Genomic DNA, 54778 nt, shown 5'->3' with positions numbered 1-54778 from the left:
AGGGCGCCGGCGACCGCTCCTACGAGGCTCAGCGCACCGCCGAACGCGCCGCCCAGGCCCGCCGCCTGCGCGACCTGGCGGGCCTCGGCGACTGACGACCTGTCGGGCCCGGCGCGCCGCCGGGCCCGTCGGCACGCCTCTGGGTCCCGGCGTGCCTCATCGGCTCGGTTCGGCCATGTGGCGCACGCCCCCGGTGGGTGTCTCAGCGGATCTCCGACACGAGGACGGTGATCTCCTCGACCTCGGGGGCCGTCGCGGCGGCGCGGGCGCGGGCCGCGCGGGCGACGTCCAGGGCGCGGTGGCCGCGGGCCACCGCCAGTTCCAGCCGCAGCGTGCTCGTCGTGCGGCGGACGGGGAAGCCGAGCACGGACGCCAGCCCCGCCACGCCCTCCACCTTCAGCACGGCGCGAGCCACCGGGTCGTCCACCACCGGCCCGGTTCCCCCGGGTGGGGGAGTGAGGGCCTTCGAATCCGGGGAGCCCTCGACGAACCCGGTCACCCGCAGGTCGACCGCCACGATCACCAGGCCCAGATCCCGCTCCGCCGTGGCGAACAGGCTCTCGCGCACCTCCTCCGCCACGACCGGCAGCGGCCTGTCCCCCGCCAGGCCGGCATCCATCGCGAACTCCCCGGTGATCCGCAGCGGCCCCGGCGGCAGCCCGCCCGGCGGTACGGCGAACGGCGTCTCCGGGCCCACCTCCGCGAGCCCCACCCGTAGCTTCCCCGGCACCACGCCCCGTACGGCCGAGAGCCCTTGGAGCAGCACCTCCCGGGCCGCCCGCTCCGCCAGCCACGCGCCGTCCCTCGCCTCCCCCAGGGGAAGCAACCGGCCCGGCCTGAGCCGCTCGCGTACGGCTCCCGGCCGTCCCGTTCCAGATGTCGTCGTCATTGGCCCAGCCTAATGTGGGCAAAGGCGTAGATATCAGCAAAGAAGGGATGAATGGTGATGAATGACCCCGCACACCCCAGGGAACCGTCCGTGACCAAGCGTGCTGGTGGCGATCCTGCCACCCGCGGCCGGACCACCATCGCCGACGGCGTCGTCGAGAAGATCGCCGGTCTGGCCGCACGTGAGGTCGACGGCGTCCACGCCATGGGCAGCGGGTTCTCCCGCACCATCGGCGCGGTGCGCGACAGGGTGCCAGGCGGAGGAGGAACCAAGGCGGGCGCCACCCGCGGTGTGAAGGCCGAGGTCGGCGAGGTGCAGACCGCGCTCGACCTGGAGATCGTCGTCGAGTACGGCGCTGCCATCGCCGACGTGGCCGGGGCCGTGCGCGAGAACGTCATTGCGGAAGTGGAGCGGATGACCGGCCTGGACGTCGTCGAGGTCAATATCGCGGTCAGCGACGTGAAGCTGCCGGAGGAAGAGGAAGAAGAGCCGGAGCCGCGACTCCAGTAGTAGTCGTCGGCGGTCGGACTGAAAGGGCTCAGCATGAGCATGGCGGTGGTCGGCCTGGTGGCCGGAATGGCCCTCGGATTCGCCGGATACTTCGGCGGTTTCGGGGCGTTCGTGCTGGTCGCGGCTTTGGGCGCGATCGGCTTCGTCGTCGGGCGGTTCCTGGAGGGGGACCTCGAACTCGGCGACTTCTTCCGAAGCCGCGAGCGCGGCGACTTCCGAGGCCGCGAGCGCGGCGACTTCCGAGGCCGCGAGCGCGGCGATCGGCTGCGGTGACCGGAGGTGACAGCCGATACAGTGGGCCCGGCCGGCCGCGGGGCGACCACGGTCGCCGACCGGGTCGTCGCGAAGATCGCCGCGCGGGCGGCGCGGGAAGCGCTCGGCGTGCTGCCGCAGGGCGGCTCCGCGCCCCTTGCCTCGGTCGTGGTGCAGCGTGACGCGGCGCGCGTCTCGATCAACCTGGAACTGGGCTACCCCTCGGACCTCCGCGGGCAGTGCCTGGCGGTCCGCAGCCAGGTGATCCGCCGGGTACGGGACCTGGCGGGGCTGGAGGTCCCCGAAGTGGCCATCCACGTCGAGCGCCTGCACTCCCCGCGTACGGCACGCGAGTCGGGCGGGCGGGAGCTGCGATGACCACGGACACCGGCACCCGACCCGACCCCGCACCCGCACCGGAGGGCCCACCGGAGGAACCCGCGCCGCAGCCCGCGCCGCGCGCCCGCCGTTTCTGGGCGGTACGGCGGATCCCGGCGGCCCTGATCGCCCTGATCCTCCTCGGCGGCACCGGCCTGCTGCTCTACGACGTGGCCGCCGTACGGGCGGGCCGCACGGCCATGGACTGGCGCCGCGAACTCGCCGACGACCTGGCGACCCGGCCCCTCGACGACGTCCTGGTGCTGATCGGCGCGGGCGTCGCCGTACTGATCGGGCTCTGGCTCCTGATCCTGGCGGCCACCCCGGGGCTGCGCGCCGTCCTCCCGATGCGGCGCGACCACGCCGACGTGCGGGCCGGACTCGACCGCGACGCCGCGGCCCTGACCCTGCGGGACCGGGCTATGGAGGTCTCCGGTGTGCAGTCCGTACGGGTACGGATGAAGCGCAGGAAGGTGGCGGTGCGGGCGGTCTCGCACTTCCGCGAACTCGACGAGGTGCGCGCCGACGTGGAGAGCGTCCTCGGGACCGGCATCGACGAACTGGGCCTCGCCCGCCCCCCGGCGCTGACCGTACGGGTGGGCCGCCCGCTGAAGAAGAGGTGAAGGGGTGACCGTCATTCTCCGGCGCGTCAACCGCGTGGTGCTCGGACTCGTGGGCCTGGTGCTCGTCGCCGGCGGCGGGGCGGTGCTCGCGGCCGGGTTCGATCTGGCAGTGCCCTCGTGGTGGCCCTGGAAGGGCCCCTCCGACGTCCTGCTGAGCCGCGCGGACCGGCTGCGCTGGCGTGACGAGGGCTGGTGGTGGCCGGTGGTGATCGCCGTCCTCGGCGTGGTCGTGATCCTGGCCCTGTGGTGGCTGCTCGCCCAGCTCCGGCGCGCCCGGCTCGCGGAGATCCTCATCGACACGGGAGACGGGGAGGTGGCGACGGTACGGGGACGGACCCTGGAGACCGTCGTCGCGGCGGACGCGACGGCCCAGGAGGGGGTGTCCAGTGCCAAGGTCTCCCTGACGGGGCGCCGCACGGCCCCGCGCACGCGCGTGGCGCTGCGCCTGGAGCCGTACGCCTCCCCGGTTGCCGCCCTGACCACGCTCGCCACCGAGGCCCTGGACCACGCCCGCACCTCGACCGGCCTGAGCACGCTCCCGACGGAGGCCCGTCTCCGCGCGGTCAAGCACCGCGCGCGGCGGGTGACCTGACGAGACGTCGCGGCACCGGGCGCGACCCTGCCGCCGAGGCGGCAGGGCCGCCGGCAACCTGCGCCTGGTACGGCCGGCCGGAGCCTGCGGCGCCCGGTGCGGCCGGTCGGGACCAGCGGCCTGGTGCGGCCGGCGGGAACCTGCGCCTGGTACGGATGGTGGGAACCGGCGGCCTGGTGCGGCCGGCGGGAACCGGCGGCCCGGTGCGGCTGGTCGGAACCGGCGGCCCGGTGCGGCCGGTCGGGACTAGCGGCCTGGTGCTGCCGTCGGAACTGGCGGCCTGGTTAGGCCGACCGAACCCCGCGGCCCGAAGCAGCCGGTCGGGACCGGCGGCCTGGTGCGGCTGGTGGGAACGGCGCCCGGTGCAGCCGGCCCGTACCCGCGGCCCCGGTGCAGGCCGGTCAAACCCGCGGCGCCGGCGTGCCCGGTCGGAACCCGCGGCCGGTGTAGCCGACCGGAACCCGCGCACTGGTGCAGCCGACCGAACCCCGCGCCCGGTGCGGCCGGCCGAACCCCGCGGCTCGGGTGACGGTCAGAAGCCGTGCCGGGCGCCGCCGTCCACCGACATCATCACGCCCGTCACGTACGACGCCGCCGGTGAGAGCAGGAACGCCGCCGTCCGGCCGTACTCCGCCGGGGTGCCGTAGCGCCGCAGCGGGATACGGGACTCGTTCGCCGCGCGTGACGCCTCCGCGTCGCCCGAGAGCGCGTCGAGCTGACGCACCCGGTCCGTGTCGATCCGGCCCGGGAGCACGCCCACCACCCGGATGCCCCGCGGCCCCAGGTCCGCCGCCAGGGACTTCGCGAACCCGGCGAGCCCCGGGCGCAGCCCGTTGGAGATCGTCAGGCCCGGGATCGGCTCGTGGACCGAGCCCGAGAGCACGAAGCCGATGACTCCGCCCTCGGTCAGTTCCTCCGCCGCCGCCCTGGCCATCCGTACCGCCCCGAGGAAGACGCTCTCGAACGCCGACGCCCACTGCTCGTCGGTGTTGTCCGCGCCGAAGCCCGGCGCGGGGCCGCCCACGCTGACGAGGACGCCGTCGAAGCGCCCGAAGCGGGACCGCGCCTCCGCGATCAGCCGGGCGGGGGTCCCGGGGTCGGCGTTGTCGGCGGCGAGGCCGGCCGCGCCCGGGCCCAGCTCCGCGACCGCCTCCTCGACCGACTTGGCCTCGCGCCCGGTGACCAGCACCTTCGCGCCCTCGGCGAGCAGCGCCTCGGCCGAGGCACGGCCGAGCCCCCGCGTCGCGCCGGTCACCACGTACACCCGGTCCTTCAGTCCAAGATCCATGGGCCTATCCTGCCGGGTCCTGCCACGGCAGCGCGAGAGCGGTCCCCACCAGGCCGATGTGGCTGAACGCCTGCGGGAAGTTGCCCAGCTGGCGCCGCGCCACCGGGTCGTACTCCTCCGCGAGCAGCCCGACGTCGTTACGGAGCTCCACAAGGCACTCGAAGAGCTCCCGCGCCTCGGCCTCCCGCCCGGTCATCCGCAGCGCGTCCGCCATCCAGAACGAGCAGACCAGAAACGTTCCCTCGCCGCCGGGAAGGCCGTCGACCGAGGCCCCTTCGGTGCTGTAGCGGCGGACGAAACCGCCGTGCGTCAGCTCCTTGCGCACCGCGTCCACCGTCCCCACCACCCGGGGATCGTCCGGCGGCAGGAACCCGACCCGCGGGATCAGCAGCGTCGCCGCGTCCAGTTCCCGTGAACCGTACGACTGGGTGAACGTGTTGCGCTCGGGGTCGTACCCCTTGGCGCACACGTCCGCGTGGATCTCGTCCCGCAGCGTCCGCCAGCGCGCCACGTCCCCGCGCAGCGAGGGGTCGGCCTCCAGGGTGCTCACCGCCCGGTCGGCGGCCACCCAGGCCATCACCTTCGAGTGCACGAAGTGGCGGCGCGGCCCACGCACCTCCCACAGCCCCTCGTCCGGATCCCGCCAGTTCGACTCCAGGAAGCCGAGCAGGCTCAGCTGCAGGTTCCAGGCGTGCCCCACCGGTGGGATGCCGGCCTCCCGGGCCATGCTGAGCGAGTCCATGACCTCGCCGTACACATCGAGCTGGAACTGCTCGACGGCGGCGTTCCCGATCCGTACCGGCGCCGAATCCGCATACCCTCTCAGCCAGGGCAGGGTCATCTCCGGCAGCCGCCGCTCGCCGCCCGGCCCGTACATGATCTGCAGATCGGCCGGATCGCCCGCCACCGCCCGCAGCAGCCAGTCGCGCCACGCAGCTGCCTCGTCGACATAGCCCGCCGACAGCAGCGCGCCGAGGGTGAGGGTCGAGTCGCGCAGCCAGCAGGAGCGGTAGTCCCAGTTCCGCACACCGCCCAGCTCCTCCGGGAGCGAGGTGGTGGGCGCGGCGACGATACCGCCCGTCGGCGCGTACGTGAGCGCCTTGAGCGTGATCAGCGAGCGCACCACCGCCTCCCGGTACGGCCCTTCGTACACACAGTGCGCCGCCCAGTCGCGCCAGTCCCGCAGGCAGTCCTCCAGCGCGCCGAAGGGGTCGATCAGCTCGGGGCGCCGCTCGTGCGAGGGGTGCCAGGTGAGCACGAACGCGACCTTCTCGCCCTCGTCGACCGTGAACGACGAGCACGTCGAGAACTGCTGGCCCCAGGTCTTCACGGGCGGCTCGCTGCGCAGCCAGACCGAGTCGGGACCCGCGACGGCCACATGGTGGCCGTCGCTGCGCCGCATCCACGGCACGATCGAGCCGTAGTCGAAGCGCAGCCGCAGCACCGCGCTCATCTCGACGGTGCCGCTGACGCCCTCCACGATCCGCATGACATCGGGCGCTCTGTCGCGCTGCGGCATGAAGTCGACGACCTTCACGGTGCCGGTGCGCGTCTCCCAGTACGTCTCCAGGACGAGCGAGTCGCCGGCGTAGCCCCGGGTGGTGCAGGTGGTGGCGCCCTTGGGTGCGATCCGCCAGTGGCCGTTGTCCTGGTCCCCGAGCAACGCGGCGAAGCACGCGGCCGAGTCGAATCGCGGCAGACACAGCCAGTCGATCGACCCGTCGCGTCCGACGAGCGCGGCGGTCTGCAGATCACCGATGAGGGCGTAGTCGTCGATACGTTGCGTCACGCTCTGGCGTGTTCCCGCACGGGGCGACGGTCAATCAGAGGGACGGTGTGGCCTACACCGCGGCCGGGGCCGGTTCGGGGGTGTCCGCTCCGCCGTCGGTGCGGGCCGCGGTCTCCCGGTCGCGCTTCTCGCGGCGCACCAGGACCACCCACCCGACCGGCACACCGGCGGCGAAGAGCCACCACTGCACGGCGTACGCCATGTGCGCGCCGATCGAGTCGTGGTCGGGCTCGGGGATCAGCTCGGGGGTGTTCCCGGCGGGTTCGGGCGCGGTCTGCTCGATGTAGCCGCCGAGCACCGTACGGCCGGTGAGCTCGGCCTGCTGCGCGCTGTTGATCAGCATCACCTGACGGTCCGGCAGCCCGCGCAGGTCCTTGATCCCGCTGGCGCCGGTCGTCTCGTCGGCCTTGAGCCGGCCGGTCACGGTCACCTCGCCCTTGGGCGCGGGCGGGACCGGGGGGTACGCCTTCTGGTCGGCCGCGGCCGGGACCCAGCCGCGGTTGACGAGCACGACCCGGCCGTCCTGGAGGGCCAGCGGGGTCAGGACGAGGAAACCGACCTTGTCGTCGGCGTTGGTGCGGCGGCGGACGACGACCTCGTGCGCGCTGTCGAACGTGCCGGTGGCCGTGACCTGGCGCCAGTAGTCGGCGCGCGGGACCGTGTGGCCGGGGGAGGTCAGCTTCTCGACGGGGAGCGACTCCGCCTTGAGGTTGTCCGCGATGAGGCCGTTCTGCGCGACCCGGCGTTCGTGCCGGTGGAACTGCCAGAAGCCCAGCTCGATCATCGTCGGGACGAGGACGAGAGCCACGAGGGTGAGGATCACCCACTGCCGGGACAACAGGAAGCGGTACACCCCATGACCGTACAACTGTGGTCATGGGGTGCACGCACGGGGGTTCCGGTCGCCGGGGAGCGGCCGGGGCCGCCTGCGCGGTCGCGGGCTGCCACCGGCTGCCGCGGCTGCCGCGGCTCATACGTGGTCGACGATCCCCACCTTTCCCTCGGCCCGAGCGCAGTGCCCGCCGCAGTACCAGGTGCCCTCGACCTCGACGCCCTGGCCGATGATCTGGACCTTGCAGTGCTCACAGATGGGCGCCATGCGGTGAATGGCGCAGGAGAAGCAGTCGAAGACGTGCACCGCGCCCTGCGCGTGCACCTCGAAGGACATGCCGTAATCGTTTCCGCAGACCTCACAACGTGCCATGCGCCACAGGGTGCGACGTGACCCGGGCGAGGTGCGGGCGGCACGCCCGGTGCGTCACCCGTCTGCCGGGGCCACGTCGCGCAGCAGCTGGGTGAAGGCGGCCTCGTCGACGATCGGGGTGCCGAAGGACTTCGCCTTCACCGTCTTGGAGGTGGCGGCGTCCGGATCGTTCGTGACCAGCAGGCTCGTCAGCCGGGAGACGCTCGTGGCGACATGGAGCCCCGCCTCGACCGCGCGGTCCTCGAGCAGCTCGCGGTCGATGGACGTGTCGCCCGAGAACGCCACCCGCATGCCCTGCTTGAGTGGTTTGTCCGCTTCGTAGCGGCCCGGGTTGGGGTGCGGGCACGGCGGCCGCTTCCGCGAGGGACGCCAGCCGTTCGCGTGGTACGAGGCCTGGTGGCCGATCCGGGCCGGGGCGGGCGTGGACACCCACTCCGTCAGCGGCCGGCACTCCAGGAGCGGCAGCCGTACGTTCCGCTCGGCCGCCGCGCGCAGGCTCGGCCGGAACGCCTCGGCCAGCACCCGGGCGTCGTCCAGCGCGTTGTGCGCCCGCTCCTGGACGACACCGAAGTGCGCCGCCAGGGACTCCAGCTTGTGGTTGGGCAGCGGCAGCGACAGCTCCTTGGCGAGGGCGATCGTGCACAGCCGCTGCCGCACGGGGGCGGTGCGCTCGGCCCGTGCGTACTCCCGGGCGATCATCGACCAGTCGAAGAGCGCGTTGTGCGCCACCAGGACCCGGCCGTCGAGCCGCTCGGAGAACTCGGCGGCGATCTCCGGGAAGAGCGGCGCGCCTTCCAGCACGTCACGGGTCAGCCCGTGGATCCAGACCGGCCCGGGGTCCCGCTCCGGGTTGACCAGCGTGTACCAGTGGTCCTCGACCTCGCCCTGGGCGTCCAGCCGATAGACGGCAGCCGACACTATCCGGTCGTCGCGGGCGAGTCCGGTGGTCTCCACGTCGACGACCGCGTACCCCTGTGGGTAGGCGGCCGGCCACGCTGCTGCTGTCGTACGGTCGTCGAGCATGGTCACTGAGAATACGGGCCCCTACTGACACCCCCGCCCCCCGGTGCCCCGCCGCCGACCGGAACCGGCCATCCGGTTGACGCGCCGCCGAGCCCGCGACGGCCATGACGCCCGCACCGTGGGGGAGTTCCACCGGAGCCGCCCGACGGGCTCAGCCGAGACCGGCCCGGATCCGCCGGGCGGCCTCAGCCGAGAGCGGCCACCAGGTCACCGGCCGCGGCCTGTTCGAGACCGCAGCCGTCCACCGGCCCCGGCAGCAGGCGGTAGACCGTCCCGGTCGCGCCGTCCGGCACGACGTCGCCGTCGAGGAGGGCGAGGAAGGCGTTCCGGCCGCTCGCGCCCGCCGCCGCCACGGCCCGCCCGTCCTCGGCCGTACGGCGCCGGTCGGGTGGGCCGGCCGTACGGATCCGGTCGGCGAACGACTCCACAGGCTCCTCGCTCCCGCGCCGGTACTCCCACACCTCGTCAGGGCCCTCGTGCGCCCGTCGCAGGACGGTCACCGCGTCGGTCCGGGCGGCGGCGTGCCAGACCGCCAGATCCCACAACGTCGTCCGCCCGGCCGTGAAGTACTGGTACAGGTCCTTGCCGACCCGGCCCAGGTCCGCGCTGTGCGACCACACGCTCTGGAACCCCTCGGACGGCGGCAGATGCAGATCCGTCCAGAGGAAGGTGCGGTGCTCCAGGTCGACCAGCATCGGCACATGGATCCGGGCGTCGCCCACGAGGTCGTAGCGCTGACGGACGGTCCTCGGGTCGTACGTCGCGTCCCTGCCCTCCCTGGAAGGGAGGGTCATGAAACCGGCGAAGGCGTCGAGGAGCTGCTCGAACGGCACGTTGTTGTAGCTGAACACGATCGGCATCGCGAACCGCACCCCGGCCTCGGCGAGTGCCGTCAGGTCCAGATCGGCGTACTCGGTCGCCCCCTTGGGCGCGGGCGCCGAGACCAGATCGCCCGAGTGGACGACGGCCCGCTTGCCGTAGACGAGGTTGGTGTAGTCGCACAGCCCGACGTACGACCAGTCCGCGTCGTACAGGGCGACCGACAGATCCAGGTCGACCCGTGTCTTCCTCGGCTGGGTCCAGTGCAGGAACATGCGCAGGACCTCGCCCCGGGGCAACGGCTGCGTCGAACCGCGCGGCACCGACACCAGAGCCTTGGCCGCGGCGCCCTCCGCGGACGGCACGGCGAGCCCCGCGAGCGCGGAGTCCAGGACGGCGGTGTCGAACCGGGGCGCGGCGGCGAGCCTGCGCAGCACCTCGCTCTCCAGCAGCCGGCAGACCTCTTCGGTCAGCGCGGTCGGCAGGGGAGCGCGCCGGTCGTCCGTCGTGAACGCGTGCGTGACCCGGCCGCGCGGAAAGAACACCCTCTGGTCGCCGGGCAGATGGCGGATCCGCAGCTGCCCGAGCGCCGCGAGCAGCGGTCCGGGGCCCGCACCGGGCAGGGCGCGGCGCAGCGTCTCGGCCACGCGCGCGTGGAGGGTGTCGGAGCCGTACAGCCGCAGCAGATGGTCGAGGCGTCGCGCCAGTTCGCCCGGGCGCTGCGCGAGCAGCGGGAGCGCGGTGTCCAGGTCCCGCTCGGCCAGGGCGGTCTCGACGCGCCCCGCCCAGGTGTGCGGCTTGAGGCGGCCGCCGTCGACCCGGACCGCGTGGGGGTGCTCGGCGGCGGTCCGCAGCAGGGCCTCGCCGTGCGAGACGGCCGTCGTGTCCGTCGCGCGGAGCACCGCGAACGCCATGGCCGCCCGGGGGTGACGGTCGTGTCGCTCGAAGGGGTGGAGGATCTCGGCGGCCTTCTTCCACAGACCCGGGTGGCGCGCCAGATCCTCCACCAGCGAGGTCACGTCGAGGCCGTCCAGGACGGTGAGGAGCCGGCGGCGCAGCGGGCGCGGCAGCGAGCGGAAGCGCCGGGGCTCCAGCAGGTCCGCCTCACCGCCCGACCAGACGGCGAGCAGCCGAAGGACGTCGGTCGCGGTGGTCAGCCGGACGTCCAGCTCGGGCAGGACGGCGTCCCGGGTGCCGGGGTCGAGCAGCAGCGTGCCCAGGACCAGCGCCTTGGTCGCGCGTACCGGGATCTCGTCGGGCAGCCAGTCGAGCACCGTGGGCGCGTGGGTGAGCAGCACCTTCAGGTCGTCGCGGTCGGCCGGTGAGAGCGGTGTGCGCCGGGCCATCAGCGTGAGCAGGGCCTTCGCCGCGTCCGCCGGGCGGTCGCGGCCGAGCGCGAGCAGCCGGAGCGGCCCGACGGAGGACTCCTCGCCCTCGTCCTCGCCCTCGTCCTCGGCATTCGCGGTCGCGGCCTTCGGCTTCAGGAACGGGTCCGTGGGGTCGATCCGGCGGTGGCAGATCGGGCAGCCGTCGTATTCGGCCCCGTCCCAGCAGTGACGGCACACGAGGTGGGCGCAGGGCGAGACCGCGTGGACGGTTCCGGCGGTGCCGCACAGGACGCACGGCTGCGTCGGCCACTGGAGCAGCAGGGTGAAGACCCGGTCGACGTAGAGCGCGAACGTGTCGTCGGGGACGGAGGCCGGGAACGACCGGAAGAGCGGCATGTGCGGGCGGTCGACGCCCGACTCCGCGTCCAGGTGGCGCAGCAACTGCCTGCCCGCGTCGGCGAGTCCGGCGGGACCGAGCCAGGCGAGCGCCTCGCGCAGCTCGGCGGTGGGGGCGAAGCCCCGGTCCAGGAGCTCGGCCTCCAGAGCGGTGAGGCCTTCGGCGGTGGACGGGTCGCCGGGGCGGGGCCCGGCCTGATCGACGTAGACCGTACGGAGACGGCGGAGCAGGACGGACGACACCACAGACAAAAAGGGATCTCCAGGAGGGAGGGGAAGAGTGAGGCGGAGACGGAGAGTGAGCGCGCTACGGGTGTCATAGAAAGAGTGAGAAGGAAGCACGCTTGCGGAGCCGTCCCCGCGTGAACGCAGCCTAGGACGGCACCACGCGCGCGTGCCACCGAATTAGTCGGGGAGCGCGTGGCTCGGGGAGCCGGCGGCGGAGCCCCGACGTCTCAACAGGCCGTCCACCAGGGCCCGCACGGAGGTGACGAAGAGGCGCTCCGGGTCGATCGGGCGGGCCAGCGCGCGGATGAGGGAGGGGTCGTCCGGGTCGGTCGTCTCCGATTCCCAGAGCTCCTCCTCGGCGGGCGACTGGACCGGTGCCCGCTCGCGGTTGCGTTCCACGAGTACGTAGCCGACGACCTGGACCTGCACCGCGCGGACCACCTCCGCAGCCCGCGCGCCGCGGAGGCCCGCCGCGTGCACCTCGACGGCCAGGGCGCGCTGAGCGGGCAGGAACATCCGCTCCGTCAGGCCCCGTTCGTGGACCATCGCCACCAGATGCGGGCGGTCGCGCAGTTCGCGGCGGAGCGAGCGGGCCACCGAGACGATCCGGTCGGCGGGAGTGCGCCCGCGCGGGGTGATGGCCGAGAGATCGGCGACCGTCCGCTCGACCAGCGCGTCGAGCAGGGACTCGCGGTTGCCGACGTGCCAGTAGATCGAGGTGACCGCCGTGCCGAGTTCGGCGGCGAGCTTGCGCATGGTCAGGGCGTCCGGGCCGTGCTGCCTCACCAGAGCGGCGGCGGTCGCGAGGACCTCCTCGCGGGTGAGTGCGGTGCGCGCCATCGTCCCCCCAATTCTCTTCCGTGCACGGCTATTTACCCTTCATCGCCGCCGGTGTAACTGTGTTACAGGCCGACGGTCCCTGAAGGGTGGTACGTCATGGCACGAGTACGGTACGGGGCGCGCACCGACGCCGAGATCACGGCGGCCCGCGCCAAGAGCAGCAAGCTTCCCGACATCTGGTCCACCGGAGTGGTCGCCGTCTGGGAGACCGATCCGGACGTGGTCGCGGCCGTCCTGCCGCCCCCGCTGAAACCCACCGAACGGCCCCTGGTACGGGCCAACATCTCCCAGGTCGACCTGCCCGGCTACCCCCTCGGCGCCGGCTCGGTCGCCGTCGCCGCCGCCCACGGAGGCCAAGAGGGCTGGTATCCGCTCGTCATGCCGATGACCCTGGAGCGGGCCCTCATCGGCGGCCGTGAGGTGTTCGGCGAGCCCAAGAAGCTCGGCGAGGTCGTCGTCGAACGCGACGGGCTCGTCGTCCGCGCCTCCCTCGCACGCCACGGCATCGCCTTCGTCGAGGTGCGCGGCGCGGTCTCCGGCCCGCTGCCCCTGCCGGAGCCCGCCGAGAAGACCGACTTCTACTTCAAGTTCCTGCCCGCCGTGGACGGCACCGGCTTCGACGCCGACCCCGTCCTCGTGCACTGCGTCCGCGGCGAGAAGGTGCGCAAGCTGGAGCGGATCACCGGTGACGTGGTGCTGCGCGAGTCCATGTACGACCCCGTCGCCGACCTCCCCGTACGCCGGATCGTCGAGATCACCATCGGCGAGAAGACCACCGACCAGAAGGGGCGGGTGGTGGAGCGCGTGAGCGCGGAGGCCCTCCTGCCCTACATCCACCAGCGCTACGACGACCCGCAGCAGATCCTCGACGGACCTCCGGAAGGGAGCGTGTGATGGAGCTGCGCCAGGGGCAGGTCGCGGTCGTCACCGGCGCGGCGAGCGGCATCGGTCTCGCGATGGCGCGCCGGTTCGCCGCCGAGGGGCTCGCCGTCGTCCTCGGCGACGTCGAGGAGGCCGCGCTCGCCAAGGCGGCCGAGGAGCTGACGGAGGGCGGGGCGCAGGTCCTCGCCCGTACCGTCGACGTCAGCGACGCGGATTCCGTACGGGCCCTCGCGGACGCGGCGTTCGACACCTTCGGCGGCGTGCACGTCCTCTGCAACAACGCCGGCGTCGGCTCAGGAGCCGAGGGCCGCATGTGGGAACACGAGCCCAACGACTGGAAGTGGGCCTTCTCCGTCAACGTGTGGGGCGTCTTCCACGGCATCCAGGCCTTCGTCCCGCGCATGATCGCCGGCGGTGAGCCCGGCCACGTCGTCAACACCTCCTCCGGCGACGGCGGGATCGCCCCGCTGGCGACCGCCTCCGTCTACGCCGTCACCAAGGCGGCCGTCGTCACCATGACCGAGTCGCTGTACGCGCATCTGAAGGCCGAGCACGCGCGCGTGGGGGCGTCGGTCCTCTTCCCAGGCCCGCACATGCTGCGCACAGGCCTGTGGGAGTCGCACCGCAACCGGCCCGAGCGGTACGCCAAGGAGCGGCCGCGCAAGACCCCGTACCGCAGCCTGGACCAGTGGGAGGCGGCGATGAAGGAGGCCGGGCACGAGGTCGCCTTCACGCCCGTCGAGGAGGTCGCGGAGCACGTCGTGGACGGCATCCGCGCCGACCGGTTCTGGATGCTCCCGGCGAGCGAGCACAGCGACCGGCAGATCCGGGCGCGCTCGCAGTCGATGCTCGACCGCGCCAACCCGTCGTACCTGGAGAGCTTCATTCTCGACTGAGGGGTCCGTCATGGCCGATCCGAACGACCCGTATCTGATCATCTCCTCCGACTGTCACGCCGGTCTGCCCACCGAGCGCTACCGGCCCTATCTCGACTCCCGGTTCCACCGCGCCTTCGACGAGTTCCTCGCCGGGCGGGACGCCCGCCGCGAGGCCATGACCCGGCTCGGGGTGCGCAACGAGGCCTTCGCGAACAAGTGGTTCAGCGACAACGAGGAAGGGCTGCGGGGCGGCTGGGACGCCGCCCAGCGGCTCAAGGAGCTCGACGGCGACGGGGTGGCGGCCGAGGTCGTCTTCCCCGACGCGGACGCCGTTGACAGCCAGACCGCCGCGCCGTTCGGGGTCGGCCTCGGGCTCTCCGGCGACCAGGACCCGGAGCTCGGCATGGCGGGCGCGCAGGCGCACAACCGCTGGCTGGCCGAGTTCGTGGGACAGAACCCCGAGCGGCACTGCGGGGTGGCGCTGCTGCCGATCACGGCGGAGCCGTCCAAGGTCGTCGCCGAGATCCACCGGGCCAGGGAATCGGGGCTCGGCGCGCTGATGATCCCCTCGATGTGGGTGGACAAGGAGCCGTACCACGACCGGAGTTACGACCCGATCTGGGCGGCCGCGGCCGAGACGGGCATGCCGCTGGTCACCCACTCCGGCGCGGCGCCGCGCGAGGAGTACGGCGACCATCTCGGCATCTACGTCAGCGAGGTCACCTGGTGGCCGGCCAGGCCGCTCTGGTTCCTGCTCTGGTCCGGGGTCTTCGAGCGTCACCCCGGGCTGAAGTTCGGAGTCGCCGAGTCGGGCTGCTGGTGGCTGCCGAACCTGCTCTGGTTCATGGACCGGCTCTACCTCGGCGCGCACGGCGGCAAGAAGCTCTCCCCGTTCGCGGAGCTGAGGCGGCCGCCGAGCGAGTACCTGGACCGTCAGGTCTTCATCTGCGCCACCAATACCAAGCGGCGCGAGCTGGCACAGCGGTACGAGATCGGCGTGGACAACATCCTGTGGGGCTCGGACTTCCCGCACCCGGAGGGGACCTGGCCCAACACGCGCGCGTGGCTGCGGAACACGTTCCACGACATCCCGGTGGCGGAGACGCGGCGGATGCTGGGCCTCGCCGCGGCCGAGGTCTTCGGATTCGATGTCCGGACATTGGATCCGATCGCCCGTCGTATCGGTCCGACCCCCGCCGAGCTGGGCCAATCACCCGACCAGGAGGCCGTGGAAGCCTCCTGGGCCCGCTCCCGCGAGGTCGGCCGCCACTGGCTGACGGACCACGACTTCCCCGCTCTGGGGGTGAACTGATGGACCGCTACACCGTCATCTCGGCGGACTGCCACGCCGGCGCCGACCTCCTCGACTACAGGCCGTACCTCGAGAAGAAGCACCACGACGCCTTCGACGCCTGGGCGGCCGGCTACGTCAACCCGTACGAGGACCTGCTCGCCGACACCGCCGACCGCAACTGGAACTCCCGGCGCCGGCTGCGCGAGCTGGAGGCGGACGGGATCGTCGCCGAGGTCGTCTTCCCCAACACCATCCCGCCGTTCTTCCCCTCCGCCTCCCTGATGGCGCCCGCGCCGAGCCGCGAGGAGTTCGAGCAGCGCTGGGCGGGGCTGCGCGCGCACAACCGCTGGCTCGCCGACTTCTGCGCGGACGCCCCCGGCCGCCGTGCGGGCGTGGCGCAGATCCTCCTCAACGACGTCGACGAGGCCGTGAAGGAGATCCGCCGCGCGAAGGAGGCCGGCCTCACCGGCGGCATCCTCCTGCCGGGCGCCCCGCCCGGCAGCGGGATCCCCGAGCTGTACTCGCAGACGTACGACCCGATCTGGGCGGTCTGCGCGGAGCTGGACGTCCCGGTCAACCACCACGGCGGCTCCGCCTCGCCGCCCCTCGGCGACGAACCCGCGGCGCGCGCGGTGTTCATGGTGGAGACCACGTGGTTCTCGCACCGGGCGCTCTGGCACCTCGTCTTCGGCGGCGCGTTCCGCCGCCACCCAGACCTCAAGCTCGTCCTCACCGAGCAGGGTTCGGGCTGGATCCCCGGGGTCGTCGAGATGCTGGACTACTACCACGCCCGCCTGGTCGCGGCGGCCTCCCGGGCGGCCACCGCCGAGTCCAAGTTCGGCGCGGGCCTTGCGGAGTCCATGGGCAAGGGCCCCAGCGAGGTCTGGCGCGACAACTGCTTCGTCGGCGCGAGCTTCATGCGCCCGCACGAGGTGCCGCTGCGCGACCGGATCGGCCTCGACAAGATCATGTGGGGCAGCGACTACCCGCACGACGAGGGCACGACGCCGTACTCGCGCGAAGGCCTCCGCATCGCCTACGCGGGGCTGCCCAGGGACGAGGTGGCGGCGATGGCGGGCGGCAACGCGGCCAGGGTCTACGGCTTCGACCTGCCGTTCCTGGACTCCCTGGCGGCCGTGTACGGCCCGACCGTCGAGGAGATCGCCGAGCCCCTGAAGGAGGTCCCGGCGGGCGCGACGAGCCCCGCCTTCGCCCCCGGCGGGTCGGTACGCGTCTGGTGACGGACCGGATGAGACCCTCCCCGGGTGACTGACCCACCCGCCCACGACGAAGCCCACGGCGGCGGCCTCGGCACCCGTCTCAACTGGCTCCGGGCCGCCGTGCTCGGAGCCGACGACGGAATCGTCTCCACCGCGGGCCTCGTCGTCGGCGTCGCCGGCGCGACGGAGTCGCGCTCCGCGCTCCTGACCGCCGGCCTGGCGGGCCTGCTCGCCGGCTCCCTGTCGATGGCGGCGGGAGAGTACGTCTCGGTCTCCACCCAGCGGGACTCGGAGAAGGCGGCCCTCGCCCAGGAACGGCGCGAACTCCGCGAGGACCCCGAGGCGGAGCTGGTGGAGCTGACGGAGCTGCTGGCCGCCCGCGGCCTCACCCCGGCGGTCGCCCGCGAGGCGGCGGAACAGCTCACCGCCCGCGACGCCCTGCGCGCCCACGCGCGCGTGGAGCTCGGCATCGACCCCGACCGGCTCACCAACCCCTGGCACGCGGCCGCCGCCAGCTTCCTCGCCTTCACGGCCGGAGCGCTGCTCCCCCTCCTCGCGATCGTCCTCCCGCCCGCGTCGACCCGCCTGTGGATCACGGTCCTCTCGGTCCTCGCCGCCCTCGCCCTCACCGGCTGGTGGAGCGCCCGCCTGGGCGCGGCCCCACCCCGCCGCGCGGTCCTGCGCACGATGGGCGGCGGGGCGCTGGCGATGGCGGTCACGTACGGGGTGGGGTCGCTGCTGGGGGCGGCGGGGGTCTAGCGGATCCGCATGATCCGGTCCGATGGCGTACGCCGACCGGTCCTGTCAGAAGGTGCCAGAGGTTGCTGACAAGTCGTCTCGCATACTTGTTGGTAACGACGTCTAGTCGCACCCGGACCCGCGCCCCTACCGTCATCGGCATGCCGAACCTGCCCGATGTCGTGCTCTGGTCCATACCGGCGTTCGTCCTGCTCGCCGTCCTGGAGATGGTGAGCTACCGCCTCCGTCCCGACGACGACGCGGCCGGGTACGAGGCCAAGGACACGGCCACGAGCATGGGCATGGGTCTCGGGAGTCTCTTCGTCGACCTCGTGTGGAAGATCCCGATCGTCGCGATCTACACGGCGGTCCACGAACTCACCCCGCTCCGCCTCCCCGTCCTGTGGTGGACGATCCCGCTGATGCTGCTCGCCCAGGACTTCTTCTACTACTGGCAGCACCGCGGCCACCACGTCATCCGGATCCTGTGGGCGTCGCACGTCGTGCACCACAGCAGCCGCAAGTTCAACCTCTCCACCGCGCTGCGCCAGCCCTGGACCGGCTTCACCTCGTGGCCGTTCTACCTGCCGATGATCGCGCTCGGTGTCCACCCGGCCGCCGTCGCCTTCTGCTCCTCGGTCAGCCTGGTCTACCAGTTCTGGATCCACACCGAGCGCGTCGACAGGCTGCCCCGGCCCTTCGAGTACGTCCTCAACACCCCCTCCCACCATCGTGTCCACCACGCCTCGCAGGGCGGCTACCTGGACCGGAACTTCGGCGGCATCCTGATCATCTGGGACCGGATGTTCGGTTCCTGGGTGGGGGAGACCGAGCGGCCCGTCTTCGGGCTCACCAAGAACATCGCGACGTACAACCCGCTGCGCGTCGCCACCCACGAGTACGCCGCCATCGCCCGGGACGTACGGTCCGCCACGAGCTGGCGGGAGCGCGCCGGGCGCGTCTTCCGAGGGCCGGGATGGCAGCCGGCCGCCGCGTCCGGACCCCTCGCCACGCCCGGGCCGGTTCTCTCGCCCGGACCCCTCCTCGCCCCCGGGCCGGCCCTCTCGCCCGGACCGGTCGCCGCACAGGGCACGGGCTCCGCCGCTCCGGAGCCCGCCGCGTGAGCACCACCCGTACGCAGGGAGTGACTGTCGCCGCCTCGGCCCCGCCCGCCGTGCTCTCCCGCGCCCTCCTCGCCGCCTTCGCGCTCGCCGTCGCCGTCGACCTGGTCTCCCTCCTCGCCGGCGTCGAGCTCGGACACCGGATCGCCAAACCCCTCCTGATGCCGCTGCTCGCCGCGTACGCCGCCACCCGCGGCGCACCGAAGCTCCTGGTCGTCGCGCTCCTCCTCGGCTGGGGCGGCGACGTCCTCCTGCTCGGCGACGCCGACTGGACCTTCCTCGTCGGCATGGGCTGCTTCGCCGCCGGTCACGTCTGCTACCTCGCGCTCTTCGGACGACGCCGGGCGTCCGTCCCCCTGGCCATCGCCTACACCGCCGCCCTCGTCGGCACCCTCGTGCCCCTCTGGCCCGACCTCCCCGCCGAGCTGCGGATCCCCGTCGCCGGCTATTCGCTCCTGCTCGCCGCCATGGCGTACCGCTCCGGCTCCCTCGGGCTCACGGCGGGCATCGGCGGCGCGCTGTTCCTGCTCTCCGACACCCTCATCGCGACCGGCATCGCCGAGTGGCCCCAGCTGCCCGCCCCCGACGTCTGGATCATGGCCACCTACATCGCCGCCCAGTACCTGCTGACCGCAGGGGTGCTCCCACAGGCGTACGGTGAGCGGAGCACCGCCGACTGAGAGCAAGGACCGTCCGTCATGCGCGCCACCACCATCCACGCCCCGTTCGACATGCGCGTGGAGGACGTGCCCGACCCCGCGATCCAGGACCCCACCGACGTCGTCGTCCGGGTCCTGCGCGCCTGTATCTGCGGCAGCGACCTGTGGGCCTACCGCGGTGAGTCCGCCCGGCAGCCCGGTCAGCGCATCGGGCACGAGTTCCTGGGCATCGTCGAGGCCGCGGGCCCGGCCGTCTCCGGCTTCTCCGCCGGTGATCTGGTCGTCGCCCCCTTCGTCTGGTCCGACGGCACCTGCGAGTACTGCGCCGAGGGCCTGCAGACCTCCTGCCCGCGGGGCGGCTTCTGGGGCTCGGTCGGCTCCGACGGCGGCCAGGGCGAGGCCGTCCGGGTCCCCTTCGCCGACGGCACCCTCGTCAAGCTGCCCGCCGAGGCCGCCTCCGACGACCGCCTGCTGACCGCGCTCCTCGCCCTCTCCGACGTCATGGGGACCGGCCACCACGCCGCGCTCGGCGCGGGCGTCCGCAAGGGCTCCACGGTCGCGGTCGTCGGCGACGGTGCCGTGGGCCTGTGCGGCGTCCTCGCCGCCAAGCGGCTCGGCGCCGAGCGGATCATCGCGCTCGGCCGCCACACCGTCCGTACCGACATCGCCCGCGTCTTCGGCGCCACCGATGTCGTCGCCGAGCGCGGGGAGGCCGCGGAGGCCGCCGTACGCGAGCTCACCGGGGGCCAGGGCGCCCACGCCGTCATCGAGGCGGTCGGCACGGAGCAGTCGATGCGCACGGCCGTCGCCATCACCCGCGACGGCGGCTCCATCGGCTACGTCGGCGTCCCGCACGGCAGCGGTACCGGGCTGGACCTCTCCGTCATGTTCGACCGCAACATCGCGCTGCGGGGCGGCGTCGCGCCCGTCCGCGCGTACATCCCCGAGCTGCTCCCGGACGTCCTCGACGGCACCATCGACCCGTCCCCGGTCTTCGACCGGACCGTCGACCTCGAAGGCGTCCCGGCCGGCTACAAGTCCATGGACGACCGCAGCGCCCTGAAGGTCCTCGTCAAGCCGTAGCGGGGTCCGCGCGCGGATCCCGCGTGGGGTCACCCCACGTGGGATCGTCCCCGCCCTGCACGCCCGGCGGGCGGGACCAGCCCGTCGGGCCGCCGTCGTACGAGACGGGCGACAGCGCGTGGCGCAGGAGGCCCAAGGGACTGGGCGTCTCCGTGAGATGGCGGGCCGGTTCGTAGCGGGGGAGGGTGTGCGTCAGCCAGTGGCCCGTCTGCGCCAGGGCCAGGCGTACGAGCCGCGTGCCGCCCTCCCTCTCCCGCTCCGTCAGGGACCGCAGCACGGCCGCCGCGAGCAGATACCCCGTCCCGTGGTCCAGGGCCTGCGCCGGCAGTGCGCCCGGCTCGTCCGCCGAACCCTCGGTCGCCGCGATCCCGGTCGCCACCTGCACCAGGCTGTCGAAGCCGCGCCGTTCGCCCCACGGCCCGTGGTCGCCCCACGCCGAGATCCGCGCGATCACCAGCCCGGGCCGCTGAAGGCCGAAGCGCTCCAGGGCGCCGGGGCGGTAGCCGGTCACCAGGACGTCCGCCTCGTCCAGCAGGCCGTCGAGGACGCGCCGGTCCGAAGGCCGGTCCAGGTCCAGCGCCGCCGTCCGCTTGCCGATGTCCGTGTCCGCGTGCTGGTCGGGCAGTTCGGGGTTGCCCGGCGGGTCGATCCGCAGCACGTCCGCGCCGAGCAGCGCCAGCGTCCTCGTCGCGACCGGCCCGGCGATCACCCGGGTCAGGTCCAGGACCCGCAGAGGGCCCGAGCGCCGTCTCCGGGCCGGGGCCGCGTCGTCCAGCCGCTCCCGCGCCAGCAGCGGCCGCGCCGCCACCTCCCGGCCCTGTTCGTGCGCCGCCCACTCCTCCGGCGTGCGCAGGGCGACCGCCAGGCCCCCGGCCGCGTACACCGCCGTCTCGGTCTCGACGGCCTTCCGTTCGGCGATCGCCGCCGCCACGGCCTGCACCGACTCCTCCCGCACACCCAGCGCGGAGAGCAGCGCCGCCCGGTGGTGGGGATAGTTGGCGTGCGTACGGACCCAGCCGTCGGACGCCTTCCAGAAGCGGGACAGGGGCGCGAAGTTCACCGGAGCCCGGCCGTCGACCCGGAGGTGACGCTCACTCACGAAGGCCGTGGCCACGGCCCCGTCGTCCACCCGGACCTTCCCCGGCAGGCCGCCCCGCTCCACCGCGGCCAGGCCCGCGACCGCCACGGTCGCCCGCGCCAGGTCCATCACCGGCAGCCGCGCCGCCAGCAGCCCCGACGGGCCGGTGAACGCCACCCGGTCCACCAGGGCGGGATCGCCGCCCAGGGCCGACCACAACAACTCCGTACCCGTACGCACTGTGTTGTCCATCCCCGCATGATGGCACTCCGTGCCACGCAAAAGGGGCCCTGGTGTGGCGCACCACTCCAGGGCCCCTCCGTGCCTGTCGGCGTCGTGCCTACCGGCGCACGGCGTCGAGCGCGTTCACCAGACCGGCTCCGTAGAAGCCGTTCTTGTTCTTGCCGCCCTCGCAGACCGCGTCGACGGTGCCGTCGGCGTTGATGTCGTACGGGTTCGTGCAGGCGCGGTCGTCGGCCTGCGCGTACAGCATCGCCTTGAGCGCGGCCGGGCTCGCCTTCGGGTGCGTCGACTTCAGCAGCGCGAGCACACCGGCGGCGTGCGGCGAGGCCATCGACGTACCGGCCTTGTAGTTGAAGCCGCCGTTGACCGTGGTCGACAGGATCCGGCCGTTGACCGCGGGCGCGTCCGGGGTCTGGTACTCGGTGCGGTCGCCGCCGGGGGCCGCGACGTCGATGACGCCGTCACCGTAGTTGGAGTACGAGGCCTTCAGGTCCTTGGCACCGGTCGCGGAGACCGTGACCACGCCCGGGAGCATCGCCGGGTAGTCCAGGCACTCCTTCGGGTCGATGACCCGGGTCACCGGTGTGGTGTCGTTCGGGCTGGTGGCGTCCGTGAGCTCGTCCGACGCCAGGTCCATGGCGGAGTTGCCGGCCGCCGCCACGTTGACCGTGCCCTTGCGCTCCGCGTAGCGGGTCGCGCGGGTGACGGCCTCGATCAGCGCCTTCTGGTCGGCGTCGTTCTTGCACGCGAACAGCCACGGGTCCGTGTAGTAGCTGTTGTTGGTGATGTCGACGCCGTGCTCGGCCGCCCACACGAAGCCGCAGACGACGGCCTCGGTGTAGAAGAAGCCGTCAGGGGTGGACACCTTGATGCCCGAGACCTTCACGCCCGGCGCGACACCGGTGACGCCGGTGCCGTTCTTGGCGGCGGCGATCGTGCCGGCGACGTGCGTGCCGTGGTCGCTCTCGCCCGCGTTCGGACGCCACGAGCCGGGGGTGATGTCCGGCTTGCCCGTCACGCAGTTGGCAGAGGCCTTGGCGTCGAAGTTCGGCGCCAGGTCCGGGTGCGTGTCGTCGACACCCGTGTCGATGACGCCCACCGTCACGTTCCGGCTGCCGAGCGTCCTCTTGTGGGCCTTGTCCGCCTGGATGGCGGGCAGGTCCCACTGGAGCGGCTCGAGCGCGTCCTGGTCGTCCGTCGCACTGGCCGCGGCGGACGTGGCCTCGGACGCGCTGAGCGCCTGGCCGCCCTCGCCGACGGAGGTGTCGGTCTGGACGGAGAGCGGGGCGGTGCGCGTCGAACCGGCCGACACCACGCCCCGGGCCTTACGGATCGTCGTCGCGAACTCGGGGTTCTGCGAGTGGACGACGATGACGCCTATCTGGTCGTAGGAGATGACCACCGTGCCACCGGCCGCGGCTATCGCCTTCTTCACCGAGTCGGCCGTCTTGCGGCCCCCCTCGACGTTGACGACGTACGACAGCTTGGGGCCGTTCGTCGAGACGGAGGTCGTCGCCGGGGTGTCGCTCGCCACCGCGGCGGAGGCGCCGGTCGGAAGGAAGCCGAGCGAGGCCGTGAGCGCGAGGCCGGCCGGCAGAGCGAGTACTCGGCCGCGTCTCGATCCCAGATGAGCCATGGGTTCTCCACATCATCCGTATGTACTGGCCGCCCGCGGATTGCGGACGGGCAGGTGCATGACGAGTGAAGCTATCGCTGATCTTCCCGCCCCATCAATGAGTTCAGAGGATTTCCTGTAGATCCGGAGGAAGATCCAGAAGAAGCTCCAGAGAAGAAAACCACTCCGGTGAACCACTTCGCTCCGCGCCCCGTGCCGTTGGACAGGGGAGGAGCTCCGAACGGAGCCCGTTCCCCATCCCCCCAGTGAGGCCCTTTTGTCCATGCCCACAGCACCCGCGTCGCGAGGAGATTCCGTGGCAACCGAAGCACTGCCGCCGCCCCAAGGCGGCACGGACGCCCACCCCGGCCCCGCCCAGCCCACGACCGAGGCGTTCGTCGAGGTGCAGGAGAGTGCGGAGTTCGGCGAACTGCGCCGTACCTACCGCTCCTTCGCCTTCCCCTTGACGGTCGCCTTCATCGCCTGGTACCTGCTCTACGTGCTGCTCTCCAACTACGCGGGCGGCTTCATGGGGACCAAGCTCTTCGGCAACATCAACGTGGCTCTCGTCCTCGGCCTCGGCCAGTTCGCCACGACCTTCCTCATCGCCTGGCTCTACTCGCGGCACGCCGCGAGCCGCCTCGACCCGAAGGCCGAGGCCATCAAGTCCCGTATGGAGCACCCGGAGGCCGACGCGTGAGCAGCACCCTTCTCCTCGCGGCGGGCAACGCCACCAGCGAGCACCGGCCACTGATCATCGCCCTCTTCGGCGCCTTCGTCGTCGCCACGCTCGTCATCACCGTCTGGGCCGGCCGCCAGACCAAGAGCGCCGCCGACTTCTACGCCGGCGGCCGCCAGTTCACCGGCTTCCAGAACGGCCTCGCGATCTCCGGCGACTACATGTCCGCCGCATCGTTCCTGGGTATCGCGGGTGCCATCGCGCTCTTCGGCTACGACGGCTTCCTGTACTCGATCGGCTTCCTGGTGGCCTGGCTGGTCGCCCTGCTCCTGGTCGCAGAGCCGCTGCGCAACTCCGGCCGGTTCACCATGGGCGACGTCCTCGCCTACCGGATGCGCCAGCGTCCGGTCCGTACCGCCGCCGGCACCTCCACCATCGTCGTCTCGATCTTCTACCTGCTGGCGCAGATGGCCGGCGCGGGCGTGCTCGTCTCGCTGCTCCTCGGCATCACCAGCGACGGCGGCAAGATCGCCATCGTCGCGCTGGTCGGCGTCCTGATGATCGTGTACGTCACCATCGGCGGCATGAAGGGCACCACCTGGGTGCAGATGGTCAAGGCCGTCCTGCTCATCGCCGGCACGCTCCTGATCACCTTCCTCATCCTGCTGAAGTTCAACTTCAACCTCTCCGACCTGCTCGGCGCGGCCGCCACCAACAGCGGCAAGGGTCAGGCCTTCCTGGAGCCCGGCCTCAAGTACGGGGCCACCGGCATCTCGAAGCTGGACTTCCTCTCGCTCGGCATCGCGCTCGTCCTCGGCACCGCCGGCCTGCCGCACATCCTGATCCGCTTCTACACGGTGCCGACCGCCAAGGCCGCCCGTAAGTCGGTCAACTGGGCCATCGGCATCATCGGCGCCTTCTACCTGATGACGATCGTCCTCGGCTTCGGCGCCGCGGCCCTGCTGAAGAACAGCGACATCATCGCCTCGAACAAGGCGGGCAACACCGCCGCCCCGCTCGCGGCCCTGGAGATCGGCGGCGGCGCCGGCTCCACGGGAGGCGCGATCCTGCTCGCGGTGATCTCCGCCGTCGCCTTCGCCACCATCCTGGCGGTGGTCGCCGGACTGACCCTGGCCTCGTCGTCGTCCTTCGCGCACGACATCTACGCCAACGTCATCCGGCGCGGAAAGGCCACGGAGAAGGAGGAGGTCCGCGCGGCGCGCTGGGCCACCGTCCTCATCGGCGTCGTCTCGATCGCGCTCGGCGCGCTCGCCCGCGACCTCAACGTCGCCGGCCTGGTCGCCCTCGCCTTCGCCGTCGCCGCCTCCGCCAACCTGCCGACGATCCTCTACAGCCTGTTCTGGAAGCGGTTCACCACCCAGGGCGCGCTCTGGTCGATCTACGGCGGTCTGATCTCCTCGGTCGTGCTGGTGCTCTTCTCGCCGGTCGTCTCCGGCAAGCCCACCTCGATGTTCAAGACCGTGGACTTCTACTGGTTCCCGCTGGAGAACCCGGGGATCGTCTCGATCCCGCTGGGCTTCCTGCTCGGCTGGCTCGGCTCCCTCCTCTCCAAGGAGGAGCCGGACAAGGGCAAGTACGCGGAGCTGGAGGTCAAGTCGCTCACCGGTGTCGGAGCGCACTGATCCGCGCAGGGTACGCGACCACGGGGCGGCCCCGTCGTAGGGTCCTACGACGCGGCCGCTCCGGTCCTCGTTCCAATCGGCCCCTGCTGGTTGTCGGTGGTCTCGCGTAGGCTCGCTGTATAAATCACCGAACGACAGGGAGGGGGCCCTCAGTGCTCATCGACACCTACGGCCGTGTGGCCACCGACCTGCGCGTCTCGCTCACCGACCGGTGCAACCTGCGGTGTACGTACTGTATGCCGGAGGAAGGCCTGCAGTGGCTGGCCAAGCCCGACCTGCTGACCGACGACGAGATCGTCCGGCTGATACGGATCGCCGTCACCGACCTCGGGATCACGGAGGTCCGCTTCACCGGCGGCGAGCCCCTGCTCCGCCCCGGCCTCGTCGGCATCGTCGAGCGCTGCGCCGCCCTGGAGCCCCGCCCCAAGATGTCCCTGACCACGAACGGCATCGGGCTCAAGCGGACGGCCGCCGCGCTGAAGGCGGCCGGTCTCGACCGGGTCAACGTCTCCCTGGACACCCTGCGGCCCGAGGTCTTCAAGACCCTGACCCGCCGCGACCGTCACCACGATGTGCTCGACGGCATGGCCGCCGCGCGCGACGCCGGCCTCACCCCGGTCAAGGTCAACGCGGTCCTGATGCCCGGGCTCAACGACGACGAGGCCCCGGACCTGCTGGCCTGGGCGGTGGAGAACGGATACGAACTCCGCTTCATCGAGCAGATGCCCCTCGACGCCCAGCACGGCTGGAAGCGCGACGGCATGATCACCGCCGGGGACATCCTGGAGTCGCTGCGTACGCGCTTCACCCTGACCGCCGAGGGCGCGGACGAGCGCGGCTCGGCCCCCGCCGAGCGCTGGGTCGTGGACGGCGGACCGCACACGGTCGGGGTCATCGCCTCCGTCACCCGCCCGTTCTGCCGGGCCTGCGACCGGACCCGGCTCACCGCCGACGGCCAGGTGCGCACGTGTCTGTTCGCCACCGAGGAGACCGACCTGCGGGCGGCGCTGCGCTCCGACGCGCCGGACGAAGAGATCGCCCGGATCTGGAAGCTGGCGATGTGGGGCAAGAAGGCCGGCTCGGGCCTGGACGACCCGAGCTTCCTCCAGCCGGAGCGGCCGATGTCAGCGATCGGCGGCTGAGTCCGACTCCCACTCCGCGAGCGGGACGACGTCCTTCAGGAATCCCCGTACGCCCAGGAACTGGGAGAGGTGCTCGCGGTGCTCCTCGCAGGCGAGCCAGGTCTTGCGGCGCTCCGGCGTGTGCAGCTTGGGGTTGTTCCAGGCCAGCACCCATACGGCATCGGCGCGGCAGGCCTTGGCGGAGCAGATCGGCGTCTCGATCGGGGTCTGGTCACTCACCGGATTGATCACACGATCATTGTCCAACAATGGCGATGCCGAGCAGCCACGGGGGGAGCTGCCCGGCATCGGTCCGTCGCTCCGACGGGGGATGCGGAGCGCGTAGGCAGTATGTCACGGGGGATGGGGTGAGGTGCACCGGAACTTCATCATTGATCTGAGCATTTCTTGAGCTTTTCGGCTCGCGCTGATGATCAACTCTGTTCGGACGGACGCTCCGTTCGCGGTTCCGCCGAGGCGTCCCCGGTGGGGAGCTCGACGCGCGTCGGGCCCGGTACGAACGTGGAGGGAAGGGTCGGCGGCTTCTCGCGCCCGGCGTTCGCGATGACCACCGCGACGTAGGGGAGAAGCGCACCGAGCACCAGGGCCACGATGGCCACATGGCGCTCGACGTTCCACAGGAGGACCGCGGCGATGACGGACAGCGTCCGCACCGACATCGAGATCACATACCGCCGTTCCCGGCCGCGGACATCGTCGGAGAGGCCCTGACGGGCCCCGGTGATTCGGAAGACCTCTGCTCCGCCGTGCTTCCGCATCGCATTCCACCACCAGCGTCCACGCCGGACCCTCCCTGGTCCGGGCCTGCCTCCACGGTACGCCCGCCGTCCGAGGCGGAGGAGACCGGGGCACGTATGGCGCTCTCCGACATGCGGCGTATGACTGATGAGCCGAGACTGGGCCCACATGCGCAGATTGCGCCGCATGAGGAGGCGACATGAGTTGGTTGTGGGCAATCATCGTGGGCTTCGTGCTCGGCCTGATCGCCAAAGCGATCATCCCGGGCAAGCAGCAGATCCCACTGTGGCTGACGACCGTGTGCGGCATCATCGGCGGCCTCCTCGGCAACGCCGTCGCGGGCTGGATCGGGGTCGAGGACACCCGGGGCATCGACTGGACGCGACACGTGCTCCAACTCGTCTTCGCCATCGCGGTGGTCGCCCTGGGCGACATGCTGTGGGCCAAGACCAGAGGCACCAAGCAACGAGCGTAGGGGCGGGGGCGCGGTCCGCGCACCGAGCACGGGCGAACCCGCCTGGCGATCCGAGCGCACCGAGCGGGCGAACACGCCCGGCGTCCCGTGCCGCGCCGAGAACGGACGAACACGCCCCGGCGCCCCGCCCGCGGCCGCTTCCGGCGGTGCGGTGCGGGCTCCCAGGGCCGGGCGCGGGCGGTGTCGGCCGGGCGCGAGCGCGCCGTCGGTGTCACCGTGGCCCCCCGTCGACAACGCCGGAGGCCGGTACGCGCGTACCGGCCTCCGTCATGTCATGCCCCGGGAGTCCCGGGCGTCAGCCCTGCGCGCCGACCTCGATCGCCGCCAGGTTCTTCTTGCCCCGCCGCAGCACCAGCCAGCGGCCGTGCAGCAGCTCGTCCGCCGACACCTCGGCGTCCTCGGCGGTGACCTTCACGTTGTTCACGTAGGCCCCGCCCTCCTTCACCGTCCGGCGCGCCCCCGACTTGCTCGGCGCCAGGCCGACCTCGACGAACAGGTCCACGACCTGCCCGAGCTCGGCCACGCGCGCGTGCGGCAGTTCGGAGAGCGCCGCGGCCAGCGTCGCCTCGTCCAGCTCGGCCAGGTCGCCCTGACCGAACAGCGCCTTCGACGCGTTGATGACCGCCGCGCACTGATCGGCGCCGTGCACCAGCGTCGTCAGCTCCTCGGCGAGCGCCCGCTGCGCGGTCCGCGCCTGCGGCCGCTCGGCGGTGAGCTGCTCCAGCTCCTCCAGCTCCTCGCGGGACTTGAAGGACAGGATGCGCATGTACGTCGAGATGTCCCGGTCGTCCACGTTCAGCCAGAACTGGTAGAACGCGTACGGCGTCGTCATCTCCGGGTCCAGCCAGACGGCCCCGCTCTCGGTCTTGCCGAACTTCGTGCCGTCCGCCTTGACCATCAGCGGCGTCGCCAGCGCATGCACCTCGGCGCCCGGCTCCAGCCTGTGGATCAGGTCGAGCCCGGCCACCAGGTTGCCCCACTGGTCGGACCCGCCCTGCTGCAGCGTGCAGCCGTGCCGCCGGTACAGCTCCAGGAAGTCCATGCCCTGCAGCAGCTGGTAGCTGAACTCGGTGTAGCTGATGCCCTGCTCGGACTCCAGGCGCCGCGCGACGGAGTCCTTGGTCAGCATCTTGTTGACCCGGAAGTGCTTGCCGATGTCCCGCAGGAACTCGATCGCGGACAGGCCCGCGGTCCAGTCCAGGTTGTTCACCATGACCGCCGCGTTCTCCCCCTCGAAGGAGAGGAACGGCTCGATCTGGCTCCGCAGCCGGTTCACCCAGTTCGCCACCGTCTCGGGGTCGTTCAGGGTGCGCTCGGCCGTCGGCCGCGGGTCGCCGATCTGGCCCGTGGCCCCGCCGACCAGCGCCAGCGGCCGGTGACCGGCCTGCTGGAGCCGGCGGACGGTGAGCACCTGGACCAGGTGGCCGACGTGGAGACTGGCCGCGGTCGGGTCGAAACCGCAATAGAACGTGACAGGACCGTCCGCGAGAGCCTTGCGCAGTGCGTCCTCGTCGGTGGACTGGGCGAACAGCCCGCGCCACTTGAGCTCGTCGACGATGTCCGTCACGATTCTCGGTCTCCTTGATTGATGGTCGTCACGCCGTGACTCAGTCTATGGGGGTCAGACACCCTTGCTGACCGAGCTCATGTTGAAGTCCGGCACCCGCAGTGCCGGCATCGCCGCCCTGGTGAACCAGTCGCTCCACTCGCGCGGCAGCGTCTTCTCGGTCCGGCCCGCCTCCGAGGCCCGCGACAGCAGGTCGACCGGCGACTCGTTGAACCGGAAGTTGTTCACCTCGCCGACCACCTCGCCGTTCTCGACGAGGTAGACGCCGTCCCGGGTCAGACCCGTGAGCAGCAGCGTCGCCGGGTCGACCTCGCGGATGTACCAGAGGCAGGTCAGCAGCAGCCCCCGCTCGGTGGAGGCCACCATCTCCTCCAGCGAACGCTCGCCACCGCCGTCCAGGATCAGGTTCCCCGCCCCCGGCGCCACGGGCAGGCGAGTGAGCGCCGCGGTGTGCCGGGTGGTGATGAGATGCTCCAGCCTGCCCTCCCGCATCCAGTCGATCGGCATCATCGGCAGACCGTTGTCGAAGACGGACGAGTCGTCGCCCGAGGAGTGCGCGATCACGAAGGGCGCGGACTCCAGACCCGGCTCGTTCGGATCGCTGCGCAGGGTCAGCGGCAGCGGGGAGAGCGTCTCGCCGAGCCGCGTGCCACCGCCCGGCTTGGAGAAGACCGTACGGCCCTCCACCGCGTCCCGGGCCGCCGAGGACCACAGCTGGTAGATCAGCAGGTCGGCCACGGCGGTCGGCGGCAGGAGCGTCTCGTACCGGCCGGCGGGCAGCTCGATCCTGCGCTCCGCCCAGCCGAGCCGCTTCGCCAGATCGGCGTCGAGCGCCGCCGGGTCGACGTCCTTGAAGTCCCGGGTGGAACGCCCGGCCCACGCGGACCGCGAGCGGTCGGGCGACTTGGCGTTGAGCTCCAGGGTGCCGTTGGGCTGGTCGTGCCGCAGCCGCAGCCCCGTCGACGTACCGAGGTAGGTCGAGGTCAGCTCGTGGTTGGCGAAGCCGTACAGCTCGCGGCCGCCCGCCCGGGCGCGGGCGAAGGCCTCGCCGAGCGCGGGCGCGAAGTCCGTGAAGACGGCGGAGGTCGTCTCGGTCGGCGCGTCGATGAAGTCGGGGGAGGTGTCCACACCCTCGACCAGTGGCTGGGCGTCCTCGGCCGGCCCCGCGGCCCGCGCGGCGGCCTCGGCCGCCCGCACCAGGGACTCCAGGTCGTCAAGGGTCACGGCGGAGCGCGAGACCACACCGGACGCGGTGCCCTGGGCGCCGTCGACGGTCGCGACGACGGTGAGCGTACGGCCCCGGGTGACACCGTTCGTCGTGAGCGCGTTGCCCGCCCAGCGCAGGTTGGCGGAGGACTCCTCGTCGGCGATGACGACACAGCCGTCCGCCCGGGACAGTTCGAGCGCGCGCTCGACGATCTCGTGCGGCTTGGTGATACGGGAGCTCATCGACCGGCCTCCTGCGTGGTGTTCAAGATGTTGACGCCCCGGAAGAGGGCGGACGGGCAGCCGTGGGAGACCGCCGCGACCTGGCCCGGCTGGGCCTTGCCGCAGTTGAACGCGCCGCCCAGGACGTACGTCTGCGGGCCGCCGACCTTCTCCATCGAGCCCCAGAAGTCGGTCGTCGTCGCCTGGTACGCGACGTCCCGCAGCTGCCCGGCCAGCCTGCCGTTCTCGATGCGGAAGAAGCGCTGTCCGGTGAACTGGAAGTTGTACCGCTGCATGTCGATCGACCACGACCGGTCGCCGACCACGTAGATGCCCCGCTCGACACCCCCGATCAGATCCTCCGTGGAGAGGCCCCCCGGGTCGGGCTGGAGCGAGACGTTCGCCATCCGCTGCACCGGCACATGGCCGGGGGAGTCGGCGAACGCGCAGCCGTTCGACCTGCCCAGGCCCGTCAGCTTCGCGATCCGACGGTCCAGCTGGTAGCCGACGAGCGTGCCGTCCTTCACCAGGTCCCAGCTCTGCCCCTCGACACCCTCGTCGTCGTACCCGACCGTCGCGAGGCCGTGCTCGGCGGTGCGGTCACCCGTCACGTTCATGATCGACGAGCCGTACGCCAGCTTCCCCAGCTGGTCGAAGGTGGCGAACGAGGTCCCGGCGTACGCCGCCTCGTACCCCAGCGCCCGGTCCAGCTCGGTGGCGTGGCCGATCGACTCGTGGATCGTCAGCCAGAGGTTCGACGGGTCGACGACCAGGTCGTACGTCCCCGCCTCCACGCTCGGCGCGCGCATCTTCTCGGCGAGCAGGTCCGGGATCCGCTCCAGCTCCGCGTCCCAGTCCCAGCCGGTGCCGGTCAGGTACTCCCAGCCACGCCCGACCGGCGGGGCGATCGTCCGCATCGAGTCGAACTCGCCCGTCGTCTCGTCGACGGCGACCGCGGTGAGCTGCGGATGCAGCCGGACCCGCTGCTGGGTCGTGACGGTGCCCGCCGTGTCCGCGTAGAACTTGTTCTCCTGGACGGTCATCAGCGAGGCGTCCACATGCGCCACACCGTCCGCCCGCAGCAGCCGCTCGCTCCACTCGGCGAGCAGCGCACCCTTCTCGGCGCCGGGGATGTCGAAGGGGTTGATCTCGTACGAGGAGATCCAGGTCTTCTCCGCGTGCACCGGCTCCTCGGCCAGCTCCACACGTTCGTCGGAGCCCGCCGCGGCGATCACCTTGGCGGACAGCTTGGCCATGGCGACGGCCTGCGAGGCGACCCGCGCCGCCCCGTCCATGGTCAGGTCGACCCCGGAGGCGAACCCCCACGCCCCGCCGTGCACCACGCGCACCGCGTATCCGAGGTCCGTGGTGTCCGACGACCCCGAAGGCTTGGCGTCGCGCAGCCGCCACGAGGCGCTGCGCACCCGCTCCAGACGGAAGTCGGCATGGTCGGAGCCGAGGGCACGCGCGCGTGCGAGCGCCGCGTCGGCGAGCGCTCGCAGCGGCAGTGCCGTGAAGGCCGCGTCGATGGAATGAGGCACGGATGTCTCCTGTCTGGTGAGACCGGTCGACCCCGATCATGTCGCGCTTTCGTCCGCCACGCCCAGAGCTTTATGTAGGGACCCGACAGTGACATCCGTACGCCACTGTCAGGGGCCGAGTCCTCGTGGACGGAAGCGGACCGATAGGTTTTCGGTATCCAGACCGCTATCGAAAGGGTGATCCGTTGAGCCGCTCGGTTCTTGTCACCGGAGGCAACCGGGGCATCGGCCTCGCCATCGCCCGCGCGTTCGCCGAAGCAGGCGACAAGGTCGCGATCACGTACCGCTCCGGTGAGCCGCCGGCCGCCCTGACCGAATTGGGCTGCCTGGCCGTCAAGTGCGACATCACCGACGGCGAGCAGGTCGAGCAGGCGTACAAGGAGATCGAGGAGAAGCACGGTCCGGTGGAGGTCCTGGTGGCGAACGCCGGGGTCACCAAGGACCAGCTCCTGATGCGCATGAGCGAGGAGGACTTCACGTCCGTCCTCGACACCAACCTGACCGGCACCTTCCGGGTGGTCAAGCGCGCCAACCGCGGCATGCTGCGGGCCAAGAAGGGCCGCGTCGTCCTGATCTCCTCGGTCGTCGGTCTCCTCGGCTCGGCCGGGCAGGCGAACTACGCCGCCTCCAAGGCAGGTCTGGTCGGCTTCGCCCGCTCCCTGGCCCGTGAGCTCGGCTCGCGCAACATCACGTTCAATGTCGTCGCCCCCGGTTTTGTCGACACCGACATGACCGCGGTGCTCACCGAGGAGCAGCGCGCGGGCATCGTGTCCCAGGTGCCGCTGGGCCGCTACGCGCAGCCCGGGGAGATCGCCGCCGCGGTGAAGTTCCTCGCCTCGGACGACGCCTCGTACATCACTGGAGCCGTCATCCCGGTTGACGGCGGATTGGGCATGGGTCACTGATCACCATGAGCGGAATTCTCGAGGGCAAGCGCATCCTGATCACCGGTGTGCTGATGGAGTCCTCCATCGCCTTCCACACCGCCAAGCTGGCCCAGGAGCAGGGCGCGGAGATCATCCTCACCGCGTGGCCGCGTCCGACGCTGACCGAGCGCATCGCCAAGAAGCTGCCCGAGCCCGACAAGGTCAAGGTCCTGGAGCTGGACGTCTCCAACGACGAGCACCTCGCCCGTCTCGAGGGCCAGGTCCGCGAGCACCTCGGTGACCGGCTCGACGGCGTCGTCCACTCCATCGGCTTCGCCCCGCAGGACGCCCTCGGTGGCAACTTCCTGAACACGCCGTTCGAGTCCGTGGCCACGGCCATGCACGTCTCGGCCTTCTCGCTGAAGTCCCTGACGATGGCGCTGCTGCCGCTGATGAACCAGGGCGGTTCGGTCGTCGGCCTCACCTTCGACGCGCAGTTCGCCTGGCCGCAGTACGACTGGATGGGCCCGGCCAAGGCGGCGCTGGAGGCCACCAACCGCTACATGGCGCGCGACCTGGGCAAGCAGGACATCCGCTGCAACCTGATCTCGGCGGGCCCGATCGGCTCGATGGCCGCGAAGTCGATCCCCGGCTTCAGCGAGCTGGCCGCGGTCTGGGACAGCCGTTCCCCGCTGAAGTGGGACCTCGCCGACCCGGAGCCGGCCGGCCGTGGCGTCGTCGCCCTGCTGTCCGACTGGTTCCCGAAGACCACGGGCGAGATCGTCCACGTCGACGGCGGTCTGCACGCCATCGGCGCGTAGGCGCCGCGCACGCGCGCGTACCGAGGCCGGGCGGCCCTCCACGGAGGGCCGCCCGGCCTTCGTCGTACCGGAGGGCCGCCGCCCGAGTCGAAAAGTCCGGCCGACCACCCCAAACTGGACCAGAGCGTGACATCCGGCTACTGACGGGGAGGAGGTACGGACATGCGCGCACCGCACCGCAGGGTCGCCGCTCTCGCCTCGGCCGTCGCTCTCCTGGCCGGCCTCGCCGTCGCCGCCGAGGTCCGCGCCGCCCCCGCCCCCGCGGAGGAACCGCCGGGGCCGGTGGTGGGGGAGCCCGAGTACTTCGGGGCCTCGTGCCAGACGGTCGTCGAGGGCTCCCGGGTCACCGCGTACTGCCAGAACCCGTACCCCACCACCGACCGCGTGCAGCTGCACGTCGAGTGCGACCGCTGGTGGGACGTGGACACCGACAGCACCCCCGTCGACGTGGGCCCGACCGCCTACGCCCAGCTCACCGGCCGCTGCTGGAAGGAGGTCCGTTCCGCCTGGCTCACACACCGGCCGGCCGAGCACCCTCCGCAGGTCCCAGGTTCCTCAGGCACATGAACGGATAGCCGGCGGCCTCGGCGGCCGCCGTCTCCGCGTCACCGGCCCGGATCGCCTCCACCAGGCGCGCGTGGTCCATGTGGTGCTCGGGCCGCAGCTCCTGGCCCACGTCGTCCCGCAGCCACTGCCTCAGGACATGGCCGAGGTCGGCGTAGAGCTCGGTCAGCACCTCGTTGTGCGAGGCGATCACCACCGCGTGGTGGAACGCGCCGTCCGCCATGACGAACCGCTCGGTGTCGCCCGACGCGAACGCCTCCTCGCGGCCCGCGAGCAGGACGTCCAGCTGCTTCAGGTCGCGCTCCGTGCGCCGCTGTGCCGCGAGCCGGGCGGCCGAGGACTCCAGGGTCGAGCGCAGCTCCGCGATGTGGCGCGGATCGGAGTCGGCGAACCTCCGGTGCATGACGCCCGCGAGCTCGCTCGTCGCGATCACGTACGTCCCGGAGCCCTGCCGGATGTCGAGCAGGCCGTTGTGCGCGAGGGCCCGTACGGCCTCGCGCACGGTGTTGCGGGCCACGCCCAGCTGCTCGACCAGCTCCGGCTCGGTGGGGATCCGTGACCCGACCGGCCACTCACCGGAGGTGATCTGGTTGCGCAGCTCGGTGATCACCTGATCGGAGAGCCCGGAACGCCGGGGGGAGCCGAGCGCCATGGCGCACCTTCCCTTTCGTCAGGGATTGGTTGCGGATTGGACAACCAATCATCCCATGATTCTATGATGGCGCTCATGCATGACGAGCCGCAGACCCTCGAGACCACCGCCCCGCCGGCCCGCACCCCCGTCACCGCCACGGCCGCCACCACGGGGGATTCTCCCGCACCGGACCGGTCGGCCGTCTGGCTCACCCGGCTCGTCGTCGTCGCCCTCGTGCTCGCCGCGCTCAATCTCCGCCCCGCCATCACCAGCCTCGGCGCCCTCCTCGAAGAGGTCCGTGACGGGCTGCACATGAGCGGCAGCGTGGCCGGCGTCCTCACCTCCGTCCCCCCGCTCTGCTTCGCGGTCTTCGGCATCACCGCGCCCCGCCTCGCCCGCCGCTTCGGCCCCTCCGCCGTCGTCTGCGCCGGCATGGCGGCGATCTTCGCGGGCCTCGCGATCCGCCCCTTCGCCTCCGGCACCGTCGGCTTCCTCGCCGCCAGCGCCCTCGCCCTCATGGGCATCGCGGTCAGCAACGTCCTGATGCCCGTCATCGTCAAGCGGTACTTCCCCGGCCGCGTCGGCACCATGACCGGGCTCTACTCGATGGCGCTCGCCCTCGGCACCTCCCTGGCCGCCGCCGCGACCGTGCCCATGACCGAGGCGCTGGGCGGGAGTTGGCGCACCGGCATCGGCGTGTGGGCGGTCCTCGCCGCTTTCGCCGTCCTGCCCTGGATCCCGCTCGTACGCGACCGTGGTGCGCGGGCCGGGGCCGACCGGGCGGCCGGGGACGCGGGCGGGGAGGCAACCTCCACGAGCGGGGACGCCACCTCCACGAGCGGGGACGCCACCTCCGCCGCCGAGACCGCCGCCCCGCTCCGGATCACCCGCAGCCGCACCGCGTGGGCCCTCGCCGCCTTCTTCGGCCTCCAGGCCACCGGCGCGTACATCACCATGGGCTGGATGCCGCAGATCTTCCGCGACGCCGGAGTCCCCGCCGGTACGGCCGGCGTGCTGCTCGCCGTCACGATGGTCATGGGCGTCCCGCTCGCGTTCGTCATCCCCGGCCTCGCGACCCGGCTCAGGAACCAGGGGCCGATCGTCGTCGCCCTGGGCCTGTGCGGCCTCGTCGGCTACAGCGGCCTCTACCTCGCCCCCTCCGGCGGAGCCTGGATCTGGGCGCTGCTCCTCGGCGTCTCCAACTGCGCCTTCCCGCTCGCGCTCACCATGATCGGTCTGCGCTCGCGCACCGGCGCGGGCGTCGTCCGGCTCTCCGCGTTCGCGCAGAGCGTCGGCTACCTCATCTCCATCCCCGGCCCGCTCCTGGTCGGCGTGCTCTACCAGCACAGCGGTGGCTGGGGCCTGCCGATCGCGCTGATGGCCGGGCTGATGATCCCGCAGATGATCGTCGGCATCCTCGCCGGAAGGGCCCGGACCGTCGAGGACGAATGCTGAGATGCGAGACTGTCCGCATGCCAGTGCTCGACCCGAACCCCCAGAACGGCCAGAAGAAGCTCCTGCTCGTGCTCGGCGCGATGCTCGGAATCTCGGTCGTGATCGCCGTCATCGCCACCATCGCCTCCCCATGACCTCGCCCCGCCGGCCCTCGCCCGGTGGGGTTAACCCCTCCATCCCCTAGGGGGTGAGTGTCAGGGTGAAGTAGGTGGATCACCGGATGGGCTGGCAGGTGCGCGCTCCGTAGCGTGGAGACATCGCCGCAGTCACCGCTGCGGACGTCGTCCCGACCCACGGAGGCGGCCATGCCGGCCCGCACGCACACCCGGACCCCGTCCCCGTCCGCCGGCGGCGTCGACACCCGGCTGCCCTGGTGGGCGCTGGCCCTTCCCGTGGCCGCGTTCGTCGCCCTCTTCCTGCTCATAGCGGGACCGGGCGGGGCGCACGCGGCCGAAGGGGACCCCTCGGTCGGCCGTCTCCTGGAGCAGATCCAGCAGACGCTGCCCCGCTGACCACACCGCCCGCGGGCGACCCAACACCCTGCGCCCGGCGGCCCGTTTCATGGGAAGCTGGAGCCCATGAGCGTCGATACACCCCGCAGGATTGTGCTGCTCCGGCATGCCAAGGCCGACTGGCCTCAGGTGTCCGACCACGAGCGACCGCTCGCCGAGCGCGGCCGCACGGACGCCCCCGTGGCCGGCCGCAAGCTCGCCGACACCGGGATCACCTTCGATCTGGCCCTCTGTTCGACCGCTGCCAGGACCCGCGAGACCTGGAAGCTCGCCGTGCAGGAGCTGCCGCACCGCCCTAAAACCGTCTACGAGGAGCGGCTCTACGAGGCCTCGCTCGGCGAACTGATCGCCCTGCTCAACGAGGTCTCCGACGAGGTGAGGAACGTCCTCGTCATCGGCCACAACCCCGGGATGCACGCGCTCTCCGACGCCCTCGCGGGCGCGGCGGAGGGCGACGCCGGGGCCCGGATGAACCGGGGCGGCTTCCCGACCGCCGCCTTCGCCGTCGTCGGCTTCGACGGCTCCTGGAAGTCCGTGGAGCACGGAGTCGGCACGCTGCTCGACTACTGGGCGCCGCACAGCTGATCCGTACACCCGTCGCGTGTTCCGTCGCGTACGCCGGAAGGCCCGGTCACCATGGGGGTGACCGGGCCTTTCGCCGTCCGCCGTCCGCCGTCGCCGTCGCCGACCGTACGAGGTCGCTCAGTGCAGCAGATCCTCGTCGCCGTCCGCCGCCTCGACCTCCTCGCGGGTGATCCCCAGGAGATACAGGACGGTGTCGAGGAACGGAACGTTGACGGCGGTGTGCGCGGCCTGGCGCACCACCGGCTTGGCGTTGAAGGCCACGCCGAGCCCCGCCGTGTTCAGCATGTCGAGGTCGTTGGCGCCGTCACCGATCGCCACCGTCTGCGACAGCGGCACACCCGCCTCGGCCGCGAACCGGCGCAGCAGGCGCGCCTTGCCCGCCCGGTCCACGATCTCGCCGGTGACCCGGCCCGTCAGCTTCCCGTCCACGACCTCCAGAGTGTTGGCCGAGGCGAAGTCGAGCCCCAGCCGCTCCTTGAGGTCGTCCGTGACCTGGGTGAACCCGCCCGAGACCACACCCACCTGGTACCCGAGCCGCTTGAGCGTACGGATCAGAGTGCGGGCACCGGGTGTCATCCGTACCTCGGTGCGGACCTTGTCCACCACCGAGGCGTCGAGCCCGGCCAGCAGCGCCACGCGCGCGTGGAGCGACTGCTCGAAGTCCAGCTCGCCGCGCATCGCGGCCGCGGTGACCTCGGCGACCTTGTCCTCACAGCCCGCGTGCGCCGCGAAGAGCTCGATCACCTCGTCCTGGATGAGCGTGGAGTCGACGTCCATGACGACCAGCCGCTGGGCGCGGCGGTGCAGCCCGGCCGAGACGACGGCCACGTCCACCCCGATGCCGTGCGCCTCGGTGGCCAGCGCCGTCCGCAGCGGCTCGGTCTCGCAGCCCGAGACGGCGAACTCGACGGCCGTCACCGGATACTTCGCCAGCCGGAAGATACGGTCGATGTTTCCGCCGGTCCCGGCGATCCGCGCCGTTATGGCGGCGGTCTGCTCGGCGGTCAGCGGGTGCCCGAGAACGGTGACGTGCGAGCGGCCACTGCCGCGCGGACGGTTGTCGCCGGTGCCGGAGATGATCTCGGCCTGGAGCTTCAGCGACTCCGCCCAGCTGTGGACGGTCGCCCGCAGCTCACCCTGGGAGGCGACGGTCGGCTCGGTGACGAGCGCGCACAGGACGAGGCGGCCGCGGGAGACGACCTGCTCGATGTCCACGACGTCGACGGAGTAGGCGGCGAGGGTGTCGAAGAGCCCGGCGGTGATCCCGGGACGGTCCTTCCCGAAGATCTTGACGAGAAGAGTGGGAACGTCTGAGGTCTGCGTTGCGCTCATGGTGCTTCCACCGTATCGGGCACCGCGTGCCACCAGTCACCCCGTCCCGCGTACCGGACACCCGGCTGGCCGCACACAGCCACCGTAGGCCGTCACGGCGGCGCTCGCACCGCCGTACCGGTGACTCCGGCCGGTCACCCGCCGCGTGCCGAACGCCTCTCTGCGGGGTCTTCACACGGCCCGACTTTCGGAGTGCGGGCCCGGCCTGAAATAGTTCCCCCCGATGTTCGCCATCCCTAAGACTCCCGCGACGGGGGTACATCGGGGGACAAATAGTGGGGCATGGAGTGCCAGAACTCGTACTGGAATTGAACGGAAGGACCTGGACGCTCGATCCGTCCAGGTCGTACACCCTCGGACGCGATCCACAGGGTGACCTGGTGATCGACGACGCCAGGGTCTCGTGGCGACACGCCACCATCAGCTGGGGCGGCCGGAGTTGGGTCATCGAGGACCACGGCTCGACCAACGGCACCTTCGTCCAGGGGCAGCGGATCCACCAGATGGAGATCGCCCCCGGATCCGCGGTGCACCTCGGCAACGCGACCGACGGCCCGCGGCTGAATCTCGCCGCCGGTGCCCCGGCCCCGCAGCAGGCCGCGGCGCATGCCGCGCCGAACGCGGCCCCGAACGCCCAGCAGGCAGCCGCACAGGCCGACTGGGCGACCCATCAGGCCCCGCCGCAGCAGGCCTCGCAGCAGGCCTGGCAGCAGCAGGCTCCGCAGGCCCAGCAGCAGGCCCCGCAGCACCAGCAGCCGCACCTCCCGCATCAGCAGGGCGGCCCCGTCGAGCAGTTGGCGCAGAAGGTGCCCGGCCGGAGTGGCGGTGCCGCGGGGGCGCCGCCGGTCTACGGCGACCGCAGCCCCACCACGTTCCACCAGCTGGCCCTCGGTCACGTCATGCGGATCGGTCGTGCGCTCGAGAACGAACTGGTCGTCTCCGACCTCCAGGTCTCGCGCCACCACGCCGAGTTCCACGCGACGCCCGACGGCCGCTTCGAGATCCGCGACCTCGGTTCTCACAACGGCACGTACGTCAACGGTCAGCCGATCGCCAAGGGCGGCTCCGTCCTCATCGGCCCCAACGACATCGTCGGTGTCGGTCACTCGACCTTCCGGATGGTCGGCGGCCAGCTCGAGGAGTTCGTCGACACCGGTGAGGTCTCCTTCTCGGCCCGGCACCTCACGGTCACGGTCGACGGCGGCAAGCAGATCCTCAAGGACGTCAGTTTCGGCGTCCCCGAGAAGTCGCTCATCGGCGTCATCGGCCCCTCGGGCTCCGGCAAGTCCACGCTGCTCAAGGCGCTCACCGGCTACCGCCCGGCCAACGAGGGCGATGTCCTCTACGACAACCGGAGCCTCTACAAGCAGTTCGCCGAGCTGCGCCAGCGCATCGGTCTGGTCCCGCAGGACGACATCCTGCACAAGGAGCTGACCGTACAGAAGGCGCTGCGCTACGCGGCCAAGCTCCGCTTCCCCGGCGACACCGCGCCGGCCGAGCGCGAGGCCCGTATCGACGAGGTGCTGCGCGAGCTCAAGCTCGACATCCACAAGGAGAAGAAGGTCACCTCCCTCTCCGGTGGCCAGCGCAAGCGTGTCTCCGTCGCCCTGGAGCTCCTCACCAAGCCGTCGCTGATCTTCCTGGACGAGCCGACCTCCGGTCTCGACCCGGGCATGGACCGCGACGTCATGCAGCTGCTGCGCGGCCTCGCCGACGACGGCCGCACGGTCCTCGTCGTCACGCACTCGGTGGCCGAGCTCGGCCTCTGCGACAAGCTGCTCGTGATGGCGCCCGGCGGCTCCGTGGCCTACTTCGGTCCGCCGGAGGAAGCGCTGAACTTCTTCGGCTACAGCACCTGGGCCGACGTCTTCTCCGCCTTCGAGAACTACCGCGACTACGACTGGGCGGGCCGCTGGAAGGGCTCGCAGCACTACCAGATGTACGCCGCGGACATCGACGCCGTCGCCGCCCAGCCCGTCCAGATGCCGCAGCAGGCGATGGCCAGGCCGCCCAAGCCGCAGGGCTGGGGCTCCCAGCTGTGGACCCTGATCCGCCGCTACTCCTCGGTGATCGCGTCGGACAAGGGCTTCATGGGCCTGATGGTGATCCTCCCGGCCGTCCTCGGCGCGGTGTCGGTCGTCATCCCCGCCGACTTCGGCCTCGGCAAGCCCACGCCGCCCTCCCGCTTCAACGGAGACGCCGGCACGATCATGCTGATCCTCGCGGTCGGCATGTGCTTCAGCGGCGCCGCCAACTCCGTACGTGAGCTGATCAAGGAACGGGTCATCTACGAACGCGAGCGGGCGACCGGCCTGTCCCGCTCGGCGTACCTGATGTCCAAGGTCATCGTGCTCGGTCTGATCACCGCCCTCCAGGGCGTGATCATCTGCGGCATCGGCTTCGCCACCCGCGAGCTGCCGGAGGAGGGCCTGGTCCTGCCGCCGGCCGTCGAGCTCTGCGTCACGATCATCGCGCTCGGCTTCACCTCGATGATGTTCGGCCTGGTCATCTCCTCGCTGGTGAAGACCGCCGAGAAGACCATGCCGCTGCTCGTGATGTTCGCGATCGTCCAGGTCGTCTTCACCGGCATCCTCTTCCAGGTCTACGGATCGCCCGGCCTGGAGCAGTTCGCCTGGCTCATGCCCTCGCGCTGGGCCATCGCGGCCGCGGGCTCGACACTCGACCTCGGCCACCTGATGCCGCCGTGGGACCCGAAGGACCCGACCAACCTGGACCCGCTGTGGGACAGCACGGTCGGCCAGTGGGGCTTCAACCTCACGGTCCTGGTGCTCATCGGCGTCGTCTGCGCCTTCGCGGTGGCGCGCCTGCTGCGCCGCCACGAGCCCGAGGTCATGCGCAAGTAACCGCGGGCCTCACGAGTACGCCGAAGGGCGGCGCCCCTGCACGGGGTGCCGCCCTTCGCGTGGTCCTGCCGGGCTCACTGCGCCGACGGGCTCAGTACGTGCCGACAGGCTCAGTACGCGCTGTTGACGTTGTCGATCGAGCCGTAACGGTCGGCCGCGTAGTTGGCGGCGGCGACGAGGTTGGCGACCGGGTCGTACTGGTCGAACTTGGTGCCCGGGATGTGGTAGGCCTTGAAGGTCGGGTAGATGACCTGCAGCAGGCCCTTCGACGGGACGCCGTTGATGGCGTTGATGTCCCAGTTGTTGATGGCCCGCGGGTTACCGCTGGACTCACGCATGATGTTCTTGTGCAGGCCGTTGTACGTGCCCGGAATGTTGTGCTTGTCCATGATGAACAGCGCCTCGCGGATCCAGCCGTCGAGGTTGTTCGCGAAGACCGGCTTGCGGGCGGCGGCACGGCTCGCGGCGGCCTTCGCCTCGGCGCGCTTCTTCGCCTCGGCCTTGGCCTTGGCCTCGGCGGCGGCCTTGGCGTCAGCCTTGGCCTTCGCGTCGGCGGCGGCCTTGGCGGCCTTCGCCTTCGCCTCGGCGGCGGCCTTCGCGTCCGCCTCGGCCTTGGCCTTCAGCGTGATCGCGTTCTGCTGCTCGGTGAGGCTCGAGTGCAGGGCCTTGGCCTGCGGGCTGTTCGCGTCGTATGCCAACGCGACCTGCTGGGTGTTGCTGAGTGCCTGGGGCTCGGTCTCGGCCGCGGCGTTGCCGGGGACCAGGGTGAAACCGAGGGCGACGGCGCCGAGGGCGGCGACGCCGGCAAGGGAAGCCTTGTGCGTCTTCTTCAGGCGATAGTGACCAGTGTTCTGGGACATGCGGGACTACCTCTTCGAATCGCTGGGGGTCGCTCAGGCCGGGGCGGCGCTGCGCCTGCTCGGCGGCGACGAACGCAATTCTTAGCGGCAGCAAAATGCTGTGGCAAAGGTGTGACGTACGACCTCGGGTAGTGGATCAGGGCCGCGTGCATAGCGCACCAAAACCCCCAAAGGACCCGCTCATACGGCCCTCATCTGCCCATTACGGAACCACTAGGGGCCTTCGTAAGTGACCTGCGTCCTATGCGCGGGCTCACATCGGGCAGGTAACAGCCTCACCAGGCGTTGCTCGCGCAATGCACTCAGTGAGGGCCCTCCTCCGGAAGGAGGAGATGGACGTCGCCGAACTCGTGCCAGAGGTACAGCTCTTGTACGGCCTCGGTATAGGCGCGGTGCAGAGCGGCCCGTCCGGCGATCGCCTCCAGCATCAGCAGATGCGAGGCCCGGGGCTCGTGCAGCCCGGTCAGCAGCCCGTCCACCACGCGCACCCCGCGCGCCGGGGTCACGACGAGGTCCGTCCACCCGGACGCCGCCCGCACCTCACCCCCGTCGGCCGCTGCCGACTCCAGCGCCCGTACGGCCGTCGTCCCCACGGCGATCACCCGCCCACCCGTCGCCCGCCTCCGCCCCGCCGGGGATTCGCCTCGCGAGCCCTCCCTGCCACCCGCCCTCGCCGCGTTCACCAGCCGCGCCGTCGTCGCCGGCACCTCGAAGCGCTCCGGGTAGGGCGGCTCGTGCGCCTCCGCCGACGCCACCCCCGTATGAAGGGTGAGCGGAGCGAACCGGACCCCCCGGCTCACCAGCTCCGCCACCAGCCGCGCCGTGAAGGGCCGGCCCGCGCTCGGCATCTCCGCCGACCCCGCGCCGTCGGGGGAGGGGAGCGAGAACACCGTCTGGTACGCGGAGAGCGGCTGGTCCCGCTCCGTGTACCCGTACCGGATGGGGCGCCCGTACCGCGCCAGGAGGGCCGGTACGGGCGTGTCCACCCGGGCCCACCACAGCCGCGCCGCCCCGGGAGCCAGGGGCTCGGTCAGGACGAGCCGGGCCGCGCCCCCGAGGGCCGGACCCCCGGGCAGCCGCACCACCGTCCCCTCCGGTCCGCCCGGCCGCGGCCGGGTGCTGCCCCTCCCGTCCGGCTCCCGCAGCTCGACGGCCCAGCGGCCGTCCTCCCCGCGCGTCGAGAAGTGGACGACGACCTTCTCCCCGCCGCCGTCGGCGCCCAGCCGCCCGGTCACGGCGGCCGCGAGCGTCGTGCTCGTGTTCACGACCAGCACGTCCCCGGCCCGCAACTGCCCCGGCAGCTCCCGGAAGGCGTGGTGCGACACCTCCGTCCCGCGCGACACCATCAGCCGTACGTCGTCCCGCCCCCGCCCCGGCGCCCGCTGCTCGGCCGGCACCCGCGCCGAGAGCTCCGCGGGCACGCAGAGGGCCTCGAGCACGCTCATCGGACCCCCTCCGCCCCGAGGAGCGCCGCCGCTGTGTACCGGCCGCTGGGCGGCCTGTGGTCGAGCAGAGCGAGGAACCCGGGCACCACCGACTCCGGAGCCGGACGCGGATCGTCGTCGCCCGGGACGGCCGCCGCGTACAGATCCGTGGCCATGTCACCCGGATCCACCGCCCACACCCGCAGCCCCGGCTCCTCGGCGGCCAGCACGGCCGCCAGCTGGTCGAGGGCCGCTTTCGACGCCCCGTAACCGCCCCACGTCTCGTACGCCTCCACCGCCGCGTCCGACGTCACCGCGACCACCGTCCCCGCCCCGCTCGCTCTGAGCAGCGGCAGCGCCTCCTGTACGAGACCCAGCGCGGCCACCACGTTCGTCTCCAGCGCGGCCCGCAGACCGGCCGGCGACAGAGCCTCCAGACGCACCAGCGGCTCGGCCCCCAGCGCGCTCGCGTTGTGCACCAGCAGATCCAGGCCTCCGAGCTCCTTCGCGGCGGCCACCAGCTCCCGGCGGTGCGACGTGTCCGTCACATCCCCGGCGAGCGCCACGACCCGCGCCCCACGCGCGCGTGCCGCCCCGGCGCTCTCGGCGAGCACCTCCGGCGTCCGCGCGTCGAGCACCAGATCCCAGCCCCGCGCCGCCAGCGTGCCGGCCAGCGCACGCCCCAGCCCCTTCGACGCCCCCGTGATCACCGCGACAGCCATGACGTCCATCCCCTCTCGTAGCGATGGATCCAGCCTCCGGCCGCCGCCCCGCCCGCCGCTTCGTCCCCGGGCCCCGACCGCCCAAGGCACTTCGGCCTAGTCCCCGGGTCCTAGGCGACCGCCGTCCCCGGACGGATACGCACGGTCACAGCCCACCGGTACGGTGAATTCATGAGTCACCGACCGAGCTCCGGCCTCGCCGCCGTGAGCACCGCGCTGCTGGCGATGAGCCGCCACCTGGAGGTGCGCGACGTACTCAAGACGATCGTGGCCTCCGCCCGTGAGCTGCTCGACGCCGAGTACGCGGCGCTGGGCGTCCCTGACGACCACGGCGGCTTCGCCCAGTTCGTCGTGGACGGCGTCAGCGACGAGCAGTGGCGGGCGATCGGCCCGCTGCCCCGCCAGCACGGCATCCTCGCGTCGATGCTCCACAAGGCCGAGCCCGAGCGCCTCGCCGACGTCCGCAAGGACCCCCGCTTCGAGGGCTGGCCGTCCGCCCACCCGGACATGTCCGACTTCCTCGGCCTGCCCATCCAGGACGGCGAGGAGACCATCGGAGCCCTCTTCCTCGCCAACAAGCGCTGCCCCAAGCCGGACGGCGGCTGCGGCTTCACGGAGGCGGACGAGGAACTGCTCTCGATCCTCGCCCAGCACGCCGCGATCGCCCTGACCAACGCCCGGCTGTACGAACGCAGCCGCGAGCTCACCATCGCCGAGGAGCGCTCCCGCCTCGCCCACGAGCTGCACGACGCCGTCAGCCAGAAGCTCTTCTCGCTCCGGCTCACCGCCCAGGCCGCAGCCGCCCTCGTCGACCGCGACCCGGCCCGGGCCAAGGGCGAGCTCCAGCAGGTCGCCGCGCTCGCCGCCGAAGCCGCGGACGAGCTGCGCGCCGCCGTCGTCGAGCTGCGCCCCGCCGCGCTCGACGAGGACGGCCTCGTCCACACCCTCCGTACGCAGATCCAGGTCCTCGACCGGGCCCACACCGCCCGCGTCACCTTCGACAGCGCGGGCGTGCGCGCGCTGCCCGCCGCCCAGGAGGAGGCCATGCTCCGGGTCGCCCAGGAGGCCCTGCACAACGCGCTGCGGCACGCGGAGCCCGAGCGGGTCGCCGTCTCCCTCTTCCGGCACGGCCAGGGCGCGCTGCTCACGGTCACCGACGACGGCAAGGGGTTCGACCCGCGGACGGTCCGCCGAGCCGGCCGGCACCTCGGCCTGGTCTCCATGCGGGACCGGGCGGGCGGCGTCGGCGGCACACTCACCGTGACGTCGGAGCCGGGCCGAGGCACCACGATCGAGATGGAGGTTCCCGGTGGCTGACAACGTGATCCGCGTTCTGCTGGTCGACGACCACCAGGTGGTGCGGCGAGGCCTGCGGACCTTTCTGGAGGTCCAGGACGACATAGAGGTCGTCGGGGAGGCCTCCGACGGCGCCGAGGGCGTGGCGCGGGCGGAGGAGCTGCGGCCCGACGTGGTCCTGATGGACGTGAAGATGCCGGGCATGGACGGCATCGAGGCGCTGCGGAAGCTGCGCGAGCTGGCGAACCCGGCGAAGGTGCTGATCGTCACCAGCTTCACCGAGCAGCGCACGGTCGTCCCCGCGCTGCGTGCCGGCGCCTCCGGGTACGTCTACAAGGACGTGGACCCGGACGCCCTGGCCGGCGCGATCCGGTCCGTGCACGCCGGCCATGTACTGCTCCAGCCGGAGGTGGCCGGGGCGCTGCTCTCCCAGGAGGAGGGCCACGGCGGGACGGGGCGCGGGTCGACGCTCACGGAGCGGGAGCAGGAGGTGCTCGGCCTGATCGCCGACGGCCGGTCGAACCGGGAGATCGCCCGGGCGCTCGTCCTCTCGGAGAAGACGGTCAAGACGCACGTCTCGAACATCCTGATGAAGCTCGATCTGGCGGACCGGACGCAGGCAGCGCTGTGGGCGGTGCGGCACGGCCTGACCCCGTGAGACGGATGTGACGGAAGGGGCACCTCCGTTCTCATCTTCATACCGTCGGGTGTATGTCCCCCGTTCGGCGCAACCCGGCGGGGTTGCGGGCGTTCTTCATGGCGTGCTGCGGCGGCCGGCCGCAGCGAATACCAGGAGGATCCTGAAGTGAAGAACCTGAAGAAGGCCGCTGCCCTCACCATGGTCGCCGGTGGCATCGTCGCCGCGGGTGCGGGTGTCGCCTCCGCCCACGGCGCGGACGCGCATGGCAAGGCCCTCAACTCCCCGGGCGTCGCGTCCGGCAACCTGGTGCAGGTCCCGGTCCACGTCCCGGTGAACGTCTCGGGCAACACGGTCAACGTGATCGGCCTGCTCAACCCGGCCTTCGGCAACGGCGCGATCAACCACTGACGCCCCCAGCCCAGCCCGGCCCCCGAAATCCCCCGGGGACCGGGCTCCGCCATGTCCGGGCCCCTTCCTAGACGCGTCGCTCGCGCCGCTCGGCGCCGGGGCGCCTTCCGGGCTTCGCCCCGCTGTGGCGGACTCCGTCCGCCGGTCGTGGCCGGGCCCTGGCCCCCTGGCCCCCGGCAGGGTCAGCGTTCCCGTTCGCGTTCTTCCACGTACGCGTTGTAGGCCGCCACCTGTGCCCGCCGGGCCACCCGCTCCACCGGCCGCAGCGCCGCCCCCCTTGCCGCCATCTCCGAGGCGCTCACCGCGCCGCCGTGGCCGTGGTCGTACGCCAGGTCGATCAGCAGGCCCACCCGCTGGGCCAGCTCCAGCACCCGTACCGCACGCGCCGGATAGCCCGGAGCCAGCACCTCGCGGCCCACCTCCGCCCGCGCCCGGTACGCCTCGCGCGCCGCGTCCGCCACCGGGCCCGAGGCCGCCACGTCCAGCCTGGTCAGCACCGACGTCGCCTCGCGCAGCGCCTCCGCCAGCTCCCGCTCCGCCTCACCCAGCGACGGCACGTCCGCGGGCGGTGCCTCCCGCACGGACAGGCAGCGCCAGACCACCTCCACATGCACGTCCCCCACAGGACCCGCCTCCGTGACCTCCGGCACCAGACCGTACGGAGCGCCGAAACCGACCGCCGCCTCCTCCGCCTCGATCGCCCGCGCGTTGAAGTCCGGCGGCCCGCTCAGCCCCAGCGGATGCCCCGGAGTGGGCAGCGCCACCCGCCACCCGGTCACCCCGAGCCGCCGTAGCCGGCCGAGCGCCAGGGTCAGACCGACCTGCCCCGCCTCGCCCGGCAGCCCCTCGACGCGGTGCACCGCGTCGTCCCCGACAATGGCCAGCGCCGCGTCGTCCGGCGACACCGATCCGGCCAACAGGGCATTGCCCCAAGCGGCCAGCCGTCCTGAGCGTGGTTCCGAAAGCATGCCCACAGCGTAGGGACTCCCCGCAGCCGAGAAGGGAAGTACCGGACCTAAGGACCGGCCCGCTCCGGCAGTGGCGTAGGTTTTCCCTGGACGCCGCGCCCACAGGCGCAAGGCGACGACACGACTCGACCGCAAGGGGAGACAACGCGCTCATGAGCGATGTACTGGAGCTGGTGGACGTATCCGTGGTCCGCGACGGACGGGCTCTGGTGGACGATGTCTCCTGGTCGGTCAAGGAGGGCGAGCGCTGGGTCATCCTCGGCCCCAACGGCGCCGGCAAGACCACCCTCCTCAACATCGCCTCCAGCTACCTCTTCCCGACCACCGGCTCGGCCAAGATCCTGGACGAGCAGCTGGGCAAGGTCGACGTCTTCGACCTCCGCCCGCGCATCGGCATGGCCGGCATCGCCATGGCGGAGAAGCTCCCCAAGAGGCAGACCGTTCTCCAGACCGTCCTCACCGCCGCGTACGGCATGACCGCCACCTGGCACGAGGACTACGACGCCGTCGACGAGCAGCGCGCCCGCGCCTTCCTCGACCGGCTCGGCATGACCGAGTACCTCGACCGCAAGTTCGGCACCCTCTCCGAGGGCGAGCGCAAGCGCACCCTCATCGCCCGCGCGATGATGACCGACCCCGAGCTGCTGCTCCTCGACGAGCCCGCCGCCGGTCTCGACCTCGGCGGCCGCGAGGACCTCGTCCGCCGTCTCGGCCGTCTCGCCCGCGACCCGTACGCCCCCTCCATGATCATGGTCACCCACCATGTCGAGGAGATCGCCCCCGGCTTCACCCACGTCCTGATGATCCGTCAGGGCAAGGTCCTCGCCGCCGGCCCGATGGAGACCGAGCTCACCTCCCGCAACCTCTCCCTCTGCTTCGGCCTCCCGCTCGTCGTCGAGCACGTCGGCGACCGGTACACCGCCCAGGGCCTCCCGCTCAAGTAGCGCCCGGGGACACGCCCTTGGGGGTACGCCGAGGGGGCCCGAGACCGCGGGGGGCACCTCCCGGTCGAAGCTCCGGCGGATCCGCGCCCTGTCCGACTCCACCCCGCCGCCCTACCATGACCATGTGGACATCGACGCATGGGTCTGGTGGCTGATCGGCGCCGTGGGACTGGGCATTCCGCTCGTCCTCACCGCGATGCCCGAATTCGGCATGTTCTCCGTCGGCGCGATCGCCGGAGCCGTCACGGCGGCCCTCGGCTTCGGCATCGTCGCGCAGGTGGTCGTCTTCGTGGTCGTCTCGGTCGCGCTGCTCGCGGTGGTCCGCCCCATCGCGGCCCGGCACCGCAACGGACCGCCCCAGCACGCCTCGGGCATCGACGCGCTGAAAGGCCGTCAAGCCGTCGTCCTGGAACGGGTCGACGGCGCAGGCGGCCGCATCAAGCTCGCCGGCGAGGTCTGGTCCGCCCGCGCGCTCGACTCCGGACTGACCTTCGAACCCGGCGACCAGGTCGACGTGGTCGAGATCGACGGGGCCACCGCCGTGGTCATGTGACCTGGCCGCTTGACCGAACGCCCCACACGACGGCCCGCGTTCTGGGAAACTCGATCATCGGAATCAACCCGGCACATCCGGCAGAGAACCGGCAGCGAAGGGCACAGGGAACACGATGTCAGCAGTCATCATCGTCCTGATCATTCTGGTGGTGCTTGTCTTCATCGCCCTGATCAAGACGATCCAGGTCATCCCGCAGGCGAGCGCCGCGATCGTCGAGCGGTTCGGCCGCTACACCCGCACGCTCAACGCGGGCCTGAACATCGTCGTCCCGTTCATCGACTCGATCCGCAACCGGATCGACCTCCGCGAGCAGGTCGTCCCGTTCCCGCCCCAGCCCGTGATCACCCAGGACAACCTGGTCGTCAACATCGACACCGTCATCTACTACCAGGTGACCGACGCCAGGGCCGCGACCTACGAGGTCGCCAGCTACATCCAGGCCATCGAGCAGCTCACCGTCACCACCCTCCGCAACATCATCGGTGGCATGGACCTGGAGCGGACCCTCACCTCCCGCGAGGAGATCAACGCCGCCCTGCGCGGAGTCCTCGACGAGGCCACCGGCAAGTGGGGCATCCGCGTCAACCGCGTCGAGCTCAAGGCGATCGAGCCGCCCACCTCCATCCAGGACTCGATGGAGAAGCAGATGCGCGCCGACCGCGACAAGCGCGCCGCGATCCTCACCGCCGAGGGCATCCGCCAGTCCCAGATCCTCACCGCCGAGGGCGAGAAGCAGTCCGCCATCCTCCGCGCCGAGGGTGAGGCCAAGGCCGCCGCCCTGCGCGCCGAGGGCGAGGCCCAGGCCGTCCGTACGGTCTTCGAGGCCATCCACGCCGGCGACCCCGACCAGAAGCTCCTCTCGTACCAGTACCTCCAGATGCTCCCGAAGATCGCCGAGGGCGACGCCAACAAGCTCTGGATCGTGCCCAGCGAGATCGGCGACGCCCTCAAGGGCCTCTCCGGCGCCTTCGGCAACCTCGGCGGCGGAGCGCCCGGCTTCAACACCGGCGCGGTGCCCGGCAGCCGTACGGGCAACGAGACCGAACGCCGCGAAGCGCCCCCGATCGACTGACACATACACGCAGTCGTGCATGATCGGTGCGAGCCCCTCGACCCCGACGGACGTCAGGGCGGGGAGGCGAACCACTGATCCTGTAAGGAGATGGCGTTGTCCATCTGGGAAGTACTGGCGGTCCTCGCGGCCGGCGTCGGGGCCGGCACCATCAACACCATCGTCGGATCGGGAACGCTCATCACGTTCCCCGTCCTCCTCCTGACCGGCCTCCCGCCGGTCACGGCCACCGTCTCCAACGCCCTCGGCCTGATCCCCGGATCCATCAGCGGAGCCATCGGCTACCGCGAGGAGCTCAAGGGCCAGCGCCGGCGCATCCTGCGCCTCGGCAGCGTCGCCGCGATCGGCGGACTCGGCGGCGCCGTCCTCCTGCTGACCCTCCCGGCCCGGGCGTTCGAGACCATCGTCCCCGTCCTCGTCGCCCTCGCCCTGGTCCTGGTCATCCTCCAGCCCCGTATCTCCAAGGCCGTCCACGCCCGCCGCGAACGCCACGGCAGCCACGGAGACCCCGACGGCGGCCCGCTCCTGCTGATCGGCCTGCTCCTCGCCAGCGTCTACGGCGGCTACTTCACCGCGGCCCAGGGGATCATCTACCTCTCCCTCATGGGCATGCTCCTCGCGGACACCCTCCAGCGCCTCAACGCCGTCAAGAACGTCCTCGCCGCGATCGTCAACAGCATCGCCGCGCTCTTCTTCCTCTTCGTCGCCGACTTCGACTGGACCGCCGTCCTGCTCATCGCCGTCGGCTCGGCCATCGGCGGCCAGATCGGCGCCAAGGTCGGCCGCCGCCTCCCGCCCCCGGTCCTGCGCGGCGTCATCGTCGTCGTCGGCACGGCGGCCATCGTGCAGCTGCTGCTCCGCTGAACGGAACGGGCCCGCTCCCCGACGAGGGGAGCGGGCCCGCACACGTACGGATACGGATCAGGCCGCCGAACCCGCCAGCCACTGCGGCAGCTCCGACCGCTCACCGGCCCGCATCGCCAGCAGCATCGCGTCCGCCGGCGTCGGGACGAACGGCTGGTGCAGCAGCGGCATCCCCGCCTGCTCCGGAGTCCGGTCCGCTTTGCGGTGATTGTCCTCGGCGCAGGACGCCACCGTGTTCAGCCAGCTGTCCCCACCGCCCTGCGCCCGCGGCACCACATGGTCCACGGTCGTCGCACGCCGCCCGCAGTACGCGCACCGGTGCTGGTCCCTGACCAGCACACCCCGTCTCGACCACGGCGCCTGTCTTCGGAACGGCACCCGGACATAGCGGCAGAGCCTGATCACCCGGGGCACCGGAATGTCGACGGCGGCGGCACGCATACGCAGCTCGGGATGTTCCTGCTCCACGACGGCCTTGTCCTGGAGGACAAGCACCACCGCACGGTTGAGTGTGACCGTCGACAGCGGCTCGAAGCTCGCGTTCAGTACCAGCGTGTCCCGCATTGTGCCCACCTCCCGTGTGCCGGCCCAGCCCCGTCGCGGGGCTCCGGGCTTGGATCAACTCTGGCCGGGCGCGCCGGGTTGGACAACGGAATATCCGCGCAACGAAAGATGCCCGCTTCTGATCTCTCCAAGACCAGAAGCGGGCAAACAACAAACGAACGCTCAGCTGTGCGCGGGGATCTCGTACTCGCCCACCAGCTGGGCACGCGCCAGCGCGTGGAAACGCAGATGGAAACCGACCGCCGCGGGCGAGGCGTCGGCGTCCGGACCGAGCTTCTCCTCGTCCACGGCGTAGACGGTGAAGACATATCGGTGCGAACCGTCACCGGGCGGGGGAGCGGCCCCGCCGAAGTCCCGCGACCCGTAGTCGTTACGGACCTGCACGGCACCGGCCGGCAGCCCCTCGAACGACCCGGAACCCGCGCCCGCCGGCAGCTCGGTGACCGACGCGGGGATGTCGAACAGGACCCAGTGCCAGAACCCGCTGCCCGTCGGCGCGTCCGGATCGAAGCACGTGACGGCGAAGCTCTTCGTCTCCGCCGGGAACCCCTCCCAGCGCAGCTGCGGAGAGGTGTTCCCCTCCGCGTAGACCTGCGCGTCCTTCAGCACACCGCCCGGCACGATGTCGTCGCTCACCACGGTGAACGCCGGCACCGGCGGATGGAAGTCGTGAGGGAGCGGAGCCCTCTTCCCCTCGGCCACGTCCGTACCTCCGTATCGCTGACCTGCTGTACGGGGTTGAGCCTAGAGCCAGTTGCGCTTGCCGCCGACGTCGGCGAGCCACTGGTTGAGGTACGCGGCCCAGTCCGTCGTGTGGAAGTCGTTCAGCCCCACCTTGAAGGCACGGAACGAGTCGCTGCCCTCGCTGAAGAGACCCGGCTTCTTGTCCATCTCCAGGACGACGTCCATCTCACGGTCGTCCGCGACGAAACTGACCTCGACCTGGTTGAGACCGCGGTACTGCTGCGGCGGGAAGAACTCGATCTCCTGGTAGAACGGCAGCTTCTGCCGGGTACCGCGGATGTGACCCCGCTCCATGTCCGCGCTCTTGAAGCGGAAGCCCAGCTGGATGAAGGCGTCGAGGATCGCCTGCTGCGCCGGCAGCGGGTGCACGTTGATCGGGTCCAGGTCACCGGAGTCCACCGCGCGGGCGATCTCCAGCTCGGTGGTCACACCGATGTTCATGCCACGCAGCTGCTGCCCGGCGATCGCCGTGACCGGCGTCTCCCACGGGATCTCCAGACCGAACGGCACCACGTGCACCGCACCCGCCTGCACCGTGAAGGCGCCCCCGAGCCGGACCTTCACGAATTCGATGTCCTGCTTCGTCTCCTGGTCCGCGCCCTCGACCTCGACACGCGCCTGGAGTCCGACCGAGAGCCCCTCGATCTGCTGGTCGACCGACCCGCCCTGGATCCGCACCTCGCCCTGGACGACACCGCCGGGGACGACGTTCTCCTCGGTGAGCACCGTCTCCACGGACGCGCCGCCGGCACCCAGGCTCGCGAGCAGCTTCTTGAATCCCATGAACAACTCCCTGTTGGACCTGCTTGGTCTTGACCTCTACATACGCGCGACGACCGTAGCCGGTTCCCCCGTACCTCCCGGGGCAACACAAGTACGCTCGGACGCCATGAGCGAGAGCCCCGACCGTACGCCGCTCCCGCGGGACTTCTTCGACCGCCCCGTCCTGGAGGTTGCCCCCGATCTGCTCGGCCGCACTCTCGTACGGAGATCGGACGAGGGCGCCATCGAACTCCGCCTCACGGAGGTCGAGGCGTACGCCGGCGCGATCGACCCCGGCTCCCACGCCTTCCGCGGCCGCACCGCCCGCAACGCGGTCATGTTCGGCCCGCCCGGACACGCGTACGTCTACTTCACCTACGGCATGTGGCACTGCCTCAACGTGGTGTGCGGCCCCGAGGGCCACGCGAGCGGAGTGCTGCTCCGGGCGGGCCAGATCCTCACGGGCGCCGACCAGGCCCGCAAACGTCGACTCTCGGCCCGATATGACAGAGAACTGGCCAAGGGGCCGGCCCGCCTGGCCACCGCCCTCGACGTGGCCCTCTCCCTGAACGGCACCGACGTCTGCGCCGGCCCCGGCTCCCCGCTCTCCCTCCTTACTGGCACCCCACCCCCGTCCGACCAGGTACGGAACGGCCCGCGTACGGGAGTGGGCGGCGAAGGCGCCCCGCACCCATGGCGCTTCTGGATCGACGACGACCCGACGGTGAGCCCGTACCGCGCCCATGTGCCCCGCAAGAGGTCCTCTTGACCCGACTTGACTCGCGTGCTGCGGACGCCTAACGTAGGCGAGCCGCTTGAAACGGGACGTGCTTGCACGGCACCCCGGAGCGGCCATCCACTACCTACGACGAACCCCAACGGGTGCGGTTTTCGGCATGCCGAAATCTGGTCCGAATGGCTCGATTATGAGTCGCCGGGGAATTCGGCTAAAGTAGTGACCACGCCGAAAGGCAAAGGCAGCCAACAGGCCACCGGAAACAAAATCCGAACCGGAAACGGAACGGAAAAGGATCTGGTAAGGTTGGAAACACGAAAGACCGAAGGGAAAAGCCCGGAGGAAAGCCCGAGAGGGTGAGTACGAAGGAAGCGTCCGTTCCTTGAGAACTCAACAGCGTGC

Annotated in this window: 58 protein-coding genes (1 of these 58 cut by a window edge); 34 read left to right on the top strand and 24 right to left on the bottom strand. The window is 71.6% G+C overall.

What is annotated here, in order from left to right; all coding sequences use genetic code 11:
- Window positions 1-95, top strand: partial view of an enoyl-CoA hydratase/isomerase family protein gene (locus ACFY8U_RS20920; RefSeq protein WP_361767291.1) — the 3' portion only. The gene continues 703 nt to the left of window position 1, outside the view; 95 of the gene's 798 nt are visible here — the last part of the coding sequence; its start codon lies beyond the left edge, outside the window; the stop codon is at window positions 93-95.
- 107 nt (window positions 96-202) lie between these two features.
- On the opposite strand, the gene ACFY8U_RS20915 is transcribed toward ACFY8U_RS20920, so the two are convergent.
- Window positions 203-889, bottom strand: coding sequence for a hypothetical protein (locus ACFY8U_RS20915; RefSeq protein WP_389572238.1), 687 nt, complete (start codon window positions 887-889; stop codon window positions 203-205).
- 51 nt (window positions 890-940) lie between these two features.
- Between ACFY8U_RS20915 and ACFY8U_RS20910 the strand changes: the two genes are divergently transcribed.
- The 5 genes from ACFY8U_RS20910 to amaP are packed head-to-tail and all read left to right on the top strand — an operon-like array spanning window position 941 to window position 3244.
- Entirely contained in the window at window positions 941-1399 is a 459-nt protein-coding gene (locus tag ACFY8U_RS20910) for an Asp23/Gls24 family envelope stress response protein (protein ID WP_389572235.1), read from the top strand.
- A 33-nt stretch (window positions 1400-1432) separates the two neighbouring features.
- Window positions 1433-1672 (top strand): hypothetical protein, encoded by a 240-nt coding sequence (locus ACFY8U_RS20905; protein WP_389572232.1) that lies wholly within the window; start codon window positions 1433-1435, stop codon window positions 1670-1672.
- 6 nt (window positions 1673-1678) lie between these two features.
- Entirely contained in the window at window positions 1679-2029 is a 351-nt protein-coding gene (locus tag ACFY8U_RS20900; RefSeq protein WP_361432458.1) for an Asp23/Gls24 family envelope stress response protein, read from the top strand.
- Complete coding sequence (locus ACFY8U_RS20895) at window positions 2026-2652, top strand: DUF6286 domain-containing protein (RefSeq protein ID WP_389572229.1); 627 nt, start codon at window positions 2026-2028, stop codon at window positions 2650-2652. Before ACFY8U_RS20900 ends, ACFY8U_RS20895 begins: the two co-directional genes overlap by 4 nt.
- Before the next feature lie 4 nt (window positions 2653-2656).
- Window positions 2657-3244 carry an alkaline shock response membrane anchor protein AmaP gene (gene amaP, locus ACFY8U_RS20890; protein WP_389572226.1) on the top strand — a complete coding sequence of 196 codons (588 nt, stop codon included), beginning with the start codon at window positions 2657-2659 and terminating at the stop codon, window positions 3242-3244.
- Window positions 3245-3776: 532 nt separating this feature from the next.
- On the opposite strand, the gene ACFY8U_RS20885 is transcribed toward amaP, so the two are convergent.
- The 7 genes from ACFY8U_RS20885 to ACFY8U_RS20855 form a co-directional block, all read right to left on the bottom strand.
- Window positions 3777-4532 carry an SDR family oxidoreductase gene (locus tag ACFY8U_RS20885; protein ID WP_361592541.1) on the bottom strand — a complete coding sequence of 252 codons (756 nt, stop codon included), beginning with the start codon at window positions 4530-4532 and terminating at the stop codon, window positions 3777-3779.
- Between the two features lie 4 nt (window positions 4533-4536).
- On the bottom strand, window positions 4537-6321 hold the full coding sequence (locus tag ACFY8U_RS20880) for a glycoside hydrolase family 15 protein (protein WP_389572223.1): 1785 nt from the start codon (window positions 6319-6321) through the stop codon (window positions 4537-4539).
- A gap of 52 nt (window positions 6322-6373) precedes the next feature.
- Window positions 6374-7174 carry an SURF1 family protein gene (locus tag ACFY8U_RS20875; protein WP_361766315.1) on the bottom strand — a complete coding sequence of 267 codons (801 nt, stop codon included), beginning with the start codon at window positions 7172-7174 and terminating at the stop codon, window positions 6374-6376.
- A gap of 117 nt (window positions 7175-7291) precedes the next feature.
- Window positions 7292-7525, bottom strand: coding sequence for a hypothetical protein (locus tag ACFY8U_RS20870; protein ID WP_361432443.1), 234 nt, complete (start codon window positions 7523-7525; stop codon window positions 7292-7294).
- 54 nt (window positions 7526-7579) lie between these two features.
- A complete protein-coding gene (locus tag ACFY8U_RS20865; RefSeq protein WP_389572220.1) occupies window positions 7580-8554 on the bottom strand; it encodes a DEDDh family exonuclease in 975 nt (324 codons plus the stop codon).
- Between the two features lie 179 nt (window positions 8555-8733).
- On the bottom strand, window positions 8734-11343 hold the full coding sequence (locus ACFY8U_RS20860; protein ID WP_389572218.1) for an MXAN_6230/SCO0854 family RING domain-containing protein: 2610 nt from the start codon (window positions 11341-11343) through the stop codon (window positions 8734-8736).
- Window positions 11344-11496: 153 nt separating this feature from the next.
- Window positions 11497-12159: a TetR/AcrR family transcriptional regulator gene (locus ACFY8U_RS20855; protein WP_389572216.1), complete on the bottom strand. Its 663-nt coding sequence runs from the start codon at window positions 12157-12159 to the stop codon at window positions 11497-11499.
- Window positions 12160-12255: 96 nt separating this feature from the next.
- On the opposite strand from ACFY8U_RS20855, the gene ACFY8U_RS20850 reads away from it, so the two are divergent.
- The 8 genes from ACFY8U_RS20850 (at window position 12256) to ACFY8U_RS20815 (ending at window position 20034) form a co-directional block, all read left to right on the top strand.
- Window positions 12256-13053 carry an acetoacetate decarboxylase family protein gene (locus ACFY8U_RS20850; RefSeq protein WP_389572214.1) on the top strand — a complete coding sequence of 266 codons (798 nt, stop codon included), beginning with the start codon at window positions 12256-12258 and terminating at the stop codon, window positions 13051-13053.
- Window positions 13053-13937, top strand: coding sequence for an SDR family NAD(P)-dependent oxidoreductase (locus ACFY8U_RS20845; RefSeq protein ID WP_389572212.1), 885 nt, complete (start codon window positions 13053-13055; stop codon window positions 13935-13937). Before ACFY8U_RS20850 ends, ACFY8U_RS20845 begins: the two co-directional genes overlap by 1 nt.
- A 10-nt stretch (window positions 13938-13947) precedes the next feature.
- A complete protein-coding gene (locus tag ACFY8U_RS20840; protein WP_361642150.1) occupies window positions 13948-15231 on the top strand; it encodes an amidohydrolase family protein in 1284 nt (427 codons plus the stop codon).
- Window positions 15231-16454 (top strand): amidohydrolase family protein, encoded by a 1224-nt coding sequence (locus tag ACFY8U_RS20835; RefSeq protein WP_389572209.1) that lies wholly within the window; start codon window positions 15231-15233, stop codon window positions 16452-16454. Before ACFY8U_RS20840 ends, ACFY8U_RS20835 begins: the two co-directional genes overlap by 1 nt.
- A gap of 24 nt (window positions 16455-16478) precedes the next feature.
- Window positions 16479-17192, top strand: a complete 714-nt coding sequence (locus ACFY8U_RS20830; RefSeq protein WP_389572206.1) for a VIT family protein — start codon at window positions 16479-16481, stop codon at window positions 17190-17192.
- A 140-nt stretch (window positions 17193-17332) separates the two neighbouring features.
- Complete coding sequence (locus tag ACFY8U_RS20825) at window positions 17333-18295, top strand: sterol desaturase family protein (protein WP_389572203.1); 963 nt, start codon at window positions 17333-17335, stop codon at window positions 18293-18295.
- A complete protein-coding gene (locus tag ACFY8U_RS20820; RefSeq protein ID WP_389572200.1) occupies window positions 18292-18972 on the top strand; it encodes a lysoplasmalogenase in 681 nt (226 codons plus the stop codon). The genes ACFY8U_RS20825 and ACFY8U_RS20820 overlap by 4 nt, the downstream gene beginning before the upstream one ends.
- An 18-nt stretch (window positions 18973-18990) precedes the next feature.
- Window positions 18991-20034: a zinc-dependent alcohol dehydrogenase family protein gene (locus ACFY8U_RS20815; protein ID WP_389572197.1), complete on the top strand. Its 1044-nt coding sequence runs from the start codon at window positions 18991-18993 to the stop codon at window positions 20032-20034.
- Here ACFY8U_RS20815 and ACFY8U_RS20810 read toward each other — a convergent pair.
- Together ACFY8U_RS20810 and ACFY8U_RS20805 are read right to left on the bottom strand one after the other, a co-directional pair.
- Window positions 20024-21364 (bottom strand): CoA transferase, encoded by a 1341-nt coding sequence (locus ACFY8U_RS20810; RefSeq protein WP_389572194.1) that lies wholly within the window; start codon window positions 21362-21364, stop codon window positions 20024-20026. The two genes, ACFY8U_RS20815 and ACFY8U_RS20810, sit on opposite strands and share 11 nt — an antisense overlap.
- 88 nt (window positions 21365-21452) lie before the next feature.
- On the bottom strand, window positions 21453-22991 hold the full coding sequence (locus ACFY8U_RS20805; protein ID WP_389572192.1) for a S8 family serine peptidase: 1539 nt from the start codon (window positions 22989-22991) through the stop codon (window positions 21453-21455).
- Window positions 22992-23286: 295 nt separating this feature from the next.
- Between ACFY8U_RS20805 and ACFY8U_RS20800 the strand changes: the two genes are divergently transcribed.
- The 3 genes from ACFY8U_RS20800 (at window position 23287) to moaA (ending at window position 26434) form a co-directional block, all read left to right on the top strand.
- Window positions 23287-23670, top strand: a complete 384-nt coding sequence (locus tag ACFY8U_RS20800; RefSeq protein ID WP_361592496.1) for a DUF485 domain-containing protein — start codon at window positions 23287-23289, stop codon at window positions 23668-23670.
- Window positions 23667-25292, top strand: a complete 1626-nt coding sequence (locus tag ACFY8U_RS20795; protein WP_389572190.1) for a cation acetate symporter — start codon at window positions 23667-23669, stop codon at window positions 25290-25292. The genes ACFY8U_RS20800 and ACFY8U_RS20795 overlap by 4 nt, the downstream gene beginning before the upstream one ends.
- A 152-nt stretch (window positions 25293-25444) precedes the next feature.
- A complete protein-coding gene (gene moaA / locus ACFY8U_RS20790) occupies window positions 25445-26434 on the top strand; it encodes a GTP 3',8-cyclase MoaA (RefSeq protein ID WP_389572188.1) in 990 nt (329 codons plus the stop codon).
- Here moaA and ACFY8U_RS20785 read toward each other — a convergent pair.
- Together ACFY8U_RS20785 and ACFY8U_RS20780 are read right to left on the bottom strand one after the other, a co-directional pair.
- Window positions 26417-26653: a hypothetical protein gene (locus tag ACFY8U_RS20785; RefSeq protein ID WP_389572185.1), complete on the bottom strand. Its 237-nt coding sequence runs from the start codon at window positions 26651-26653 to the stop codon at window positions 26417-26419. The two genes, moaA and ACFY8U_RS20785, sit on opposite strands and share 18 nt — an antisense overlap.
- Before the next feature lie 194 nt (window positions 26654-26847).
- Window positions 26848-27192: a DUF3099 domain-containing protein gene (locus tag ACFY8U_RS20780; protein ID WP_389572183.1), complete on the bottom strand. Its 345-nt coding sequence runs from the start codon at window positions 27190-27192 to the stop codon at window positions 26848-26850.
- Between the two features lie 179 nt (window positions 27193-27371).
- On the opposite strand from ACFY8U_RS20780, the gene ACFY8U_RS20775 reads away from it, so the two are divergent.
- Window positions 27372-27647 carry a GlsB/YeaQ/YmgE family stress response membrane protein gene (locus ACFY8U_RS20775; protein ID WP_361592480.1) on the top strand — a complete coding sequence of 92 codons (276 nt, stop codon included), beginning with the start codon at window positions 27372-27374 and terminating at the stop codon, window positions 27645-27647.
- 295 nt (window positions 27648-27942) lie between these two features.
- On the opposite strand, the gene tyrS is transcribed toward ACFY8U_RS20775, so the two are convergent.
- Genes tyrS through ACFY8U_RS20760 form a run of 3 tightly spaced genes read right to left on the bottom strand, consistent with a single transcriptional unit; the run spans window position 27943 to window position 32183 of the window.
- Window positions 27943-29214 carry a tyrosine--tRNA ligase gene (gene tyrS / locus ACFY8U_RS20770; RefSeq protein ID WP_361432397.1) on the bottom strand — a complete coding sequence of 424 codons (1272 nt, stop codon included), beginning with the start codon at window positions 29212-29214 and terminating at the stop codon, window positions 27943-27945.
- Window positions 29215-29268: 54 nt separating this feature from the next.
- The gene (locus ACFY8U_RS20765) at window positions 29269-30663 is read right to left on the bottom strand and encodes a metallopeptidase TldD-related protein (RefSeq protein ID WP_389572180.1); all 1395 of its coding nucleotides are present in this window, start codon (window positions 30661-30663) and stop codon (window positions 29269-29271) included.
- Window positions 30660-32183 carry a TldD/PmbA family protein gene (locus ACFY8U_RS20760; RefSeq protein WP_389572178.1) on the bottom strand — a complete coding sequence of 508 codons (1524 nt, stop codon included), beginning with the start codon at window positions 32181-32183 and terminating at the stop codon, window positions 30660-30662. Before ACFY8U_RS20760 ends, ACFY8U_RS20765 begins: the two co-directional genes overlap by 4 nt.
- A 185-nt stretch (window positions 32184-32368) precedes the next feature.
- Between ACFY8U_RS20760 and fabG the strand changes: the two genes are divergently transcribed.
- The 3 genes from fabG (at window position 32369) to ACFY8U_RS20745 (ending at window position 34437) form a co-directional block, all read left to right on the top strand.
- On the top strand, window positions 32369-33088 hold the full coding sequence (gene fabG / locus ACFY8U_RS20755) for a 3-oxoacyl-[acyl-carrier-protein] reductase (protein ID WP_352192152.1): 720 nt from the start codon (window positions 32369-32371) through the stop codon (window positions 33086-33088).
- A 5-nt stretch (window positions 33089-33093) separates the two neighbouring features.
- Window positions 33094-33870, top strand: coding sequence for an enoyl-ACP reductase FabI (gene fabI, locus ACFY8U_RS20750; protein WP_361432389.1), 777 nt, complete (start codon window positions 33094-33096; stop codon window positions 33868-33870).
- Window positions 33871-34032: 162 nt separating this feature from the next.
- The gene (locus ACFY8U_RS20745) at window positions 34033-34437 is read left to right on the top strand and encodes a hypothetical protein (protein ID WP_389572174.1); all 405 of its coding nucleotides are present in this window, start codon (window positions 34033-34035) and stop codon (window positions 34435-34437) included.
- Here ACFY8U_RS20745 and ACFY8U_RS20740 read toward each other — a convergent pair.
- Window positions 34382-35086, bottom strand: a complete 705-nt coding sequence (locus ACFY8U_RS20740; protein WP_361592462.1) for a FadR/GntR family transcriptional regulator — start codon at window positions 35084-35086, stop codon at window positions 34382-34384. The two genes, ACFY8U_RS20745 and ACFY8U_RS20740, sit on opposite strands and share 56 nt — an antisense overlap.
- 75 nt (window positions 35087-35161) lie before the next feature.
- On the opposite strand from ACFY8U_RS20740, the gene ACFY8U_RS20735 reads away from it, so the two are divergent.
- The 4 genes from ACFY8U_RS20735 (at window position 35162) to ACFY8U_RS20720 (ending at window position 37620) form a co-directional block, all read left to right on the top strand.
- Entirely contained in the window at window positions 35162-36523 is a 1362-nt protein-coding gene (locus ACFY8U_RS20735; RefSeq protein WP_389572171.1) for a CynX/NimT family MFS transporter, read from the top strand.
- Window positions 36524-36540: 17 nt separating this feature from the next.
- Entirely contained in the window at window positions 36541-36657 is a 117-nt protein-coding gene (locus tag ACFY8U_RS20730; RefSeq protein WP_261992078.1) for an SGM_5486 family transporter-associated protein, read from the top strand.
- Window positions 36658-36828: 171 nt separating this feature from the next.
- Window positions 36829-37035: a hypothetical protein gene (locus ACFY8U_RS20725; RefSeq protein ID WP_361766381.1), complete on the top strand. Its 207-nt coding sequence runs from the start codon at window positions 36829-36831 to the stop codon at window positions 37033-37035.
- A gap of 66 nt (window positions 37036-37101) precedes the next feature.
- Window positions 37102-37620, top strand: coding sequence for a histidine phosphatase family protein (locus ACFY8U_RS20720; RefSeq protein ID WP_361432376.1), 519 nt, complete (start codon window positions 37102-37104; stop codon window positions 37618-37620).
- 117 nt (window positions 37621-37737) lie between these two features.
- Here ACFY8U_RS20720 and serB read toward each other — a convergent pair whose 3' ends face one another.
- Complete coding sequence (gene serB, locus ACFY8U_RS20715) at window positions 37738-38952, bottom strand: phosphoserine phosphatase SerB (protein WP_389572167.1); 1215 nt, start codon at window positions 38950-38952, stop codon at window positions 37738-37740.
- Window positions 38953-39227: 275 nt separating this feature from the next.
- Between serB and ACFY8U_RS20710 the strand changes: the two genes are divergently transcribed.
- Window positions 39228-41816, top strand: a complete 2589-nt coding sequence (locus ACFY8U_RS20710) for an FHA domain-containing protein (RefSeq protein ID WP_389572164.1) — start codon at window positions 39228-39230, stop codon at window positions 41814-41816.
- Between the two features lie 110 nt (window positions 41817-41926).
- Here ACFY8U_RS20710 and ACFY8U_RS20705 read toward each other — a convergent pair whose 3' ends face one another.
- From ACFY8U_RS20705 to ACFY8U_RS20695, 3 genes are all read right to left on the bottom strand, one after another.
- Complete coding sequence (locus ACFY8U_RS20705; RefSeq protein ID WP_361766389.1) at window positions 41927-42676, bottom strand: transglycosylase SLT domain-containing protein; 750 nt, start codon at window positions 42674-42676, stop codon at window positions 41927-41929.
- 302 nt (window positions 42677-42978) lie between these two features.
- Window positions 42979-44121 carry an S-adenosylmethionine:tRNA ribosyltransferase-isomerase gene (locus ACFY8U_RS20700; RefSeq protein WP_389572161.1) on the bottom strand — a complete coding sequence of 381 codons (1143 nt, stop codon included), beginning with the start codon at window positions 44119-44121 and terminating at the stop codon, window positions 42979-42981.
- Window positions 44118-44822 carry an SDR family NAD(P)-dependent oxidoreductase gene (locus ACFY8U_RS20695; protein ID WP_389572159.1) on the bottom strand — a complete coding sequence of 235 codons (705 nt, stop codon included), beginning with the start codon at window positions 44820-44822 and terminating at the stop codon, window positions 44118-44120. Before ACFY8U_RS20695 ends, ACFY8U_RS20700 begins: the two co-directional genes overlap by 4 nt.
- A 171-nt stretch (window positions 44823-44993) precedes the next feature.
- Here ACFY8U_RS20695 and ACFY8U_RS20690 point away from each other — a divergent pair, with 171 nt between their 5' ends.
- From ACFY8U_RS20690 to ACFY8U_RS20680, 3 genes are all read left to right on the top strand, one after another.
- Window positions 44994-46139, top strand: coding sequence for a GAF domain-containing sensor histidine kinase (locus tag ACFY8U_RS20690; protein WP_389572156.1), 1146 nt, complete (start codon window positions 44994-44996; stop codon window positions 46137-46139).
- Window positions 46132-46776 carry a response regulator gene (locus ACFY8U_RS20685; RefSeq protein ID WP_389572154.1) on the top strand — a complete coding sequence of 215 codons (645 nt, stop codon included), beginning with the start codon at window positions 46132-46134 and terminating at the stop codon, window positions 46774-46776. Before ACFY8U_RS20690 ends, ACFY8U_RS20685 begins: the two co-directional genes overlap by 8 nt.
- Window positions 46777-46923: 147 nt before the next feature.
- Window positions 46924-47166 (top strand): chaplin, encoded by a 243-nt coding sequence (locus ACFY8U_RS20680; RefSeq protein WP_389572151.1) that lies wholly within the window; start codon window positions 46924-46926, stop codon window positions 47164-47166.
- A 182-nt stretch (window positions 47167-47348) separates the two neighbouring features.
- Here the strand turns inward: ACFY8U_RS20680 and ACFY8U_RS20675 are convergent, their stop codons facing one another.
- A complete protein-coding gene (locus ACFY8U_RS20675; RefSeq protein WP_361766404.1) occupies window positions 47349-48134 on the bottom strand; it encodes a hypothetical protein in 786 nt (261 codons plus the stop codon).
- A 152-nt stretch (window positions 48135-48286) separates the two neighbouring features.
- On the opposite strand from ACFY8U_RS20675, the gene ACFY8U_RS20670 reads away from it, so the two are divergent.
- The 4 genes from ACFY8U_RS20670 to ACFY8U_RS20655 all read left to right on the top strand — a co-directional run bounded on the left by ACFY8U_RS20670 (window position 48287) and on the right by ACFY8U_RS20655 (window position 51570).
- Window positions 48287-49078, top strand: a complete 792-nt coding sequence (locus ACFY8U_RS20670; protein ID WP_389572148.1) for an ABC transporter ATP-binding protein — start codon at window positions 48287-48289, stop codon at window positions 49076-49078.
- A gap of 124 nt (window positions 49079-49202) precedes the next feature.
- Window positions 49203-49631: an NfeD family protein gene (locus ACFY8U_RS20665; RefSeq protein ID WP_361432353.1), complete on the top strand. Its 429-nt coding sequence runs from the start codon at window positions 49203-49205 to the stop codon at window positions 49629-49631.
- Window positions 49632-49746: 115 nt separating this feature from the next.
- A complete protein-coding gene (locus tag ACFY8U_RS20660; protein WP_361432351.1) occupies window positions 49747-50706 on the top strand; it encodes an SPFH domain-containing protein in 960 nt (319 codons plus the stop codon).
- Window positions 50707-50796: 90 nt separating this feature from the next.
- Entirely contained in the window at window positions 50797-51570 is a 774-nt protein-coding gene (locus tag ACFY8U_RS20655) for a sulfite exporter TauE/SafE family protein (protein ID WP_389572143.1), read from the top strand.
- A gap of 57 nt (window positions 51571-51627) precedes the next feature.
- Here the strand turns inward: ACFY8U_RS20655 and ACFY8U_RS20650 are convergent, their stop codons facing one another.
- The 3 genes from ACFY8U_RS20650 to ACFY8U_RS20640 all read right to left on the bottom strand — a co-directional run bounded on the left by ACFY8U_RS20650 (window position 51628) and on the right by ACFY8U_RS20640 (window position 53661).
- Window positions 51628-52134, bottom strand: coding sequence for an HNH endonuclease (locus tag ACFY8U_RS20650; protein ID WP_361432346.1), 507 nt, complete (start codon window positions 52132-52134; stop codon window positions 51628-51630).
- Window positions 52135-52296: 162 nt separating this feature from the next.
- On the bottom strand, window positions 52297-52836 hold the full coding sequence (locus tag ACFY8U_RS20645) for a YbhB/YbcL family Raf kinase inhibitor-like protein (protein ID WP_389572140.1): 540 nt from the start codon (window positions 52834-52836) through the stop codon (window positions 52297-52299).
- A 42-nt stretch (window positions 52837-52878) separates the two neighbouring features.
- Window positions 52879-53661: a sporulation protein gene (locus tag ACFY8U_RS20640; protein ID WP_361592411.1), complete on the bottom strand. Its 783-nt coding sequence runs from the start codon at window positions 53659-53661 to the stop codon at window positions 52879-52881.
- A gap of 106 nt (window positions 53662-53767) precedes the next feature.
- Between ACFY8U_RS20640 and ACFY8U_RS20635 the strand changes: the two genes are divergently transcribed.
- Window positions 53768-54409 carry a DNA-3-methyladenine glycosylase gene (locus tag ACFY8U_RS20635; RefSeq protein WP_389572137.1) on the top strand — a complete coding sequence of 214 codons (642 nt, stop codon included), beginning with the start codon at window positions 53768-53770 and terminating at the stop codon, window positions 54407-54409.
- Window positions 54410-54778 lie beyond the last annotated feature (369 nt).

Source organism: Streptomyces sp. NPDC012508 (assembly GCF_042902595.1).
Classification (GTDB): domain Bacteria; phylum Actinomycetota; class Actinomycetes; order Streptomycetales; family Streptomycetaceae; genus Streptomyces.
This window is presented reverse-complemented; position numbering and strand designations above follow the sequence as displayed.

Excerpts from the sequence above, each read along its gene's own strand:
- ACFY8U_RS20915 (WP_389572238.1), bottom strand. The coding sequence starts at position 889 with ATGACGACGACATCTGGAACGGGACGGCCGGGAGCCGTACGCGAGCGG.
- ACFY8U_RS20910 (WP_389572235.1), top strand. The coding sequence starts at position 941 with ATGGTGATGAATGACCCCGCACACCCCAGGGAACCGTCCGTGACCAAG.
- ACFY8U_RS20905 (WP_389572232.1), top strand. The coding sequence starts at position 1,433 with ATGAGCATGGCGGTGGTCGGCCTGGTGGCCGGAATGGCCCTCGGATTC.
- ACFY8U_RS20895 (WP_389572229.1), top strand. The coding sequence starts at position 2,026 with ATGACCACGGACACCGGCACCCGACCCGACCCCGCACCCGCACCGGAG.
- ACFY8U_RS20885 (WP_361592541.1), bottom strand. The coding sequence starts at position 4,532 with ATGGATCTTGGACTGAAGGACCGGGTGTACGTGGTGACCGGCGCGACG.
- ACFY8U_RS20870 (WP_361432443.1), bottom strand. The coding sequence starts at position 7,525 with ATGGCACGTTGTGAGGTCTGCGGAAACGATTACGGCATGTCCTTCGAG.
- ACFY8U_RS20855 (WP_389572216.1), bottom strand. The coding sequence starts at position 12,159 with ATGGCGCGCACCGCACTCACCCGCGAGGAGGTCCTCGCGACCGCCGCC.
- ACFY8U_RS20850 (WP_389572214.1), top strand. The coding sequence starts at position 12,256 with ATGGCACGAGTACGGTACGGGGCGCGCACCGACGCCGAGATCACGGCG.
- ACFY8U_RS20845 (WP_389572212.1), top strand. The coding sequence starts at position 13,053 with ATGGAGCTGCGCCAGGGGCAGGTCGCGGTCGTCACCGGCGCGGCGAGC.
- ACFY8U_RS20840 (WP_361642150.1), top strand. The coding sequence starts at position 13,948 with ATGGCCGATCCGAACGACCCGTATCTGATCATCTCCTCCGACTGTCAC.
- ACFY8U_RS20835 (WP_389572209.1), top strand. The coding sequence starts at position 15,231 with ATGGACCGCTACACCGTCATCTCGGCGGACTGCCACGCCGGCGCCGAC.
- ACFY8U_RS20825 (WP_389572203.1), top strand. The coding sequence starts at position 17,333 with ATGCCGAACCTGCCCGATGTCGTGCTCTGGTCCATACCGGCGTTCGTC.
- ACFY8U_RS20815 (WP_389572197.1), top strand. The coding sequence starts at position 18,991 with ATGCGCGCCACCACCATCCACGCCCCGTTCGACATGCGCGTGGAGGAC.
- ACFY8U_RS20810 (WP_389572194.1), bottom strand. The coding sequence starts at position 21,364 with ATGGACAACACAGTGCGTACGGGTACGGAGTTGTTGTGGTCGGCCCTG.
- ACFY8U_RS20805 (WP_389572192.1), bottom strand. The coding sequence starts at position 22,991 with ATGGCTCATCTGGGATCGAGACGCGGCCGAGTACTCGCTCTGCCGGCC.
- ACFY8U_RS20780 (WP_389572183.1), bottom strand. The coding sequence starts at position 27,192 with ATGCGGAAGCACGGCGGAGCAGAGGTCTTCCGAATCACCGGGGCCCGT.
- ACFY8U_RS20775 (WP_361592480.1), top strand. The coding sequence starts at position 27,372 with ATGAGTTGGTTGTGGGCAATCATCGTGGGCTTCGTGCTCGGCCTGATC.
- ACFY8U_RS20765 (WP_389572180.1), bottom strand. The coding sequence starts at position 30,663 with ATGAGCTCCCGTATCACCAAGCCGCACGAGATCGTCGAGCGCGCGCTC.
- fabI (WP_361432389.1), top strand. The coding sequence starts at position 33,094 with ATGAGCGGAATTCTCGAGGGCAAGCGCATCCTGATCACCGGTGTGCTG.
- ACFY8U_RS20745 (WP_389572174.1), top strand. The coding sequence starts at position 34,033 with ATGCGCGCACCGCACCGCAGGGTCGCCGCTCTCGCCTCGGCCGTCGCT.
- ACFY8U_RS20740 (WP_361592462.1), bottom strand. The coding sequence starts at position 35,086 with ATGGCGCTCGGCTCCCCCCGGCGTTCCGGGCTCTCCGATCAGGTGATC.
- ACFY8U_RS20735 (WP_389572171.1), top strand. The coding sequence starts at position 35,162 with ATGCATGACGAGCCGCAGACCCTCGAGACCACCGCCCCGCCGGCCCGC.
- ACFY8U_RS20730 (WP_261992078.1), top strand. The coding sequence starts at position 36,541 with ATGCCAGTGCTCGACCCGAACCCCCAGAACGGCCAGAAGAAGCTCCTG.
- ACFY8U_RS20725 (WP_361766381.1), top strand. The coding sequence starts at position 36,829 with ATGCCGGCCCGCACGCACACCCGGACCCCGTCCCCGTCCGCCGGCGGC.
- ACFY8U_RS20720 (WP_361432376.1), top strand. The coding sequence starts at position 37,102 with ATGAGCGTCGATACACCCCGCAGGATTGTGCTGCTCCGGCATGCCAAG.
- serB (WP_389572167.1), bottom strand. The coding sequence starts at position 38,952 with ATGAGCGCAACGCAGACCTCAGACGTTCCCACTCTTCTCGTCAAGATC.
- ACFY8U_RS20705 (WP_361766389.1), bottom strand. The coding sequence starts at position 42,676 with ATGTCCCAGAACACTGGTCACTATCGCCTGAAGAAGACGCACAAGGCT.
- ACFY8U_RS20700 (WP_389572161.1), bottom strand. The coding sequence starts at position 44,121 with ATGAGCGTGCTCGAGGCCCTCTGCGTGCCCGCGGAGCTCTCGGCGCGG.
- ACFY8U_RS20695 (WP_389572159.1), bottom strand. The coding sequence starts at position 44,822 with ATGGCTGTCGCGGTGATCACGGGGGCGTCGAAGGGGCTGGGGCGTGCG.
- ACFY8U_RS20690 (WP_389572156.1), top strand. The coding sequence starts at position 44,994 with ATGAGTCACCGACCGAGCTCCGGCCTCGCCGCCGTGAGCACCGCGCTG.
- ACFY8U_RS20675 (WP_361766404.1), bottom strand. The coding sequence starts at position 48,134 with ATGCTTTCGGAACCACGCTCAGGACGGCTGGCCGCTTGGGGCAATGCC.
- ACFY8U_RS20670 (WP_389572148.1), top strand. The coding sequence starts at position 48,287 with ATGAGCGATGTACTGGAGCTGGTGGACGTATCCGTGGTCCGCGACGGA.
- ACFY8U_RS20660 (WP_361432351.1), top strand. The coding sequence starts at position 49,747 with ATGTCAGCAGTCATCATCGTCCTGATCATTCTGGTGGTGCTTGTCTTC.
- ACFY8U_RS20655 (WP_389572143.1), top strand. The coding sequence starts at position 50,797 with ATGGCGTTGTCCATCTGGGAAGTACTGGCGGTCCTCGCGGCCGGCGTC.
- ACFY8U_RS20650 (WP_361432346.1), bottom strand. The coding sequence starts at position 52,134 with ATGCGGGACACGCTGGTACTGAACGCGAGCTTCGAGCCGCTGTCGACG.
- ACFY8U_RS20640 (WP_361592411.1), bottom strand. The coding sequence starts at position 53,661 with ATGGGATTCAAGAAGCTGCTCGCGAGCCTGGGTGCCGGCGGCGCGTCC.
- ACFY8U_RS20635 (WP_389572137.1), top strand. The coding sequence starts at position 53,768 with ATGAGCGAGAGCCCCGACCGTACGCCGCTCCCGCGGGACTTCTTCGAC.